This window comes from Pirellulales bacterium, assembly GCA_019694435.1.
GTDB lineage: Bacteria > Planctomycetota > Planctomycetia > Pirellulales > JAEUIK01 > JAIBBZ01.
In genome coordinates this window covers 1-57,671 of sequence record JAIBBZ010000031.1, presented here as the reverse complement: position 1 = coordinate 57,671, position 57,671 = coordinate 1, and the positions used below count along the sequence as shown (strand labels likewise).

General features: G+C 65.2%; 47 protein-coding genes and 1 tRNA gene (1 of these 48 running past the window's edge). 27 read left to right on the top strand and 21 right to left on the bottom strand.

The window, feature by feature from the left end:
• Both K1X74_18840 and K1X74_18835 read left to right on the top strand, forming a co-directional pair.
• On the top strand, positions 1–616 hold the 3' portion of the coding sequence (locus tag K1X74_18840; GenBank protein ID MBX7168400.1) for a hypothetical protein. 434 nt of this gene lie to the left of the window's left edge; 616 of the gene's 1,050 nt are visible here — the last part of the coding sequence; the start codon falls outside the window, past its left edge; it ends in the stop codon at positions 614–616.
• A gap of 92 nt (positions 617–708) precedes the next feature.
• A complete protein-coding gene (locus tag K1X74_18835) occupies positions 709–1,974 on the top strand; it encodes a hypothetical protein (GenBank protein ID MBX7168399.1) in 1,266 nt (421 codons plus the stop codon).
• A 75-nt stretch (positions 1,975–2,049) separates the two neighbouring features.
• Here the strand turns inward: K1X74_18835 and K1X74_18830 are convergent, their stop codons facing one another.
• Positions 2,050–3,447, bottom strand: a complete 1,398-nt coding sequence (locus tag K1X74_18830; GenBank protein MBX7168398.1) for a sigma-54 dependent transcriptional regulator — start codon at positions 3,445–3,447, stop codon at positions 2,050–2,052.
• 382 nt (positions 3,448–3,829) lie between these two features.
• Here K1X74_18830 and K1X74_18825 point away from each other — a divergent pair, with 382 nt between their 5' ends.
• The 5 genes from K1X74_18825 (at position 3,830) to cysK (ending at position 7,589) form a co-directional block, all read left to right on the top strand.
• Positions 3,830–4,276 carry a universal stress protein gene (locus K1X74_18825; protein ID MBX7168397.1) on the top strand — a complete coding sequence of 149 codons (447 nt, stop codon included), beginning with the start codon at positions 3,830–3,832 and terminating at the stop codon, positions 4,274–4,276.
• A 43-nt stretch (positions 4,277–4,319) separates the two neighbouring features.
• Positions 4,320–4,820 carry a CBS domain-containing protein gene (locus K1X74_18820; GenBank protein ID MBX7168396.1) on the top strand — a complete coding sequence of 167 codons (501 nt, stop codon included), beginning with the start codon at positions 4,320–4,322 and terminating at the stop codon, positions 4,818–4,820.
• A gap of 52 nt (positions 4,821–4,872) precedes the next feature.
• A complete protein-coding gene (locus K1X74_18815) occupies positions 4,873–5,292 on the top strand; it encodes a hypothetical protein (GenBank protein ID MBX7168395.1) in 420 nt (139 codons plus the stop codon).
• A gap of 85 nt (positions 5,293–5,377) precedes the next feature.
• Entirely contained in the window at positions 5,378–6,445 is a 1,068-nt protein-coding gene (locus tag K1X74_18810) for a CoA transferase (GenBank protein MBX7168394.1), read from the top strand.
• A gap of 178 nt (positions 6,446–6,623) precedes the next feature.
• The gene (gene cysK / locus K1X74_18805) at positions 6,624–7,589 is read left to right on the top strand and encodes a cysteine synthase A (GenBank protein MBX7168393.1); all 966 of its coding nucleotides are present in this window, start codon (positions 6,624–6,626) and stop codon (positions 7,587–7,589) included.
• A 91-nt stretch (positions 7,590–7,680) separates the two neighbouring features.
• Here cysK and acs read toward each other — a convergent pair whose 3' ends face one another.
• From acs to K1X74_18790, 3 genes are all read right to left on the bottom strand, one after another.
• A complete protein-coding gene (gene acs, locus K1X74_18800) occupies positions 7,681–9,633 on the bottom strand; it encodes an acetate--CoA ligase (protein ID MBX7168392.1) in 1,953 nt (650 codons plus the stop codon).
• Positions 9,634–9,838: 205 nt separating this feature from the next.
• A complete protein-coding gene (locus K1X74_18795) occupies positions 9,839–10,513 on the bottom strand; it encodes a DUF1080 domain-containing protein (GenBank protein ID MBX7168391.1) in 675 nt (224 codons plus the stop codon).
• A 124-nt stretch (positions 10,514–10,637) separates the two neighbouring features.
• Positions 10,638–11,828: a PmoA family protein gene (locus K1X74_18790; GenBank protein MBX7168390.1), complete on the bottom strand. Its 1,191-nt coding sequence runs from the start codon at positions 11,826–11,828 to the stop codon at positions 10,638–10,640.
• 431 nt (positions 11,829–12,259) lie between these two features.
• On the opposite strand from K1X74_18790, the gene K1X74_18785 reads away from it, so the two are divergent.
• From K1X74_18785 to K1X74_18770, 4 genes are read left to right on the top strand one after another with little or no spacing between them, the layout of a single operon-like run.
• Positions 12,260–12,883, top strand: a complete 624-nt coding sequence (locus tag K1X74_18785; protein ID MBX7168389.1) for a (2Fe-2S)-binding protein — start codon at positions 12,260–12,262, stop codon at positions 12,881–12,883.
• Complete coding sequence (locus K1X74_18780; protein MBX7168388.1) at positions 12,876–15,092, top strand: xanthine dehydrogenase family protein molybdopterin-binding subunit; 2,217 nt, start codon at positions 12,876–12,878, stop codon at positions 15,090–15,092. The genes K1X74_18785 and K1X74_18780 overlap by 8 nt, the downstream gene beginning before the upstream one ends.
• Complete coding sequence (locus K1X74_18775) at positions 15,092–16,081, top strand: FAD binding domain-containing protein (GenBank protein MBX7168387.1); 990 nt, start codon at positions 15,092–15,094, stop codon at positions 16,079–16,081. Before K1X74_18780 ends, K1X74_18775 begins: the two co-directional genes overlap by 1 nt.
• A gap of 2 nt (positions 16,082–16,083) precedes the next feature.
• Positions 16,084–16,320 (top strand): hypothetical protein, encoded by a 237-nt coding sequence (locus tag K1X74_18770; GenBank protein MBX7168386.1) that lies wholly within the window; start codon positions 16,084–16,086, stop codon positions 16,318–16,320.
• Positions 16,321–16,419: 99 nt separating this feature from the next.
• Here K1X74_18770 and K1X74_18765 read toward each other — a convergent pair whose 3' ends face one another.
• Positions 16,420–17,616, bottom strand: coding sequence for a rhomboid family intramembrane serine protease (locus K1X74_18765; protein MBX7168385.1), 1,197 nt, complete (start codon positions 17,614–17,616; stop codon positions 16,420–16,422).
• 113 nt (positions 17,617–17,729) lie between these two features.
• Positions 17,730–18,890 carry an ATP-dependent 6-phosphofructokinase gene (locus K1X74_18760; protein ID MBX7168384.1) on the bottom strand — a complete coding sequence of 387 codons (1,161 nt, stop codon included), beginning with the start codon at positions 18,888–18,890 and terminating at the stop codon, positions 17,730–17,732.
• 183 nt (positions 18,891–19,073) lie between these two features.
• Here K1X74_18760 and K1X74_18755 point away from each other — a divergent pair, with 183 nt between their 5' ends.
• Entirely contained in the window at positions 19,074–19,823 is a 750-nt protein-coding gene (locus K1X74_18755; protein MBX7168383.1) for a GDSL family lipase, read from the top strand.
• An 11-nt stretch (positions 19,824–19,834) separates the two neighbouring features.
• Here K1X74_18755 and K1X74_18750 read toward each other — a convergent pair whose 3' ends face one another.
• Positions 19,835–20,983, bottom strand: a complete 1,149-nt coding sequence (locus tag K1X74_18750) for a hypothetical protein (GenBank protein MBX7168382.1) — start codon at positions 20,981–20,983, stop codon at positions 19,835–19,837.
• A gap of 285 nt (positions 20,984–21,268) precedes the next feature.
• Between K1X74_18750 and K1X74_18745 the strand changes: the two genes are divergently transcribed.
• A complete protein-coding gene (locus K1X74_18745; GenBank protein MBX7168381.1) occupies positions 21,269–21,622 on the top strand; it encodes a VOC family protein in 354 nt (117 codons plus the stop codon).
• Between the two features lie 45 nt (positions 21,623–21,667).
• On the opposite strand, the gene K1X74_18740 is transcribed toward K1X74_18745, so the two are convergent.
• Genes K1X74_18740 through lptB form a run of 3 tightly spaced genes read right to left on the bottom strand, consistent with a single transcriptional unit; the run spans position 21,668 to position 25,163 of the window.
• Positions 21,668–23,398, bottom strand: a complete 1,731-nt coding sequence (locus K1X74_18740) for a glycosyltransferase family 39 protein (GenBank protein MBX7168380.1) — start codon at positions 23,396–23,398, stop codon at positions 21,668–21,670.
• A gap of 4 nt (positions 23,399–23,402) precedes the next feature.
• Entirely contained in the window at positions 23,403–24,329 is a 927-nt protein-coding gene (locus tag K1X74_18735; GenBank protein MBX7168379.1) for an endonuclease/exonuclease/phosphatase family protein, read from the bottom strand.
• Positions 24,330–24,359: 30 nt separating this feature from the next.
• Positions 24,360–25,163 carry an LPS export ABC transporter ATP-binding protein gene (gene lptB / locus K1X74_18730; protein ID MBX7168378.1) on the bottom strand — a complete coding sequence of 268 codons (804 nt, stop codon included), beginning with the start codon at positions 25,161–25,163 and terminating at the stop codon, positions 24,360–24,362.
• Positions 25,164–25,439: 276 nt separating this feature from the next.
• On the opposite strand from lptB, the gene K1X74_18725 reads away from it, so the two are divergent.
• Positions 25,440–26,114: a hemolysin III family protein gene (locus K1X74_18725; protein ID MBX7168377.1), complete on the top strand. Its 675-nt coding sequence runs from the start codon at positions 25,440–25,442 to the stop codon at positions 26,112–26,114.
• Between the two features lie 206 nt (positions 26,115–26,320).
• Positions 26,321–28,903: an NF038122 family metalloprotease gene (locus K1X74_18720; protein MBX7168376.1), complete on the top strand. Its 2,583-nt coding sequence runs from the start codon at positions 26,321–26,323 to the stop codon at positions 28,901–28,903.
• On the opposite strand, the gene K1X74_18715 is transcribed toward K1X74_18720, so the two are convergent.
• The 3 genes from K1X74_18715 to fae form a co-directional block, all read right to left on the bottom strand.
• A complete protein-coding gene (locus K1X74_18715) occupies positions 28,904–29,926 on the bottom strand; it encodes a molybdopterin-dependent oxidoreductase (protein MBX7168375.1) in 1,023 nt (340 codons plus the stop codon).
• Between the two features lie 37 nt (positions 29,927–29,963).
• Complete coding sequence (locus K1X74_18710) at positions 29,964–30,845, bottom strand: bifunctional NADP-dependent methylenetetrahydromethanopterin dehydrogenase/methylenetetrahydrofolate dehydrogenase (protein MBX7168374.1); 882 nt, start codon at positions 30,843–30,845, stop codon at positions 29,964–29,966.
• Between the two features lie 116 nt (positions 30,846–30,961).
• Complete coding sequence (fae, locus tag K1X74_18705) at positions 30,962–31,459, bottom strand: formaldehyde-activating enzyme (protein ID MBX7168373.1); 498 nt, start codon at positions 31,457–31,459, stop codon at positions 30,962–30,964.
• A 371-nt stretch (positions 31,460–31,830) separates the two neighbouring features.
• Here fae and K1X74_18700 point away from each other — a divergent pair, with 371 nt between their 5' ends.
• Complete coding sequence (locus tag K1X74_18700) at positions 31,831–32,337, top strand: CAP domain-containing protein (protein ID MBX7168372.1); 507 nt, start codon at positions 31,831–31,833, stop codon at positions 32,335–32,337.
• A 107-nt stretch (positions 32,338–32,444) separates the two neighbouring features.
• Here K1X74_18700 and K1X74_18695 read toward each other — a convergent pair whose 3' ends face one another.
• Positions 32,445–33,947 carry a TadE/TadG family protein gene (locus K1X74_18695; protein ID MBX7168371.1) on the bottom strand — a complete coding sequence of 501 codons (1,503 nt, stop codon included), beginning with the start codon at positions 33,945–33,947 and terminating at the stop codon, positions 32,445–32,447.
• A gap of 301 nt (positions 33,948–34,248) precedes the next feature.
• On the opposite strand from K1X74_18695, the gene K1X74_18690 reads away from it, so the two are divergent.
• Complete coding sequence (locus K1X74_18690; GenBank protein ID MBX7168370.1) at positions 34,249–35,391, top strand: ATP-grasp domain-containing protein; 1,143 nt, start codon at positions 34,249–34,251, stop codon at positions 35,389–35,391.
• A gap of 75 nt (positions 35,392–35,466) precedes the next feature.
• On the opposite strand, the gene K1X74_18685 is transcribed toward K1X74_18690, so the two are convergent.
• Entirely contained in the window at positions 35,467–36,081 is a 615-nt protein-coding gene (locus tag K1X74_18685; protein MBX7168369.1) for a DUF1080 domain-containing protein, read from the bottom strand.
• Positions 36,082–36,175: 94 nt separating this feature from the next.
• Positions 36,176–36,949, bottom strand: coding sequence for a 1-acyl-sn-glycerol-3-phosphate acyltransferase (locus K1X74_18680; protein MBX7168368.1), 774 nt, complete (start codon positions 36,947–36,949; stop codon positions 36,176–36,178).
• A gap of 113 nt (positions 36,950–37,062) precedes the next feature.
• Here K1X74_18680 and K1X74_18675 point away from each other — a divergent pair, with 113 nt between their 5' ends.
• Positions 37,063–37,560: a YfcE family phosphodiesterase gene (locus K1X74_18675; GenBank protein ID MBX7168367.1), complete on the top strand. Its 498-nt coding sequence runs from the start codon at positions 37,063–37,065 to the stop codon at positions 37,558–37,560.
• Positions 37,561–37,590: 30 nt separating this feature from the next.
• Here K1X74_18675 and rimI read toward each other — a convergent pair whose 3' ends face one another.
• The 4 genes from rimI to K1X74_18655 all read right to left on the bottom strand — a co-directional run bounded on the left by rimI (position 37,591) and on the right by K1X74_18655 (position 49,115).
• Positions 37,591–38,061 carry a ribosomal protein S18-alanine N-acetyltransferase gene (gene rimI / locus K1X74_18670; protein ID MBX7168366.1) on the bottom strand — a complete coding sequence of 157 codons (471 nt, stop codon included), beginning with the start codon at positions 38,059–38,061 and terminating at the stop codon, positions 37,591–37,593.
• A gap of 285 nt (positions 38,062–38,346) precedes the next feature.
• Positions 38,347–44,805 carry a hypothetical protein gene (locus K1X74_18665; GenBank protein ID MBX7168365.1) on the bottom strand — a complete coding sequence of 2,153 codons (6,459 nt, stop codon included), beginning with the start codon at positions 44,803–44,805 and terminating at the stop codon, positions 38,347–38,349.
• Positions 44,805–48,158 (bottom strand): hypothetical protein, encoded by a 3,354-nt coding sequence (locus K1X74_18660; protein ID MBX7168364.1) that lies wholly within the window; start codon positions 48,156–48,158, stop codon positions 44,805–44,807. The genes K1X74_18665 and K1X74_18660 overlap by 1 nt, the downstream gene beginning before the upstream one ends.
• 174 nt (positions 48,159–48,332) lie before the next feature.
• Positions 48,333–49,115, bottom strand: coding sequence for an inositol monophosphatase (locus K1X74_18655; GenBank protein ID MBX7168363.1), 783 nt, complete (start codon positions 49,113–49,115; stop codon positions 48,333–48,335).
• Positions 49,116–49,628: 513 nt separating this feature from the next.
• On the opposite strand from K1X74_18655, the gene K1X74_18650 reads away from it, so the two are divergent.
• The 5 genes from K1X74_18650 (at position 49,629) to K1X74_18630 (ending at position 54,709) form a co-directional block, all read left to right on the top strand.
• A complete protein-coding gene (locus tag K1X74_18650) occupies positions 49,629–50,279 on the top strand; it encodes a hypothetical protein (protein ID MBX7168362.1) in 651 nt (216 codons plus the stop codon).
• 127 nt (positions 50,280–50,406) lie between these two features.
• Positions 50,407–51,906, top strand: a complete 1,500-nt coding sequence (locus K1X74_18645) for a bifunctional heptose 7-phosphate kinase/heptose 1-phosphate adenyltransferase (protein MBX7168361.1) — start codon at positions 50,407–50,409, stop codon at positions 51,904–51,906.
• A gap of 46 nt (positions 51,907–51,952) precedes the next feature.
• Positions 51,953–53,197 (top strand): glycosyltransferase family 9 protein, encoded by a 1,245-nt coding sequence (locus K1X74_18640; protein MBX7168360.1) that lies wholly within the window; start codon positions 51,953–51,955, stop codon positions 53,195–53,197.
• A 127-nt stretch (positions 53,198–53,324) separates the two neighbouring features.
• Positions 53,325–54,128, top strand: a complete 804-nt coding sequence (locus tag K1X74_18635) for a ThuA domain-containing protein (GenBank protein ID MBX7168359.1) — start codon at positions 53,325–53,327, stop codon at positions 54,126–54,128.
• Between the two features lie 284 nt (positions 54,129–54,412).
• On the top strand, positions 54,413–54,709 hold the full coding sequence (locus K1X74_18630; GenBank protein ID MBX7168358.1) for a hypothetical protein: 297 nt from the start codon (positions 54,413–54,415) through the stop codon (positions 54,707–54,709).
• Between the two features lie 29 nt (positions 54,710–54,738).
• Here K1X74_18630 and K1X74_18625 read toward each other — a convergent pair whose 3' ends face one another.
• Entirely contained in the window at positions 54,739–55,611 is an 873-nt protein-coding gene (locus K1X74_18625; protein MBX7168357.1) for a hypothetical protein, read from the bottom strand.
• Between the two features lie 340 nt (positions 55,612–55,951).
• On the opposite strand from K1X74_18625, the gene K1X74_18620 reads away from it, so the two are divergent.
• The 4 genes from K1X74_18620 to K1X74_18605 all read left to right on the top strand — a co-directional run bounded on the left by K1X74_18620 (position 55,952) and on the right by K1X74_18605 (position 57,661).
• On the top strand, positions 55,952–56,419 hold the full coding sequence (locus tag K1X74_18620; protein MBX7168356.1) for a hypothetical protein: 468 nt from the start codon (positions 55,952–55,954) through the stop codon (positions 56,417–56,419).
• A gap of 164 nt (positions 56,420–56,583) precedes the next feature.
• Entirely contained in the window at positions 56,584–56,937 is a 354-nt protein-coding gene (locus K1X74_18615; GenBank protein ID MBX7168355.1) for an STAS domain-containing protein, read from the top strand.
• Between the two features lie 94 nt (positions 56,938–57,031).
• Positions 57,032–57,463 carry an ATP-binding protein gene (locus tag K1X74_18610; GenBank protein MBX7168354.1) on the top strand — a complete coding sequence of 144 codons (432 nt, stop codon included), beginning with the start codon at positions 57,032–57,034 and terminating at the stop codon, positions 57,461–57,463.
• Between the two features lie 125 nt (positions 57,464–57,588).
• Positions 57,589–57,661, top strand: a tRNA-Asn gene (locus K1X74_18605).
• Positions 57,662–57,671: the final 10 nt, after the last annotated feature.

The following is a 57,671-nucleotide window of genomic DNA, read 5'->3' as shown; positions in this document are numbered from 1 at the left end:
CCTGGCCGGGCCCGAGGCCGAGAACGGTTTGCAGCGTCAGGGTGTCGAACTTCCTGCGACGCCGCTGAGCTGCCGCGCGACCGCTTTGGCCGGCCGCGAGGTTTGGGTTTGCCGTACGGCCTGGGTGCGATCGCCCGCGTTCAGCTTGATCGCGCCGCGCGAGAATCTTGAAGTCATCGGGCCTCACCTCGTCGGCGCAGGAGCGAAACCGGTGGGACTGGCCGCGATCGAGGCGGAACGGATCGCCGCCGGATCGCCCTGGTACGGCGTCGACATCACCGCGAAGACGCTGCCGCAAGAAGTGGCGCGCGACGATCGTACGATCAGTTTCACCAAGGGGTGCTACATCGGCCAGGAAACCGTTGCCCGGCTCGACGCCCTGGGCCACGTCAACAAGACGCTCTGCGGAGTCGTGTTCGACAGCCGTGAACCGCCAGCACCCGGCACGACGTTGACGCTCGCAGGCCAGGAAGTCGGGCAAGTCACTTCGGCTGCCTATCTGCCGCGACTCGAACGTGCCGTGGGTCTAGGCTTTGTGCGTCGCGAAGCTCATGCGCCCGGGACAGTGCTGGAATGCGGCACGGTCGCCGCGCGTGTGGCGCAGTTACCGCTCTAGGCCAAAGTGGCCCCCGGTAGGCTAGACTGTGTGGCCGAAACCTGCCCCGTGTCGCTGCCTGGGGTGCCCGCGCAATGCGGGCCCACGAGATCATGAAGGATCCCTCGAAGAAACTCGTCCCATCCGGCGGTTCGGACCAGGACGACGCCGCCATCCTGGCCCGGCGTCTCAGTTTCCTGGAGCTCGACGAGACCGATGCGCGGGCAATCCGGCAACTGTGCACGAAGTTCGCCGGCTACATGACCGAGTTTGCCGAGAAGTTCTACAGCCACCTCACGGCCTTCGACGAAACCGCGAAATTTCTGCGAGAACCCGAGCGGCTGGCCCGGCTCAAGCAAATGCAGCAAGAGCATTTCGAGTCGCTGCTCGAAGCCCGCTGGAATGAAGATTATGCCGGCCAGCGCCGCCGCGTCGGCCAGATGCACGCCGACGTCGGCATCGAACCGCATCTGTTCCTGGGCGCTTACAACCAGTACATCCAGATTTGCTTCCGACATTTCGCGCAGCAGCAGGGACTGAACCTCGAACTCGATCTGCCTTGGCTGCTGCCGCTGCTCAAGGCGATCTTTCTCGACATCGGGCTGACCCTCGACGCATATTTCCTGCAGGCAACCCGGAATCAGCGGGTCGCGCTCGACATGCTGCTCCGGGCCAACACCGAGCTGCGACAGTTCGCACAACTGACTTCGCACGACTTGAAAACGCCGCTGGCAACCGTGGCTAACCTGTGCGACGAGGCGATCGACGAATTCGGCGACCAGATGCCCCAGGAGGCTAGTTCGCTGGTGCGCAAGGCCTCGCAGGGTGTCTTTCGCATGAGCACGTTGATCGACGAGCTCTTGTCGACCGTCGGCAAAGTCGACGCGGAACACCACGGCAAAGTGCGCGGCGAGGAATTGATCCATGCCGCGGCCGAGCCGCTACGCGGTGTGCTACAGGAGAAAGGCATCGAACTCCGCGTGCAAGGACCGTTACCTGCCGTGTGGGGCGATCAGGTGCGGTTGCGCGAGGCGTTCTTCAACCTGCTCGCAAATGCCGCCAAGTTCATTGACAAGCGGCCGGGGTTGATCGAAGTTCGCGCGCAGGTCGAGGGCACCCGGTGTCAATTCACCATCAGCGATAACGGCCCCGGCATTCCCACGAGCGAGCTCGAGCGGATTTTCGTGCCGTTCCGCCGGTTGCCCATGCACCGCGGACATCCCGGGTCGGGCCTGGGACTGTACTTCACGAAGAACATCGTGGAAGCGCAGGGAGGCCGCGTCTGGGCCGAGTCGGAACCGGGCCGCGGCAGCCGGTTCATCGTCGAGCTGCATCGATCGCCGGACGAAGCCGAAATCGTTCGCCGCGCCGACACGTAAGGCGTTGCATGAACCGCCCCACAGCGTCACCCGCGCGCGTGGCCCGGGCGAAAGTGTGCGGAGGATTTCCCCCGCTCATTCGACCGTCGATTCGGATTGATCTTGAGCAGCGGAGTGCAGGCCGTACTTGTCGAGCAGCCGGTACAGGCTCCGCCGGTTGATGCCTAGGGCACGCGCCGCGCGCGCCTTGTTGCCACCCTCGCGGCGCAAGATCTCGACGACATGCGCACGTTGAATGTCGGCCAGATGATCCCCCGGCGCGGCGGCACTGGGCAGCGTGCTGCTGGACGCCGACGCCGCCGCCGGGGCGTGCGCGACGACGATTTCCGCCGGCAAATCGATGCTGCGCACCACACAATCGTCGGCCATGATCTTGGCCCGTTCGATCGCGTTGATGAGCTGCCGCACGTTGCCAGGCCAAGGATACGCTTCGAGCGCAGCCAGGGCCTGCGGCTCAATCTGCCATTCAGTACCAAGGAAGTGCCGCACCAAGGCCGGGATATCGCCTTGCCGCTGCCGGAGCGGAGGCAACATTAGCGACATGACATTGATCCGGTAATACAGGTCTTCGCGGAATCGGCCTTGGCGAACCTCTTCGGCCAGGTTCCGGTTGGTCGCCGCCAAGAGTCGAACGTTGACCCGTTGCTCTTTGAGCGAGCCGACGCGGCGCAAGGAGCCGTCTTCCAGCACGCGCAGCAACTTGGCCTGCACGGCGCCGCTCATCTCGCCGATCTCGTCGATCAGGAGGGTCCCGCCGTCGGCCACTTCGAACAGGCCGGGCTTGGTTGAGATCGCGCCAGTGAAAGCCCCTTTTTCGTGGCCAAACAGCTCGCTTTCCAGCAGCGTGTCGGGCAAGGCCGCGCAATTGATGACGACCATCGGCCGCTCGGCGCGGCTGCTGGCACGATGCAGCGCCCGGGCGACGAGTTCTTTGCCCGTGCCGCTTTCGCCTTGAATCAGAATCGCCTTGTCCGTCGGCCCGGCGCGCTCGATCAACCGCAGCACTTCGAGCATGGCCGGCGATTGACCGATCATATCGGCCGACGGCTGCGATCGGGCGAGCACCGCCTTGAGCTGCGAATTCTCCTTCTTCAACTGGCGCCGCTCGTAGGCCTTTTGCAGGACGAGCTCGAGATCCGCCAAGGGAAACGGCTTCGTCAGATAGTCGTAAGCGCCCAGCTTCATCGCCTCGACGGCCGACTCGATCGTGCCCTGCCCGGTCAACATCACGATTTCGCACTCGCCGCTGGCCGCCTTGAGTTTCTCGAGCAGTTGAATCCCCGACATGCCGGGCATGACCATGTCGAGCACGACGACGTCGAACTGTCGGCGCTGCGCCAAGGCGAGCGCTTCTTCCGCGCCCGAGGCCTCGTGCAACCGGTAGCCGCGGCGCAGAAATCTCCGCGCGATCGAGCCACGAAATTCGGCGTCGTCGTCGACCAGCAGTAAATCGATGTGTTCCGGATCGTGCATCGTTCGGTTTCCGCCCTGAATCGGCCCAACGCGTGGCGTGGTCAATTCAGGATGAATTAGCAACGTCTGTGCCACGAAAGGCTTGCGGCGGCCTGGCCGCGCTCGCCGCGCAATTACCGGGGAAAACCCGCGTCTTGCCTTGCCATGCTCTCAAGGGCTGCCGGACTGAGCTTACCAAGTGGGCACACTTGCGTGCCAATCCGCACACCTTATGCTACCGGAAGAGTGCCGCACGAATATCGATCTGCTGGATGGCTCCCGATTTTTCGGTGATCTCGTCAATGCCGTGCGAAGCGTGTCGCTTGGCATTTGAATTGCTCGATTTGTGTTTCGGAGGTGCTTTCCAGCGGGAGCAGCCCCCTCCACACGAAAGGCGCCAATCATGGGAACCAAAAAAATCCTCTTTCCGACCGACCTTTCGCACGCCAGTGACGCGGCGCTTGCGCATGCGACGGCATTGGCCAAGAGCACCGGGGCAACCCTGCTCATCGTGCATGTCGAAGAGCCACCGATGGCCTACGGCGGCGGCGAACTTTACTACGGCATTCCCGAGCCCGACACGGCTGCGCTCAAGAAGATGCTGCAAGCCATCGTGCCGACCGATCCCGGGGTGCCTTACGAGCATCGCCTGATCGTGGGCGAGCCGGCCACCGAGATCGTCGAGCTGGCAGATGCCGAACACGTCGAAATGATCGTGATGGCAACGCATGGTCGCACGGGCCTGGGACGACTGTTGATGGGGAGTGTCGCCGAGGCCATCGTGCGTCGGGCAACCTGTCCGGTGCTGACCTTCAAGCAGCCCAAGCCTGAGCCCGCCAAGACAACCTGAGCATTCGCGGCAGGGTCATCGGGCATTGGGGGGAGAGTACACGATGACGTACTTGATTGAACGCCTGCAAGAGCTGCAGGTCCAGGACGCGATGTCGCGCGCGGTGGTCGAGGTCGAGGCCAGCGCCTGCCTGGCCGAGGCGGCGCGCACGCTCGTGGCTCACGAGATCACCGGCGCCCCGGCCGTCAACGAGCAGCGTCGCTGCGTGGGCATCCTGAGCGCTTTCGACTTTGTCAGGTATCACGCTGATCGCTGCGCAGAGAGCACGACATTGTTGGCCGGCGTGCCGCACGACGTGCAATCGAGTGGCGCCTTGCAGAGCAAGCCGCACGCGGGTGACGTGGTGAGCGAATACATGAGCCCCGCGGTACAGACGATTGCCCCCGAGGCTTCGCTGTTGCAAGCCGCGCGCGAGATGTGCGCAACGCACGTCCATCGGCTGCCGGTGCTCGACGCGGGCGGAAGGCCCCTGGGGATGATCACGTCGCTCGACATTGTCGCCGCGCTGGTAAACGCCACGGACGAAGAAGTGAACGTCGGCTAGGGCACCTGCGGCGTACCTGGCCGGGCAGCCTGAACAAACGGGAGTTGGCACCATGAAACGATTGTTGATCGTGGCGATACCCTGCCTGTGCGTCGTGGTGCTGGGTTTTGCGCTGCCTGCACGTAGCGAGCCCAATCAGCAGGTCAACGAGTTCATGCGCAAAAAGCTGGCCCAATCGCAGCAGGTGCTCGAAGGGCTGGCGGTCGAGGATTTCTCGCTGATTGCCAGCGGGGCCAAGGAAATGGGCGTGATCAGTCAGGCCGCGTCGTGGCAGGTTCTGCAAACTCCGGAGTATGTGCAGCACAGCCTCGAGTTTCGCCGCGTCGCCGAAGAGTTGGCCGATGCTGCCGCCAAGAAAAATCTCGACGGCGCGACCTTGGCCTACGTGCAATTGACGCTCGAGTGCGTGCAGTGCCACAAGTATGTGCGCAGCGTGCGGATGGCGCAAGTTTCGTCGCCGCCGCGCAGGTGATAGGCTGGCGAGCCCGGCCGCGACGTCGAGCAGGCGTAGCCCGATTTCGTGATGGCCGGCCGTCGCCAGACCTCGAGCCTTGCCGATGCCCGCCCTCGACGGAATTCACGTCCTCGATTTGTCGATGCTGCTGCCGGGGCCCCTGTGCACCCAAATCCTGCGTGACCTGGGCGCACGGGTCACGAAAATCGAGCCCCCGGCGCCGGGCGACTATATGGCACTGTGGCCGCCTCAGGCGGGCAGCGTCTCGGCGATGTATCTGGCCGTCAACCGCGGCAAGCAAATCGTCTCGCTCAATCTCAAGCAAGATGCCGACCGCGAGCGGTTCTTCGAGTTGGCCCGCACGGCCGACGTCGTCGTCGAGGGGTTCCGCCCCGGCGTGATTTCCAAGCTGGGCATCGGTTATCCGCGGCTACACGAACTGAACCCCGGCATCATCGTCTGTAGCATCTCGGGCTATGGCCAAACGGGCCCTTTGGCCGACCGCGCGGGCCACGATCTGAACTACCAGGCGCTGGCCGGCGTGTTGTCGATCTCGGGCGGCGACGTTCCGGCGAACCCGGAGATCCAAGTGGCCGACACCTGTGGCGGGTCCTACGCTGCGGCCATGCTCATCGTGGCAGCGTTGTTCGAGCGCACCCGCACAGGCCAGGGGCGGCACCTCGACGTCAGCATGTCCGAGCAGTTGCTGCCGCTGCTCAGTACGAACTATGCCGTCGCGTCGACCACCGAACGCGACCCGCTGCGCGACGGCGAAGTGCTCAGCGGCGGCGCTCCGTGTTACCGACAATACCGCACGGCCGATGACCAGTGGTTCACGGTCGGAGCGCTCGAGCCCAAATTCTGGACCGCGCTGTTGGCGGCCATCGATGCGCCCGACCTGGCCGATGTCCCCCACTTGCCTTCGCGCGAGGCCCCCAGGGTTTCCGCCCGGCTGGCCGAAATCTTCGCCACGAAGACTCGGGCCGATTGGGAACAGGTGTTCGCGGCCGCCGACGCCTGCTGCGAACCGGTGCTGCGTTTTGCCGAGGTCACGGCCCATCCGCACTGGCAGGCGCGGCAAAGCTTCGAGCGGATCGCCGCCGATGACGGCCGCGCGGTCGTCTTGCCCAAGCTTCCCGCCACCCTAGCGGGCATGAATCGCGCCGATTGAGCGCGATTGCGCCCGAAGCGGTGCCGCCAGTGGCCGCCGTCGCATGCCATGCACTTCCGCCCCCGGCCGCCGGCAGAATTGACCCAATTTACCGTGCTACCCTATACTTTTCGCGCGCTTCAGCATTTGACCGGACGCACCCACACCGGGCGGTCCGCACGCATTCAGGAGGAACACGATGGCCACGACTGACTCGGTTGCCGCCGGCATTCACGACGACATCACCCAATGCATCGGCGGGACGCCGCTGGTGCGGCTGCGGCGTTCGGCCGAAGGCTGCGTGGCAACCGTCGCCGCCAAGCTCGAAAACTTCAACCCGCTGTGGAGCGTCAAAGACCGCATTGCCCGGGCCATGATCGACGCCGCCGAACGCGACGGGCTGATCAAGGCCGACACGGTCATCATCGAGCCCACCAGCGGCAACACGGGCATCGGACTGGCCTATGTCTGTGCGGCGCGGGGCTATCGCTTCATGGCCACGATGCCCGAGAGCATGAGCCTCGAGCGGCGGCGGCTGCTCAAGGCGCTGGGCGCCGAGCTGGTGCTCACTCCGGCGGCCGAGGGGATGCCCGGCGCAGTGCGCAAGGCCGAGGAGCTCGTGGCCCAGAACAAGAGCTACTTCATGCCGCAGCAGTTCAAGAACCCGGCCAATCCCGAGGTGCATCGCCGCACCACGGTTGAGGAAATCTGGCGCGACACCGAGGGCAAGATCGACATCTTCGTCGCCGGCGTCGGCACCGGCGGCACGATCACCGGCGTGGGCGAAGTGCTCAAGGCCCGCAAGCCGGGCGTGCAGATCGTCGCGGTCGAGCCGGCCAACAGCCCCGTGATCACCCAGAAGCGTGCCGGCGAAACGCTGAAGCCGGGCCGCCATACGATCCAGGGCATCGGCGCCGGATTCATTCCCGACGTGCTCAACCTGAACGTGATCGACGAGGTTGTACAGGTGGTCGACGACGACGCCCTGGAAACGGCCCGGCAATTGGCCAAGCTCGAGGGCTTCATGTGTGGCATTAGTTGCGGGGCCGCCGCCTGGGCCGCCTTGCAAGTCGCCCGTCGCCCGGAGAACGCCGGCAAGCTGGTGGTCGTGGTTCTGCCCGACCTCGGCGAGCGTTATCTGTCGACGAAGCTGTTCCCGGAATGATGGGCTGTTTCCGGAAGGATGGATGGCGCCAGCGCTGCTGACTGCCAACACATAAGACTTAGGAAAGGCGTTAGGTTGGGCGAAACGGGGATTACTCCTCTTCGCGTAGTTTCGCCAGCACGGTGTAGTCCTCGAGCGTCGTCGTGTCGCCGGTGGTTTCCTTGCCGCTGGCGATGTCGCGCAGCAAGCGCCGCATGATCTTGCCGCTGCGCGTCTTGGGCAGGGCCGTGGTGAACCGCACTTCGTCCGGCACGGCCAAGGCGCCGATCTCTTTGCGGACGTGCGCCTTGAGCTCGTCACGCAGCGCGTCGCCGGCATCGCCGCTGCGCAAGGTGACGAACACGCTCACGGCTTGCCCTTTGATCTCGTCGGGCCGGCCGATGGCCGCGGCCTCGGCCACGAGCGGATGACTCACCAGCGCACTCTCGATCTCGATCGTGCTCAAGCGGTGGCCGGCGACGTTGATCACGTCGTCGATCCGGCCCATGATCCAGTAGTAGCCGTCGTCATCCTGCCGCGCATTGTCGCCGCAGAGATAGTTGCGCGGCACCTTCGACCAGTACTGGTCCTTGTACCGGGCATCGTCGCCCCAGATACCCCGCAGCATGCCCGGCCAGGGGCGCGTGACGACGAGCCAGCCGCCGGCACCTTGCGGCACGGCCTTGCCGCTCTCGTCGACGATCGCCGGCTTGATGCCCGGCAAGGGGCGCGTGCAACTGCCCGGCTTGGTCGGCGTGGCGCCGGGCAGGGGGCTCATCATGATCCCGCCCGTTTCGGTCTGCCACCAGGTGTCGACGATCGGGCAGCGGCCGCCGCCGATCTTGTGGTGATACCACATCCAGGCCTCGGGATTGATCCCTTCGCCCACCGTACCCAGCAGCCGCAGGCTCGACAGGTCGTGCTTTTCGACCCAGCGGTCGCCCCACTTCATGAACGAGCGAATGGCCGTCGGCGCAGTGTAGAAGATGCTCACGCGGTATTTTTCAATCAGCTCCCAAAAGCGCCCCTCGTCGGGCCAGTTGGGGGCGCCTTCGTACATCAGCACCGTCGCACCGGCCGCCAACGGGCCATAGACCACGTAGCTGTGCCCGGTGATCCAGCCGATGTCGGCCGTGCACCAGTAGACGTCGCTCTCGCGATGATCGAACACCCACTCGAACGTCTTCTTGGTGTAGAGGTTGTAGCCGGCCGTGGTGTGCTTGATGCCCTTGGGTTTGCCGGTCGAGCCGCTGGTGTAGAGGATGAACAGCGGGTTTTCGCTGTCGACCGGCTCCGCGGGGCATTCCGGCGAGGCGTCGCGCATCAGGTCTTCCCACCAGTGATCGCGCCCGGCGCGCATTGGCACGTCGATTCCCAACCGGCCGAAGACGATGCACTTCTGCACGGTCGGCGATTTTTCCAGCGCCGCGTCGACCGTTTCCTTGAGCGCCAATTGCTTGCCGCGGCGCCACCCGGCGTCGGCCGTGATCTGCAGCTTGGCCGACGCGTCGTTGTTGCGCTCGGCAATCGCCTCGCTGGAGAAACCGCCGAAGATCACCGAATGCACCGCGCCGATCCGCGCGCAGGCCAGCATGGCGATCGCCAGCTCGGGCACCAGCGGCATGTAGATCGACACCACGTCGCCCCGGCGAATGCCCATGCCCTTGAGCACGTTGGCGAACTTGCAGACCTCGCGGTGCAGCATCTGATACGTCAGCACGCGCTGCTCGCCCGGCTCGCCCTCCCAGATAAAGGCCGCCTGGTTGCGGCGCGGCGAATTCAGATGGGCGTCGAGACAGTTGTAGGAGATGTTCGTCAAGCCGCCGACAAACCAATGGGCGAAAGGTTCCTTCCACTCGAGCGTTTTTGTGAACGGCTTGAACCAGTGCAGTTCCTTCGCGGCCTCGGCCCAGAAGCGCTCGGGATCGGCATCGGCCTCGCGCCACAGGGCTTCGTAATCTGCCATGCTGCCGATGCGGGCCGCGGCCGAGAACGCCGCCGGCGGGGGAAACACGCGGTCTTCCCGCATGACGTTTTCGAGTTGAGCGGCGGACGGCTGAGCCATGGCGAGAATCCTTCGCGCAAGAGACGTGACGATGCGTAGTTGCGCGGGATTCTAGAGGCGCTGGAAACCGAGTGTCAACGAACCGGCCGCAGACGGCAAATCCGGTCCGATCGCATCGCGTCGGTCGAGGATGGCATCATCCGTGGCCGGCCGTCGCGCGTTTGCAGCAGCGCCGTGGCCGTTGCGCAACGGCCGTCGCGACACGTCACTCTGCCGGCAGCTCGCGGAGATAGATGTTCTTGAACCACAGCTCGCTACCGTGGCTCTGCAGCTCGATCTGGCCGGTGGGATAAATCGGCTTGTCGCGCTCCCAGTAGTTCTCCATCACCACGTTGTCGACGACCAACTGGTCGTTCAACTTCACGGTGACACGCTCGCCGACCATCTTGACGTAGAACGTGTTCCACTGCCCGACGGGCTTGTCGGCGACGACCAGCGGCTTGCTGGGCCCCTTCTGATTGTTGTAGAAGCCGCCCGAGCCGACCGGATCGTCCCAGATCTGCACCTGGGGTGAACCGCGCAGGTAGATGCCGCTGTCGCCCTTGGCATTGATCTTCCAATCGACGTACAGCTCGAAGTTGCCGTAGTCCTTCACGGTGCACAGGTGATTCTCGCCGGGCCCGACGCCGTCGTAATGGATCGCCCCGTCGATGACCGTCCAATGGGCACGGGCCTTGGCGTCGGCCGCTTCCTGGGCCTGGGCAAGTTGCTCGGGCGTCAGCTCAGCCCGTTTCTTCGGGTTCATCACCAGACCTTTCCAGCCCGCCAGGTCCTGGCCGTTGAACAGCGCGACGAAACCTTCCGGCGGCGTGTTATCGGCGGCCTGGCTCGAACTCCCGAACAAGAGCAACAACAGCAGGCAGGTCAAGCGGAGCGGCATGGCAAGATGTATCCAGGGCGGAATCACGAGGGCGGGAACCGACACAACGCGAGACTTGGATCGTAAGCCGAGCGCAGCGACGACGCAACGCGGCGGGCAGGCTGGCCGTGCCGCTGGCTGCTTGCTAGGGCAAAGCCACGGCCTCGACCGCCGGCGGGCCGAGGAAGGCCATGCTCAGGGCCCCCGCCTGCTCGACAGTCAGCTCACCGGGCTGGATCCAGACCCGGTAGCGGATGGCCAGCGGCTGCTCTCCTGTCAGGTCGTGCTCGAAATAGGAGCCAAAGCGGCCATAGTCGCGCTCGCTGAACCGTGCCTCGGCCCCAGCGTGGTTCTCGGGTCGGACGAGGTACAGGGCCGTATAACGTTGCCCGCCGACCACAAAACTCATGGCGTCCCAAGGCAAATTGACGTGGTCGCGCTGGTCGGGCCAGTTGCGCGTCGCCCCCGGCTCGCCGCGACCGTCGGGCCGGAGATAGTAGGTCTGCTTGAACGTCTCGGCCGCGACCTCTTGCGCCGCGCGGAAATGAAAACCGGCATGTTGCGGATCGCCGTCGAGCCGGACCGGGCCGGCGGCCGTTTCGACGAGCGCGGCAAAATCGATCAAACAGCCGCCCTGAGCTGCATAGACGGTCAACTCGCGACGTTCTCGGGCAAACACGTCGCGTTGAGCGCCATGCCAATCGATCGCCAGTTGGTGCCTGCCAAAGACCGGCCCTGCCTCGCTTGCGAGAAACGCCTCGTGCGATTGGTGTGCGCCCGCCTTGCAGTGCCAGACGTCGGCCTGCTTGCCGTCGTAGCTCACGCGGTTGTAACCGAAGAACAATCCGCGATGGTGCGTGTACCGGCCACCGGGACCCTTGGTAAGCAGCGTCGTACCATCGGGGGCGAACACGTGATGGTAAATCTTGTAGGTCTCTTCGCGGCGTGCAGGGCTCGATTCGTCGATCGCCTCGTACATGTAGCGTAAGACCGGCCGGGCACCCGCTGCCGTGTGCCAGACCAGATCGGTGTGCTTGCCGGGCGTGTCGTGCCAGGCGAAGGCGTCCGCAGGGCCGGCTGCGCGGTCGCGGCGCAGTTCCAACTCCAGCTCGCAGCTCTTGCCGGCGTGCAGCTCGGGGGCGACGAAGTGCACCTCAACCACGCGATGTTCTGCCGGTACCTCGAGCGGCAACTTGGGCGTCGCCACGAGCGGATCGTTGCCAAGCTGGGCGGGCCAACTCTCACCGGTCGATTCTTTGAGGTGCAACGTCGCTCGACCGTCGACGGGCCAGTCGCTCGGAACCACCAGGCGGGCGCGGAGCGGCACCTGCTGCATGGCGCTCGGCGGTGGTGACACCGTTACCCGGAAGCGAAGCAGGTCTTGTCCCGCTGCTCCATCGAGCGCGGTCCCACATGCCAGTGCCAGAACCAACAAACGAAGGCCGTACATCGTCACCCCAAGGAATCAGTTGCTGGTGGATCGGCTCGACCTGACTATGCGAACGTCGGTCGAGACCCGATCATCGTGACTGATCGCGCGCTCCGTCTCAATCGCAGATGCCCGTCCGGCGCAATGGATTGGCGAGATTTGGTTGAATCCGCAGCACCAAGGGCTACAATCCTCAGCACGCTGGCCGCCGCAAGGTTCGGTGCAGGTCGTCCTGTGGCTCGTGACGAGCCTAGGGCACTCGCATTGAACGCAGGGGGGCGTGCCTCGGCGCCTGCATTCCAATTCATTACGCCGTCGCCCGTGGAGGCACTCTGACGATGAGCACAGGTGGACACGACCAATCGTCGTCGTCCGGTTTCCATCGCCGCGCGTTTCTCAAGGGCTCAGGCGCAGCTGCGGCTGCGACGGCCCTCGTTGCGCAGCCGGTCATGGGCGCCGAGTCAGACCAGGAGACCCCGATCGTCGGTCCCGGCATGCACAAGCTGGTGCTGTCGGTCAACGGTCAGGACTGCCCCGTCGAGATCGAACCGCGGACGACCCTGATGGAAGTCTTGCGGTACCAGTTGAACTTGTCCGGCTGCAAGCCGGTCAGCAACCAGGGAGTCACCGGCGGCAGTACCGTATGGGTCGACGGCAAGACGGTTTCCGCTTCGACCACGCTGGCGATCACCTGCGCGGGCAAGAAGATTCGCACGGTCGAAAGCCTCGGCGGCGACCAGCCCGACGCGGTCGTGCAGGCCTTTGTGCACCACGACGGCATGCAGTGCGGGTTCTGCACCCCGGGTTTCGTCGTGGCTGTCCGGGCGTTTCTCGACAAGCATCCAAATGCGACCGAAGCCGACATTCGCGCAGGCCTCAACGGCAATCTCTGCCGCTGCGGCACCTATGCCAACGTGATTCAGGCCGCCCTCGAGGTGGTGAAGGGAGGCGGCAATGGCTGAATATAATTGGCCCAAGTACGGCACCGCCTCGGTGCTGGGCAAAGAACACGACCGTCTCGACGGCGTGGCCAAGGCCAGCGGCGCCGCGAAGTATGCCTACGACATTATGCGCGACAAGATGCTGTTTGCCCGTGCATTGGGCTGCCCGCACGCGTCGTGCAAAGTCGTGTCGATCGACACGTCACCGGCGCTGAAAGTGCCGGGCGTGCGGCACGTCGAGGCGCTCAAAGAACCGGGCAACGAAATCCGCTGGGAAGGCGATCTGGTCGCCGTCGTCGCGGCCGATTCCGACGGCGCCGCAGCCGAGGGCCTGGCTGCGATTGAAGTCAAGTACGCCGTCGAGCCGCATTTCGTCCTCGACGAACATCTCGCCGCGGCCGAGGCCGCCGGAGTGGCCAAGAGCGCCGGCCGCAACGTGCAGCTCGAAAAAGAGCCCGCCGAAGGCGCCGACGAAGACAAGTTCGAAGACGAAGAGATCGACCGGCTGCTGAAGGAGTCGGCCGTCGTGGTCGATGGCTACTACGGCATCGCCGCGATCACGCACATGTGTCTCGAAACGCACGGTTCGACGTGCGAATGGAAAGACGGCAAGCTGCTGGCCCACCTGTCGACGCAAAACGTCTCGGGCACCGCGGGCCAGTTCGCCTCGCCGCTGGGCATCACGGCCGACGACGTCACGGTCCACTGCGACTTCATCGGCGGCGGTTTCGGCAGCAAGTTCGCCGCCGATTCCTGGGGCGTCGTCTGTGCCAAGATCGCGAAGGAGACCGGCCGGCCCGTCAAGCTGATGCTCGACCGCGACCTGGAGCTCAAGTCGGCCGGCTCGCGGCCCTCGGGCTATCTCAAGGCCCGCGTCGGCGCCGACGCCAACGGCGTGGTCAAGGTGTGGGACTCGCACCACTGGGGTACCGGTGGGCCCGGGGGCGGCGGAGTCTCGCAAGGCGAGATCCCCTATGTTTTCGATCCGCCCAACCGACGTCGCGTGGCCACAGCCATCAAGACCAACACGGGCCCCAGCCGGGCCTGGCGCGCGCCCAACCATCCGCAGGCCTGCGCGATGACGCAAACGGCCTACGACGACGTCGCCATGAAGCTCGGCAAGGACAGTTACGACGTGTTCCTGGCCAATCTGGCTTCGGTCCGCAACGGCAAGGAAGACGTCTATCGGGCCGAAATGGAAATCGCTGCCAAGCTGATGGACTGGAAGGCCAAATGGCATCCGCACGGCAAGGGGCCGCAAGACGGCTCGATCGTCACGGGCCTGGGCCTGGCGCTGCACACCTGGGGCGGGGCGGGCCACGCTTCGACCTGCGTGGTACGCATCCATCCCGACGGCGGCGTGGAAACCTCGCTCGGTAGCCAGGACCTGGGCACCGGCACCCGCACGGCCATCGCCGTCGTGGTGGCCGAGACGTTTGGCCTGCCGGTCAACGCCATCAAGGTCAACATCGGCAGCTCGGCCTATCCGCAAAGCGGTCCGTCGGGCGGCAGCACCACGATCGGCGGCGTCTCCGAGTCGAATCGCCGGGCCTCGCAAGACGCCCTGCGCAAACTCTGCGAGCTGGTCGCCACGAAGCTCGGCGTGCAGTCGGCAGAGCTCGAGGCCAAAGAAGGCCGCATCCAAGTCGTAGGCGACCCGGGCAAGAGCCTGAGCTGGAAAGAGGCGTGCAGCCTGTTGGGCATGAACCCATTGGAAGTGAAAGGCGAGTTCAAACAGGGGGCCAAGAGCCCGTTGTCGAGCACGCTGGTCGGTGGCGTGCAGATGGCCGAAGTGGCCGTCGACAAGGCCACCGGCATCGTCCAGATGAAGAAATTCGTGGCCGTGCAGGACATGGGCCTGATCGTCAATCGGCAGACGGCCGAGAGCCAGATTTACGGCGCCGTCATCATGGGCATCGCGTATGCCCTGTTCGAAGAACGGATCATGGACGGCCGCACCGGCGCGTTCGTCAACGCTGAGCTGAGCGATTATCGCTTGCCGCGGTTGGGCGACATCGGCGAGATCGTCATCGAGATGTACGAGCCGGAAAGCGAGTACAACCGCGGCGTGATCGGACTGGGCGAGCCTCCGGTGATCTCTCCTGGCGCAGCCATCTCGAACGCCGTATGCAACGCGCTGGGCGTGCGGGTGCCGGTGCTGCCGCTGACGCCGCAGCGTGTCCTCGCGTCGCTGGAACACAAGGCCCTGGTCGAAGGGAGCGCTTCCTGATGAAAGCCTTTGAATACGCGGCTCCGCGCCGCGAAAGCGAGATCGCCGGATTGCTTTCATCCCGCTGGGGTGAAAGCGAAATCCTCGCCGGCGGCACCGACCTGGTCGGTCTGATGTACAAGATGGTGGTCACGCCCAGCCGGGTCGTGAACATCATGGACGTGCCGAGCCTGCGCGGCGTCGAGGCCGACTCGCAATCGGTGCGGATCGGGGCTACGACCTCGCTCAGCGATCTGCTCGACAGCCCGGACCTCGACGATTTCCCCTCGATCAAACAGGCCATCCGCGGGATCAGCAGCCTCCAGTTGCAAGCCCAAGGGACGCTCGGCGGCGAGCTTTGCCAGCGTCCGCGGTGCTGGTACTTCCGCAATGGTCACGGCTATCTCGCCCAGAACGGCCGGCTCGTGGCCGAAGGCGATCACCGGTATCACGCGATTTTTGGCAACGCTGGACCCGCGAAGTTCTGTGCAGGCTCGCGCTTGGCCCCAGCCTTGATGGCCCTGGGCGCCAAGGTACGCGTCGTCGGGCCAGGGCCCGAAGATGAAGCGCAGTTCCCACTCGACGCGCTGTATCGCACGCCGCGCGACGAGCAGCAGCGTGAAACGGTGCTGCTGCCCAATCAAGTCCTGACCCACATCACGATCCCGCGCGATGTCGTGCCGGCGAACGCGACCTACGAGGTGCGTCAGGGCGCCGGGCCCGACTATCCGCTGGCCTCGGCCGCGGCCGCCGTCCAACTCAAAGCCGGGCGGATCATCGCGGCCCGCGTGGTGCTCGGACAGGTCGCGCCGGTGCCGTGGGTTTCGAGCCTGGCGGCGAATGTTCTGCTGGGCCAGTTGGCGTCGCGCGAAGCGGCCGCCGCTGCCGGCGAGGCTGCCGTGCGCGAGGCGACGCCGCTGCCGGGGAATCGTTACAAGGTGCAACTCGCGCGCGTGGCCGTCGAACGTGCCGCGCTTCTGGCCTTCGGCCTGCAAACGGGAGGATTCTGACCATGGTCTACCGCAAACAGGTCGATGCCGATGGGGCCGAGGTTCGTGGACCCGCCTGCCTGCATCTCCGCTCCAAGGGGATGTACGTCACCGGGCTGGTCGACCCGACTCAGGAAGGCTCGATGGGCGACGGCTATTGCTGGTGCAATCGCACGCAAAACGTCCTGGGCCCCGATGATCAGTTGGTTGATCGGCCGAATTGCCAGGCCGGCCGGGGCTGCTTTCAACAGGTCATCTGACGCCGCCTGCCAATCGCAAAACAAACTGCGGCCAGGAACGCGCGACAGCGACTCCTGGCCGCGGTTTTTGTCTTCGGCAGCGACTCACGGGCAGCGCCGCTACCAGTCGTGCGGCGCGAGCTCCAGGTGCTCGCCGGTTGCCCGCTGGTGATTGGCTGTCTTGATCAATCCACGACGGATTTTCTCGAAGTCCGGCGGCAGGCCCTCGGCCGGCAGCTTCTGCAGCACGACCAGGGCCTGCCCGGGGCGCTGCAGGCGATAAATCAACACCTGGGCCAGCTTGAGCCGCATCCGCACCTGTTTGTCGGGATAGAGCCGTAGATAGTCGACCGCCAAGGCGACGAACTCGTCGTAGGCCTGCTGTTGCTCGAGTCCGGCCGCAAGTGCGCGATGGCTCGGTTCGGGCAGTTGCCAGTCGGGCAAGGTCTTCTCGGCCTTGCGATGCACGGCCAGCGCCAGGCGCGGCTGCGATTGGGCCATCAAGCTGTCGATCTTGTTCTGCGTCTCTTGCCGGGCCTCGGCCAACTTGCGCTCGTCGACCGGCTTGGCCTCAGGCCGCGGCTGATCGGCGAACACGCCGGTCTTGCCCTGCCAGACGGTGAACACGTCCCAGCCCTCGCAATCGACGAGTTTCAGTCGCAACATGATGATGGCCACCGGGAGCCCCAGCCCAAAGCCCATCAAGTGCAACACCGGCGTCTCCATGCCGAACCCGGCCAGCGCGGCAAACGCGAATTCATACCCCGCCATGCCCAGGGCAAATACCCAGACCTGCACTTCGACCGTCTGGATGATCGGGCGGAAGAACAGGAACACGAACAAGAAGCAGTACAGGTCGTTCTTGGGCGCCCAGACCAACGCCATGGCAACGAGTCCGAAAATGATGGCCGAGGCGCCGAACGAGTTTCCGCCCGGTGCCGCCAGCATGATCGACTGCTCGATGCCGCTTTGCGCGACGCCCAACAGCAGGTAGACGAGCAGGAACCTCCACCAGCCCAGCTTGCCTTCGACGATCAGCCCGAATGGCCAGAGGAACACCATGTTGCCGATCAGGTGAGCCCAACCCCCGTGCACGAAGTTGGACGTCAGCCACTGCACGGGGTGCAAACCGTCGCCCCATTGCAAGGTCCACGGCAGCAGAGTTTCGGCAAACAACGCGGCCTCGGCGTCGGCCTGATGATAGGCCAGACCGAAGCACAGCAGATGAATGGCCGTGTTGAGGACGATCAGGCCGACCGTCGCGTACGGAAACGAATAGACCGGCGCGTCGGTGTTGTACGGAAAGAACAGGAACATGCCGCCCGCGCGCCCTGCTGCCGCTCGGTTCGGGCCGAAACCGCGCGGCCCGTTATCGTCAGCCTATGCTGGGCGCCGGGCGCGTGGCAAACCCCGGCAAGACTCGCCGAAGATCAGTGGGTCGCCTCGGCGAACTCGTTCACGCTCGCGGTACGCGTCGGAATGATGAACGGATTGCAAGCCGAGGCCTGGTCGCCAAAGCTGATGCCCAGGGCCCGCGCCGCCTGCACTGCCGAACTCGATGGATCGACCTGCGAGAGTTTGCTGACGGCATCGGCAATGGCGACGCTCTCGATATTCGGCGGCTGAAAGCAGACCATTTCGCCGAATCGCTGCTGGTCGATCAGGCGTACCGCATGTGCGCCGAACTGGGTGGCCAGCACGCGGTCGAACGTAGTCGGCGGCCCACCGCGCTGCAGATGGCCCAGCACCACGCAGCGCGTCTCGCGTTGCAGCCGCCGTTCGATTTCGGCCGCCACGTGATTGCCCACGCCGCCGAGGCGCACCTGTCCGGTGCCGGCGCTGCGGGCAATCAAACCACCGTCGGGCAACAGCGCGCCCTCGGCGACCACGATCAGCGTGAACCGCTTGCCTTGTGTTTCGCGCTCCAGAATCTTCTGGCAGACGTTTTCGTAGTTCCAACCGATCTCAGGAATTAGGATCACGTCGGCGCCGCCCGCGATGCCCGCGTGCAGGGCAATCCAGCCCGCGTGGCGCCCCATCACCTCCATGACCATAATCCGTTCGTGCGAGGCAGCTGTCGTGTGCAGGCGGTCGAGGGCGTCGGTCGCGCATGCGATCGCGCTGTCGAATCCGAAGGTGAACGCCGTGCATTGCAGATCGTTGTCGATCGTCTTGGGCACACCGACGACCGGCATTCCATATTCGTGGAACTGCAAGGCGATCGCGAGCGAACCATCGCCGCCCACGCAGATCAGGCCGGAGAGCCCCAGTTGCTCGACCGTGGTCTTGGCGGCCCGCAGCATATCGCCTTCGATTTCCAGGCGATCGGCCACGCCGGCCCGGGCCACGAAGCGTCCCTTGTTGGTCGAACCGAGGATCGTGCCACCTTGGTTGAGAATGCCCGTCGTATTCTTCTGGTTCAACGGGATGTACGTGACCGGCTCGACGAGCCCTTCGTACCCCTTGATGAAGCCGATGCAGTCGTAGCCCAGGTAGTTGGCCGTCTTCACGGCGCCGCGAATCACGGCGTTCAGTCCCGGACAATCGCCGCCGCTGGTGAGAATGCCGATCCGCTTGTTGATCGCCGTCATGGGCTCGTGAGCTCCCAGCCAAACTGGTGTTCGCGCGGGCGAGTGGCCGCGTCGCGGCCCGGTTCTCGGCCTCGACCCGCAATCATCTATAGGTCAGGCGCGGCGGCCGCGCCCGCCGATTTGCAGCCGCGCGGCCGCCACTCTAAGCTGTGGCCCATTCACGCATTTCCCGGAGTTGCCCCCATGCTTGATCTAGCGAAATTGTGTCGGCGAACGTTTCTGCGGTTCTTAGCGACGGCGACGGTCGTGGCGATCGTGCCCCTGGCGGTTTGCACGCCTGCGCCGGCCCTCGCACACGACGCCGACACGCCTGCGCCCCGGACCGACGAGGGCTGGAAGCAGCGATTCGCCGAGCTCAACGAACGGGCCAAGGCCGGCAACTACGACCTGGTGTTCCTCGGCGACTCGATCACCCAGGGCTGGAACGACAACGCGATCTGGAAGAAACACTTCGAGGCCTATCACCCGCTGAACCTGGGCATCGGCGGCGATCGCACGCAGCACGTGCTCTACCGGCTGCAACACGGCAACATCGACGGCCTGAAGCCGAAGCTCGTCGTGCTGATGATTGGCACCAACAACTCCAACGGCAACGACAACACGGGCGTCGAGATCGCCGACGGCATCAAGGCCATTGTTGCCGAGCTGCGCAAGCGGCTGCCGGAGACGAAGGTGCTGCTGCTGGCCATCTTTCCGCGCGGACCGATGCCAAACCCGCAGCGCGAAAAGAACGCCGAGGCCAGCCGCCTGGCCTCGGAAGTGGCCGACGGCGAGATGGTGCACTATCTCAACATCGGCGACAAATTCCTCGCGGCCGATGGCTCGCTGCCCAAGGACATCATGCCCGACTACCTGCACCTCAGCCCCGAAGGCTATCGCATTTGGGCCGAGGCGATCGAACCCAAGGTCAAAGAGCTGATGGGCGTCAAGTAAGCCGCCCGCGCTCAGCGAAACCAGGCCGGGCAATTGGCGCGGATGGTCGCCGCCACCCAACGGGCCTCGGCCTCGGTGAGCGGCCCCAGACGAATCTGGCCAGTTTCACCGGCATCGTGCAGCAACACGTCGTAGTCCTTGCCCTCGGCATCGGACCCGACCTTGCCGCCGTGCCAGTACTTGTCGTTGCGCCGATCGAACAACGAAATCCGTTCGACACCGACGATGTCGTAATGGCGGCGCGGCCCGATGCCGAGCACGCCGGCATAGCAATCCAGGGCATGTCGCGAACAGGTCCAGCGCCGCCGCCACAGCGGCATGGTGATCAGCGCCGGAATGCCGGCCAGCAGCAGCAGGCCGATCAGCTCGAAGGGAATCAAGAACAGGTGCAGGCCGATCTCGCCTTGCTTGATGGCCTGCATCAGAAAGATGCCAACGATCGAGTTCCAGAAGCCGTTCAGAAACAGCACGGCGACCAGCGCGCCCAACTGAAATCGCCCGCGCCAGCGAAAACTGACGCCGTCGACGTCCTGGTCGCAGCGCCAGGGCGTGTCGGGCGGCGGCTCGACCCGGCTGGACAGATCGGTGAGTTCGAGTTCGGCGGAGCTTCGAGGGCCGCGATGGACGGCCTGGCGCTGAACGAAGCCGGCAGCGCGCGGAGCCAGGAGCTCGGCGGCCTCTGCGCCTGACGCCGTCTCGGCGGCTGTGCTTGATCCGTGCGGTTCGTCGCGGCGCAAGCTGCTCGGGCAGTGGGCCTCGACATATCGCACGATCTCGCGAATCACCGCGTCGCAATCGCTCACGCTCAACGAGCCGCCAAAGGTCAGCGGTTTGCCTAGCGTTTCGATGCGCACCCGACGGTTCACCCCGCCCGAGGAGTGCTCGGTGCCGGTCACGTCGATATCGACCGATCGAATCTCCGCCAGCGGCACGCGTTGCACCTGACGTCCGGTGTAGGTGCGCCATACCAGCGCAACCGCATCGGGCGACAGACGCAATTCCTGGCGGTCGAAAATCGTGGTCAGCAAGACCAGCGCGCCGAACAGCCACCCGATGAAGAACGGCGTGGCGAACATGCCGTTTTCAAGGGTCGGCTCATGGAAGAGCTTGTTGGCGATGGCCACGCAGCCGGCAGTCCATCCGGCGAGCCAAAAGGCCATAAAGCTGGCGATTCCCAGGCGCGGACCGAGGCTGCTGGACTTCAGCCGGATGACACGATCGGCCCCATCGGTCGATACATGAACTCCCGAACTACCGCTCAACTTGGAACTTAAGCGAACTTTAGACTTCATGAATGGCGGGGAACGGAATGGCGGACTAGGATTAAGAGCTACGGAGCAAAACGGGCATTCTAATTCTGCTCCGAGTCTTGACGGTTGGGTTCAATCGGACGGGCCGCTTTGCGTGCCGGGACCGATTGTGCCGTCCTTTAGGCTGGTCGGGCCATGAACGCGTGCGTGATCGGTTTCGAGATCGTTTCGCGCGATCCTCAGGCAGCGGCCGATTTTTACGGTCGACTGTTCGATTGGAAGATTGGCCAGGAGGTCACCGGCGGCATCCGGCGGCTCGACGCCAAGACGGCCGAGAACCTGCACGGTTCGATCCTGCCAGCCGTGCGTGAATTGCGCCCCAGCGTACAACTGGTCGTCTCGGTCGACAACGTGATCGACACCTGCGCCCATGCGATGGAATTGGGGGCGGCCGTCGTCGTGCCGCCGCGCAAGATGCCGAACGGTCAGTGCATCGCCGTGCTCGTGGACCCCCAAAAGCTGCCGCTGGTCGTCGTTCAAGACGGCTGAACGCCGCAGGCCGCGGGCCTGGCTTGCGGGCAACGAACGCGGTATTCATTCACGGTGCGGAGCCGCAGCGCCCTGGACCAACCGCTCCGGATCGACGCGGAACAGCGTATAGCGATCTTCCGGCGACGTCTCGCGCCGGGTCTGGCGACTTTGCGACAACTGCTCGACACGCCCCAAGTGCTCTAGCTGCTGGGCGTCCCGGCCCCGGGCCACGACATACAGGGCGCCGCTGCGCGGATCGGCCTTGAGCTGGACGAGCTCCCAATGCCCCTCGACGTGCCGATCGATGTAGAAGATGTGTCGGGCAATCTCTCCGCCGCCACACGCAACCAACCGCGCGTCGGCCGGGACCTCGCTCGCGACCGCTTGCAGGAACTGACGGTCGGCCGCCGACGGATCGCGGCGCGGCATGACCCAACCATGCACATAGACTTCCAACCACAGCACGCCGCCGATCGTGGCGGCCATCGACGCGGCAGGCCAGGCCCTTCGCGTTAGCCATCCGACCGCCGTGAACAGCGCCAGGCTCGTCAGGCCCATCACGACACAGTCACCGCGAAACGTGTTCGAGCGCCAACCTACGATCGCGGCGGCAATCGCCGCGGCGGGTGCAAAGATGCGGATACACAGGTTGCCCCAGTGCAACGCCAGCCGCCCGCGCGTGCGAATCGAGCCGGCCAGCAGCAGACCGCCTTGGGCCATGATCGGAGCCAGCGCCGGCAAGGCGTAGATCAAGTAGTGATGATGCTTGCCGCGCGAGAGCGACAACAGCACCAGCGGCGCCAGTGCCCAACACCACAAGAACCGTTCAGGCGAATTTTTTTGCTCCCACGCGGTGCGCGCGCTGGGCAGCGCCGCGATGAACAGCAATGGCGTCCACGGCAACAACTGCCACGGCCAGCAAGTCAGGTAGTACCAGAAGGGCTTCGAATTGAAATCGACGGTCCCAGCTGCGCGGCCCAGCAGGTGATCGCGCCAGAGTTCCCATGCGGCCGGTTCGCGATAGGCCACGGACAGCGGCCAGGCAACGGCGAGACCGACCGCCAGGCACAGTCCCAACGGCGAGAACATGGCCACAACGCCCCGCCAATCGCGCCGCGTGATCTGCCAACAGCCGATCACTCCCAACACGAGTCCCGCACCAAACAGGGGCCCCTTGACCAGGTTCGTCAAACCGATCAGGCACCAGAACAGCACCCAGCCGCCGCGGCCCAATTGCCGCTGCTGCGGCATCCACCCTGCCTGCAATCGTGCAAACACGGTCAAGGCGCCGGTCGTCAGCGCGCAGAGCAGCATGTCGGCTTCGGCCAGCCGAGCATAGGTAATCATGTAGACGCATGACGCTTGAAACAGGCCCGCCAGCAGCCCGGCGGTCGGGCCAAACCATTGCGCCGTCAGACCGGCAATCAGCAGCACAACCGCCGTGCCAGAAAGTACCGAGGGCCAACGCGCCGTCGCCTCATCCCAGGAGCCGTCCAGACGGTTGCAGGCGATCACTAGCCAATGTGGAAGCGGCGGCTTCTCCAGCCAGAGCTGATCGCCGACGCGCGGCAGCAGCAGATCGCCGGAGTCGTCCATCTGTTTGGCGACTCCGGCGACGTAAATCTCATGTTCGGTCAAGGCCCGCGCGCCACTCAGGTTGAACCCGTATAGCAATAACGCGGCCGTCAACAGCAATAGCCAACTGCCCACGGGCATTGGCCCGCAAGGCCGGGCAAGCCGGCCGCGCACAATAACCACCCAGCGCACCATCATGCCGGGCCTTTCCAGACTCATGTGTTCATTCCCCAGGCTGGGTCGTGGCCGGTCCCATCAGCTCGACATCGGCCCAATACAACGGGTGATCCGAGACTTCTTCGCGGACCTCGCCGCCAGCGGTCCCGCGCAAGCCGCGCAGGAGAATCCAATCGATCCGACGTTCCGACGAGCCGGCGCCGGCGTCGTCCAGCGCGTCGCGGGCGCCGCGACCAAAGCAGGTGGCTAGGCGCGGATCGTCGCGCGTCGTATTCAGATCGCCCAACAGCATCGCTGGCTCGGCGAGCGACTCGAACAAGTTGCAAACGATCTCGAGTTGGGCCTCGCGATCTTGGCGGCGGTCGATATGGGCGACCAGTACCTTCAGCGGCTTGCCTGATTCCGTCGGTAGCGTGGCAAACAGCAGATTGCGAAACCCGCGGCGCTGCGTGCACGGCAATGGAATACTCTGCCAGGGCGCAACGTTGAACCGGGTCAACAGCGCGTTACCCATGTGGTCCTGCCACCAGCGTCGCTCGGTGGGTGCAAACGCCGCGGCCAAGGAGAGATGGTCGGCCAGGTCGTCCGCCTGGTTGTCGCGATAGGCAATCCAGGGCCCGTCGACTTCTTGCAGCGCGGCAACGTCGATGCCGTGCAGCGCGCGGGCTACGGCCGCGAGATCGACGCCGCCGTCACGCCGGTGCCCTGTGGCAATGTTGAACGTGGCCACGCGAAACCGGCCAGGGACATGCGATGAGGGCTGTTGCCCCACGCTCGCAAGAGTGCCACTGCGGGCGTCGGCCGCATGGCGCCCATTGCCCCACGCGGTCGCGAACACAACCAAGACCAAGACGAAGGCAGCCGTCCGACGATACCGCCGCCGCGCCGGGCGCAAGGCCACCGTTGAGAAGGCAGCGGCATCGAAGCGCTTGCTCGCGCCGGGTGCGGTCGCCTGAGCCGTAGTCGCGGCCATGGTCGGTTCCCACTCTTCGAAACGGCGCCGCTACCGGCGAAAGCGAAAACGCGGCTCGCTCCGAGCCGGGCGATCAGACTCGCTGTGTGGGGGTGGGATGCCGGGCACGCCCAGATCGATCCCTTCGCCGAAGTAGAACTTGCGCGCCTCGGGATTGCGCACGACTTCGTGAGGCGCCCCGTGGCACAGCACGCGCCCCTCGCGAATCACATAGCTGCGATCGGTGATTTGCAACGTCTCGCGAACCTGGTGATCGGTGATGAGGATCGCAATCCCCTGCTCGCGCAGGCTGCACACCATCTCTTGGATGCCTGCGATCGTCACCGGGTCGATGCCCGTGAAGGGCTCGTCGAACAGCAGAATCTTCGGATCGGAGACCAGGCAGCGGGCAATCTCCAGCCGTCGGCGCTCGCCACCCGACAGGCTCATCGCCAATTGCTTGCGGCGCGCGGTGATCTTGAACTGTTCGAGCAGTTCATCGCAGCGGCGGCGCCGTTCGGCCCGGCCCACGCCCAGCATCTCCATCACGCCCAGCAGGTTGTCTTCGACGGTCAGCTTGCGAAAGACGCTCGATTCCTGAGCCAGGTAGCCCATACCGCCTTCGCGGGCGCGGCGATACATCGGCCAGTCGGTCACATCGATATCGTTAAGAATGACTCGGCCCTTGTTGGCCGGAATCATCCCACAGGTCATCCGAAAGCTCGTCGTCTTACCGGCACCGTTGGGCCCGAGAAGCCCGACGATTTCGCCCGGGTCGACGTGAAAATCGACGCCGTCGACGACCTTGCGGCGGCCATAGTATTTGATGAGTCCGTGGGCTTCCAACAATGCCATCGAAGTTGTCGTCCTTGACCGACGTGTCGCGTTCTGGCCGGGGCAAATGCGCAGCTGCCAGCGCGGCGAAAACTTTAGTGCGAGCGACGACTGAACGTCAAGGCTGGCTTACGGTTCGGATCGACCGTGCGGACTCTGTCGAGTGCTGCGACAACTTTGCCCAGCCGCGGCCGTAGCGACCGATATCATGAAGGAAGGTAGCCGCCCCTCGGAAAGCGGTGCGGAAGACCAGGAAACCACGAGTTCGAACGCGAGCCTTCGGCTCGACTGAGAGCAATGCCAGCACTGCAAATGGACAGCCAACCCGGTTTGTCGCCGTTGTCGAATCGCCAGGAAATCGTCAACGGGATTACGCATGGCATGGGCTTTGTAATGGCCCTGCTAGCCGCGCCGTCCGTGGTCTTGTTGGCCATGAAGGAATCCGCCTGGCACATGTTCGGCGCGAGCGTCTATGCGTTCACGCTCGTGTCGCTGTATGCAGCCTCGACTTTGTCGCACGTGTTCCATTTCCATGCGACCTGGCGCCGCATCTTCCGGATGCTCGATCAGGGGTGCATCTACTTGCTGATCGCGGGCACGTATACGCCCTTCGCGGTGGTGTACTTCCACGACGGCTGGTACAGGCTGCTCAACGCGGCGATGTGGACGACGGCTGCGCTGGGGTTCGCCTCGAAGGTGTTCTTCGCACATCGCGTCGACAGCGTGGCTACGTGGGCTTACGTGGTGCTCGGCTGGCTGCCGATCGTCACGGTGCCGCGCGCCATCGAAGTCGTTCCACACGAGTGCCTGCTGCTGATGATCGGCGGTGGCGCGTGCTACACGATCGGGACCTTCTTTCTGATGCTCGACCGCAGGGTTCCGTTCTTCCACGCGGTCTGGCATCTGCTCGTCATCGCCGGCAGCACCTTGCACTACATCGCCATCATCGCTTACGTGCTGCCGCAGCGGTAAGCGACGATCGCCGGCCAGGTAGCCCAATCCGGGCCCGACTTCCAGCACTGCCAGCGGCGGCATTCCTTGCCCGGCTTGTGCAGACGCACAAGAAGTTGACCCCGCGAAATCCCCAGCTAACAATGCCGGAGCCCTGGGCACCGGGCAAGCAGGTTGGTCTCGGCCGCGGCAAGTGAGCGCGGGCGCGACCCTTAGCGGTCCGGGGCATGGCCGTCGTCGTGATTTACGTCGACGCACCGGAGACGACCATGCCGCGCCTATTTGTCCTCCGGCGTCAGCGCGCCTGCCGTCGGGCGAACCAAGAGAGACTCGAACGGCGATTGCTGTTCTCGGCATCGCCGATGGGCTGTAGCTGCCCGCTTTGCTGCGGTCTGAACAACGATGTGGTGAGCGAGGTGGCCAATCTACGGCCTGCCGCCACCACGACGATCGAAGACACGGTCGTCCACCAGCCCCTGCCCTTCGATCTCGGCGACCGTCCGCTGACGCGTGTGGGCGAAGACGCTGTGCTGGAAGAGATCGACGATCAACTCAGCTCTTCAACGGAGAGTGGCGGCGATCCGGCGTCCGACAACGCGTTCGACGGCTTCACGCTGGTCGACGAGCAGACCAGCAGCTTGGGCGGCTTCAATATCGTGCTCAATGCGGGCCCCACGCTCGTGGCCAATGCGGATGCGCTCGCGGCCTTTGAACGGGCAGCCGCGCACTGGGAAGCCATGATCTCCGATCCGATCCTGGTGACCCTGAACGCCGACCTGGCCAATCTCGGCGCGCCGAACGTCATCGGCCAAACGAGCACGGTACTGCTGCAAACCAGCTACAACGCCATTCGCAACGCGATCGTGGCCGACGCCGATGCCGACGATGCGATACTCGCCTCATTGCCGACGGCGGTCCAGTTCACGGCGGTGCTGCCTGCTGGTTTTGGTCTGACGGGTGATCTCATCGCCTCGAAGGCCAATTTGAAAGCCATCGATTATGTCGGCCTCGATACGGCGTTCGGCGCCGCGGACGGCACGATCACGTTCAACACGCAATTCACTTTCGACTACGACAATTCCGATGGCGTCGGCTCGGGCTTGACCGATTTCGAGACCGTGGCCACGCACGAGATCGGCCACGCCCTGGGGTTTATCTCCACCGTCGACACGGTCGATGGACTGGTCGGTGCCGGCTTGACGGGTGACGTTTCGCCGCGCCCGCTCGATCTATTCCGGTTTGCCGATAACGTCGCCGGAAAAGACCCTGCCACGAGCGCAAATTTCACCAACTATTCGCGTACGCTCACCGCGGGCGGAACCGTCATCACCGACGACACGACCCATGAATGGCGCATGTCGACCGGCGTCTCGACGGGCGATGGGCGCCAAGCCAGCCACTGGAAAGACAACAACCTCAGCGGCACGCTGATCGGCGTCATGGACCCCACGCTGGCGCCACAACAAGTGGTACCGGTCAGCTATGCCGACATTCGCGCGCTCGACCTGATCGGCTGGGATATCGTTGCCAATCAGCCGCCCGTGCTCGATCCGATCGGCAATCAGACCATCGCGGAAGGCGCACTCTTGACCTTCACGGCGTCGGCCACCGAACCGGACGGCCAGTCGTTGTCGTTCAGCCTAGGACCGGGAGCCCCGGTGGGTGCGGTCATCGACCCCGTGACAGGCGTGTTTACGTGGACGCCGACGGACGATGTGCCGAGTCCCGTGTCGATCCAAGTCATCGTCAGCGACAACGGCGTGCCGGTGCTCAGCGACTCGGAGACGATTTCCGTCACGGTGCAAAACGTGGCGCCTGCGGCATCGATCAGTCCCGGCGCAAGCGCCCAGTTCCGCGGCGAAAGCGTGAGCTACACCTTGGCCGCGGTCGACCCGGCTGCCGCCGACCAGGCCGGCACCTTCACCTGGGAGATCGACTGGGACAACGACACCCTGTTCGACGAAACGGTCGTGGGCCCCGCGGGCACTACGGTCAGCCACGCGTATGTGACCAACGGAACGCCGACTATCGCAGTTCGCGCCACCGACGACGACGGCGGGACAGGCACCGTGAGCACGACGGCGATCAATGTCACTACCTATGTCGCGCGTTTCAACGGCAGCACGACCGACTTGCTCTGGGGCGGCACACCGGGTTTCGACGGCGTGTTCTTTCTCGGCATCGGCCAGTCCATCTCGATCTTCACACAATTCGAAAACTCGATCCTCGCAATTTCGAACCACATCGTGCCCGGGATTAACGGCCGCATTAAGGCCTATGGGCACGAAGGGCTCGATGTCATCACGGCCGAACTCGTGTCGTCGCGCGTGGTCGAGCTCTACGGCGAGGGAGGCGACGACGCGCTGTACGGCGGTTCTCGCGGTGACTCGCTGTACGGTGGACAGGGCAACGACCTGCTGGTCGGCGGCACTCAGAACACCGACCTGGGCGATCGGCTCTTCGGCGGTGAGGGGCAAGACGTGCTCGTCGGCTATCTCGGCGCCGACACGCTCGACGGCGGCGCGGGCGAAGACTTGTTGTTCTCCGAGCGGTTCGACTTCACGGCCTTCGACGATCTCTATGGAACCCTGGGTGGCACGCAAGGCGTCTGGGCTGGGCCCGAGCCCTATTTGTTGCGCGTCGGCATGCTGTTGCTCGATACGATTCTTCCGGGCACCACGACGCTCGACGATTCGTCAATCGACAAGCTGATCGGCGGCAGCGAACTCGACTGGTTGATCTTCAGCTTCGGCGAAGACATTGCCGATGTGCCCGAGTTCGGCGAACAGCAAACCGACGCCAGTCCCTGATCAGGCGATCGCGGCCGACGCCTGTCGCAACAGCGTGGATTGCTCGGGCATGAGCTGCTCGAGGGCCGCAGCGTCGAAGCGCGTGCGCGCGTCGACGCGGGTATCGCCGGGCGAGTTCGGCGCGAACAAGGTCGCCGCCGTGAGCAGGGCCTGCGAAAAGTCGGCCCCCCGCAGGTCGGCCCCGATGAACGACGCCCCCTCGAGATCGGCGCCGTGAAAAACCGCGTCGCACAGATCGGCGCCATCGAAATGCGCGTTCGACAGGTTGGCGCCGGAAAAATCCGCGAACTTCAGCACCGCATTGCCAAAACGTGCGTCACGCAACAAGGCATCGCGCGCGACGAGCGCGGTTAAGTCGTGGCCTGCCGCGTCCATGCCGCACAGCTCGGCCGCCGAAAAGTCGCGCGCGGCCAGCCGGCGGCGCACTTCGGCCCGATCGAGCTGCGGCGCCAGGTAGCGCTGCTCGCGCCACGGATCGGCCTGATTGTGATAGCCGGCCGTGCGTTCCCAGTAGCCCAGCACGTCGTCGGCAACCAATTCGATCCGCGCGAGCCACTTGAGGCTCTTGTAAAAATACCGGCCCGGAACGATCAGCCTGAGCGGCCCGCCATGCGCCGCATCCAGCGCATGCCCGTCGGCAGCCACGGCCACCAGCGGATCGAGCGCACCCAGATCGGCCAGGGGTAGCGACGTGCTGTGCCGGCGACTGCTGCGGGCGACAAAACTGACGTAACGTGCTTCGGGCTGCGGCTGCGCGCGTGCCAGGACATCGAGCAGCGGCCAACCTTGGAACAGCACACCGAACATCGACCACCGCGTCACACAGTGAATGTCGATTTCCCGCTCGACGCGCGCCGAGCGCTGCACTTCGGCCAGCGGAATGCGCAGCGGTTGCGCGACCAGGCCCGTCACCTCGAGTTGCCACGGGTCGGCAGCCTGCTCCGGCGCACGTTCGCCAATCACGGGCCAACGGCCCGGCGCGGCAAGTTGCTGACCCGGCGGCAAGCGATGCTCGGCGGCCATCGATCGTTGGTCCAGGCGATGCCCGGCCTCTCGGGGCTCAGACGCCCAACTCTCGGCCCAGCTCGAAGATCTCTTCGGCGTCGAGCACGGCATTGTTGCGTTCGAACAATCGTCGCAGGGCCGCCTTATGGATTTTCATCTTCAAGCCTCCCACGCCGAGCGCGCCGTAACACGTCACGCCGTCCTGTTCGCGCGCCTTGTCGGTCGGCTCGATGCCCGCGAGCCCCGTCGGGGGAACGGCGTTCAGGTCGACCGCCACGCGCAAAGGCACCAGCGCCCGACGCTGATCGACGCTGAGCAGCTCGGCGCCGGCCGCGCCCGCGGCAATCACGACCTGGGCCTCGGCCAAGGCCGACGGGACCTCGCCCTGCGACGGCCAGACAAACGCTTTCAGGCGCGCCCCGGTCACGCGCTGGGCCAACGACTCGCAGACGGCCGCCGCGCGATCGAGCTGCCGCGAGCCCGCCGCGACCTGAGCCCCGGCGCGCGCGAGCAATCGCACGGCGCGTTGGCCGACGGGACCCGTCGCGCCAAGCACCGCGACCCGTGCGTCGTGCAGTTCGAGATGCTTCGATACCGCGAGGACGGCCGCCGCGGCGGTCGTGTTCGCACCGTTGGCGTCGAACATCACCGACAGCCGAAAGGGACCGAAAAAGCTCGCCTGGACGGCTTGCAGAATTTCCTCGCCACGGGCCACGTTCGAACCGCCGACGAACACCGCTGTGCGGTGCAGTTCGTCAATGCCGCGCGTGAACAAGCCGCCGTAAACCAGGTCGCGCACGGCCCGGGGCTCGATGCCGCCGTGCCGAAATAGCTGATCGACGCCGGAATCGACCGCCACCACGGCATCGAACACGCTCGGCTGGGGATCGCCATCGAGCTGAATCAGAATCTTCGGCTTGTCGCTCGTCGCGGCCATCACCGAACCCCTGTCGCCAAACGGGTGCCCCTAACGAACGTGTGCCACTGCACGGGCAGTGGCACACGAGCATAATCAGCGGGGGAAGCGCCCGGCGGCACCTCCCGATCAAGCGATCAGAACCCGCGGAACGGATGCTGGGCTTTGTCCTTGCCGGCGATCATCTCGGCGGCCGAGGGCTTGTTCCCCATGGCGTTGGCGATCGCCATCTTGGTCGCGTCGTAGTTGTACTGATAGATCTTGCGATCGTCTTCCGCGGCCGGGTGGATGAACACGCCGCAGACAATGACCAGGTCCTCCGCCTGCGATTGCGGAATGACGCCGGCGCCGACCGAATCGGCCACGGCCTTGGCCACAGCGGCTTGCGCGGGGCCGAACATCTGCACGGCTTGCTTCATACCCTTGATCGTGACCTTGGTGATCATCACGGTCGCCGGCTTCACGGCCAGGTTGGGCTCGAGCACAGCCAGCAGGTTCGAGTGACCTTCGCTCTGCCGCGCCAGGGCGCTGGCGAACGCGTGACCGACCGGCCCGTCCTTGCTGCCGATCAACAGATCGATATGCGCGATTTCGTTGCCTTCGCCCGAGAGGGCTTCGCCGATCATCATCGACATCTTCGTACTCTCCGTTTGCGTAATGGTGTGTGGTGTGGCGCGCCAATCGCCGCCCAGAGTTCCGTCGATTGTTCAGAGTTCGGTCAACTGCTCAGGCCAATTCGCTGCGCAGCGCTCGTTCGCGGCAGAGTCGGCTGCGAATCGTTCTCGGAATCGCGGAAATTTTCCAGGATGCACGAACTTAGCAAAGCGACCTGCAAATGCAACCCTGCGAAGCGGTTAGCTCAAGAGGCAGGGTTTTCGGCGGCAATTTTACCCGTTGCCAGGGGGTTGAGCCGCCGCGCGCCGCGCGTCTAGCCTGCTGACCACGAGTCGCGCAGGTTTAAGCGACTCGCCGTATCACCACGACGGAAAGAAGGAGGAGTTTGCGGATGGGGACCGAAGCATTTTTCACGGTGGTCAGCTCGCTGGTCTTGTCGGCGGCGCTTGCAGAAGATCCTTCGAACGCGGCGACGACGATCGATCCGGCTGCGACGAATACCGCCACGGCCGCGCCCATGCCGAGCCCGGCGCCGGTTGCGAAGCCTGCTGTCGTTGATCCGGCCAGCACCCTGCTGCCGGTCGAGCAGAACATCATCGCGCAGGTCAACTCCGAGCGCGCGCGCTACGGCCGGCCGCCGTTGGCCATCTCGTTCGGCCTGATGGATTCGGCGCGTCGCCACTGTTCCTGGATGGCCAGCCGGCGATCCTTGCAACACACCTCCGCGGGGGTCGCGGAGAACATCGCCATGGGCCAGACCGATAGCCAGCAAGCGGTCCAAGCGTGGATGAACTCGTCCGGCCATCGGGCGAACATCCTGGGCGGCTATTCGCAGGTCGGCGCAGCGGCCTACCATGCGGCGGACGGCACGTTGTTCTGGTGCTTGCAGCTCCGCTGATCGCCGCCAGGATCGAGCCATACCCCGAAAAGCAACCTGCCCCGGCCGCTCCATGCGAGCGACCGGGGCAGGCGTGTTTACCGGGGAAAGTTCCGTCGCTGCGAGGCTTACTTCACCACCTTCAGCGGACGGCTCTTGGCAATCGACTCGAACGTGTCGAGCAACTGCTCTTCGTACTGGAGCACGCCCTGACCGCCCGGCACGTTGAAGTGCTTGCCGCCAGTCATATCGGCGATCTGCTGCATCAGATTCACGTCGGCACCCGCTCCCAAGCTGATGGCGAAGATCGGGACATGCATGTCCGCCACGGCCTGGGCCTGTTGCAAGGCGTAGGTCCGGCCTTGAGTCTCGTTGCTCGGCCGATTCGCCAGGCCGTCGGTCATCAACACGATCATCTTGTACGCACCCAGCCGGGCATGGGCAGCCAGTTCCTGGCGGCCATAGTAGACACCCGCGCCGATGTTCGTGTAGTGATCGTAGTGACCGGCCTGACGGCCCTGCACCGTGTTGGCAACGCTCTGGAAGTCCGCCGTCAGGCTTTTTTCCAGTTGGCCTGTGCCGTTAGTCGAGTTGTAGATCGCAAACCCGAGACGGTCGTCCGAATCGAGCTCTTCGAGGTAGTCGGCGAACAAGTGCACGGCCGCCTTGAGCTGAGCAATCGGCTGGGCGCTGACGTTGACCAGCGCCGGCGTCTCGCTGTACTTGGGCCGTTGCTCGAGCAGGTAGTTGATCCAGGTCATGTAGCCGTACTTTTTCTTGTACCCGACCGAGTTCAGTACGCTGCTGGTCATCACGTAGTTGACATAGTCGTCCCAACTCCCGCCGGGGAAGGGATATGCCAGGTTCTTGATACCGAGCTGCGTCTTGACCGTCGTCACGTTGGTCGAAGAGATCGAAACCGGCGTCCACTGCATGCTGCCGTAATGCGGCGAGCCCATTTCGGTGTAGATCTGGAACAGGTTCGCAATGATGTTAGCCTTGCCAAACTGCCCGGCCGAACTGAACTCGCTGTCGTCGTTCATCGACGCCGAGAAGTCGAGCACCAGCATGATGTCGCGCGGCTGGTACGTGGCGATCGATTCGGCCGAAACGGAGAATTGATCGCGCCCGAAGATCCGGCCGAAGAACAACGGTTGGCCGGACCGGGTGACCGAGACCTTCACCGCCGACGGCAACGTGGCGACTTCGGTGAACTGTCCGGTTTGCGGATCCCAGTCGCCGGTGGTGATCTCGATATCGTCGTCGAGCGTGGTCACATTGGGGCCACTTCCCGCGCCGTTGCCGCCTTGGTTCTGGTTGTTGTTGTTGTTGTTGCCCGCGAAGTTGAAGCCCGCGCCGCCCACGATGTTCGAGTTGACGAATTCGAGCACCTCGGCATTGGCCGCTTCGGCCCCGTTGACCAGCACACCGGCTCCGGCCAAGGCACCCGCGTCGACCGAACGCTGCAGCTCGGTTTTGACGACGGCCATGTAGCCGACGTCGACGGCGAATGCGACCATGCCCAGCAGGATGACGGACAACAGTGCCGTCAGGATCAACACGTTGCCCCGACGCTCATCGGGACGACGACGCGAGACTCCCGCGCCTGGCAACAGAGGGTGCATGGTCATAGTGAAGCCTCCTGATGTAATAGCTCGAGGTGCGGAACCGCACCAAGACGAGATGGGAAACAACGAGCTATTCAATGCGTACGTCAGGAATTCACCCCTGGCAAAGTGTTCCACGCGAATTCTCGGATTCCCCTTCGCAATCCGTCGCGTCGGTTGCGTCTTGACCTCAGTGGCATTGACCGGAAGCCACGGCGTTGCGATTTGGCAGCGCCGGGACCGGCCTCACGGTAGATCGCCAACCACTGCGACAACGCGTACAACGGTTGCTTGTCACTGATCCGCCGCAGCAGCTCCGCGCGCCATGATGGACCGTTCCGCCAATTTGCTGATTCTCGGCGCCAGTGCCCGCGCCGCTGCTCAAGCCGCGCACCGCTCGGGTTGGCAGGTCGAAGCGATCGACCTGTTTGCCGATGCCGATCTGCAAGCCATTGCACGCTGTACGCGGGTCGGCCGTTTTTCGGCCAGCACACTGGCCGCCGCGCAGAAGAGTAGCTGTTGGGGCTGGCTCTACACGGGCGGATTGGAGAATTACCCGCGACTTGTCGATCGGCTCGCCAGAGCCCACCGGCTCCTCGGCAACCACGGCGCCGTGCTCCGCGCGGTGCGCGATCCCTTTCGCCTCGCACAGGAGTTCGCGGCGGCTGGCTTGGCCGTGCCGGAAGTGCAACGCGCCCCCAGCGGGTTGCCTCGCGACGGCTCCTGGCTGTTGAAGCTCGTTCGAGGTAGCGGAGGATCGCACGTCGTGCCTTGGACCGCCGCGGCCGAAGCCTCATTCGATGCCCGGCGGCATTACCTGCAGCGCCGGATTACAGGGAAGCCGTGTTCGGCCGCGTTCGTGGCCGCGGGCGGACGCGCCTGCCTGGTCGGCATGACCGAGCAACTCCTGGCGCCATCGCCCGGGGAGGGCACACCGTTTCGATATGGAGGATCTATCGGGCCCCTCCGACCGCCCGAAACGCTACGGACCTCGGTAGAGCGTCTTGGCCACCTGTTGGCCGAGCGTTTCTCGCTGCAGGGGCTATTCGGCGTCGACGGTGTGGTGCAAGGCGACACGTATTGGCCGATCGAGATCAACCCGCGCTATGTCGCATCACTCGAGGTGCTGGAAATGGCTGGCTCAGTGCGCCAACTCGGCTCGACCAGCACCATCGCGCTCCACGTCGATGCCTGTGCCGATGGGAAACTTCCCGATGCCGTTCCAAGCACTGTCGAACTGCCCTGGGCCGGCAAGCGAATTGTCTACGCGGCCAGCGCGCTGCGTGTGTCGTCCCCCGTGGCGCAGGCCTGGCTGGAATCGGCACAGGTAGCCGATGTGCCCGTCGCCGGGTCCGAGATCGCGGCCGAGACACCGATCGCGACAGTGCTGGCCACGGGCAGTTCGCGGCAACAAGTGCTCGAACGATTGGATCAGGCGCAGGCCTGGCTGTATGCGCAATTCCGCTAGCGCACCGCCGTCTGGGGGCCAGAGGCCCCCGGCGGCTGCGGACGAGACCATCGCGGTCGAGGCGAGTGCCGGTCTTTACGGCAACTCGCGGATCTGAATGTCCTTGAACCACACCCGCATCGGCGGGCCGACGTGCAACTGCAGCGCGATGATCCCTTCCTTGGCGCCGCTGGAGTCGGTATCGGTGAAATCGACGGTCTTGAAGCCGTTGATTTCCTGGGTGATGTGATTGCCGTCGACCGTCAGCACGTACTCGTTCCAATCGCCCTTGTTGACGTGTTTGCCCACTTCTTGCGGGTCGACGTTGACCAGGATGCCGCGCTTGCCGCCCTCGTCGTACAAGATGCCCATGAATTGATTGTCGGCGATATCGGCCTGATAGCCACGAACGACGTGTTCATCGAAGGCCTTACTGCGGAATTGAATGCCCGAGTTGCCGTTGCGCAGCTTGAACTTCACCTTCAGGACGAAGTTTTTATAGGTCTGTTTGGTGGCCAGAAAAGTGTTCTTCTTGATCGGATGGCCTTCCGTCGTGCCGGCGATGGTGCCGTCCTCGACCGACCACAGGGCGGAGTCGCCGTCCCAACCTTCAAGCGACTTGCCATCGAACAACGGAACGAACGCTTCGTCGGCCAAGACCGGTGCCAGACCCATCAGCAACACCGCCGCCGCGGTGAACGATCGCAACATGAGAACCTCCACGGGCACAAGAAAGGCAAAAGCCGTAACGGCGGACATTCTAGGACGCGCCGTGAGCGTTCGCCAGCCGCCCTGCGTGCGGCAGTCAGCCTTCTTCCTCGTCTTCCATGCCCGGTTTCCAGCGACGCCCGGCCAATTGCGGCTCGAAGTCGTTCGCTCCGGCGAGCCGGGCCATGGCGCGCATCACTTCGCAGGTGACCTCGGCCAGCACGGCCTTGTCCTGATCGCGCCCGTAATACGCCGAGAAATCCATCGGTTCGCCCACGGTCAGCCGCACGCGGGCAAACATGAAGAAACAGCCCCACGAAGTGCCGTCGTACGGCGCACCCTTTACATAGCAGGGCACCACCGGCACCTTGGCTCGCAAGGCGATCAGCGCCACGCCCGGGCGCCCGGGCAGCAGCACGGCTGGCGTGTCGTTTATGCGCCCCTCGGGGAACATTCCCACCAGTCCGCCTTGTTCCGCGTACCGAATCGCCATTTTTGTCGCGGCGGTGTCGATCCCGTTCCGATTACAGGGAATCACGCCCAGGGCACGCATCATGCCGGCCAGGCCCGGCCGCAGACTGTATTCGCGGGCCACCATCCAATGAACCGTGCGATGCACGCCCATCTGAATAAACGCCGGATCGATCGGGCAACTGTGATTGCAAACGATCACGGCGCCTTGACCGTCGGGAATGGGTACGGGCCCGCTGATCTTCGCGCGCCAAACTAACCGCGTAAAAAACAAGTAGATTAGCCAGAACGGGAATTGCACCCAGTTGTAGTGCGTGCGCAAGCGATACCAGATGGTCGCAGCGACGAGCGGCAGAAACAGCAGCGAGAGGAAGAGCATGGCGATGTGCGTCGTCGTCATGAGTCCCGGGTGTGCGCCGCGCGTTGGAGGAATGGCAACGCGGACACTATACTCGCGCGAGGTGTGATTCGGGAACCGTCCGCTCCTCGTCCAGCCCGGCTGCCGCTCCAGCGATGTATCTTGCCGTCGTCAGCGATACCCACGGCCACCTCGCGAATGCCCGCGCGGCAGCGCTGCTGCTCGAGCCCTTTGCCCCGGCGTCCGTCCTGCATTGTGGCGACATCGGCACCCCGGCAATCATCGACCGGTTCGCGCAGTGGGAGGCACACTACGTCTTCGGCAATACCGACGGGGACTTGTCCGGCCTGCGCGCCGCGATGGCCGCCGCAGGAAGCCGGTGCCATGATCGCTTTGGCGAACTCGAGCTGGCTGGCCGCCGCATCGCCTTTCTGCACGGCGACGACGAGCGCCTGCTGGCCGCGACGATCGCCGGCGGCGGGTACGACCTGGTCTGCCACGGCCATACGCATCAGGTGCGTCGGGAGCAGCACGGCCGGACGCTGGTGCTCAACCCGGGTGCGCTCTACCGCGCCCGGCCCCATACGATCGCACTCGTGCAATTGCCCGAGTTGACCGTCGAGGTCTTGCGATTGGAGAGCGACGTTCTCTAGCCGGCGGTGATCTCGTTTACCGGCGAAGGTCTAGCCCGCTCGACGCAGGCGATCGATCGGGATCACCGTGGCCGATTCGCCGCGATAGCGATACTGCATCACGTAGGCGTCTTCCGGCGTGTCCTCGTAATACGACCGCAGCACCGACACCGCGCGAAAGCCGACCGATTTGAAGAACAGCTGCGCGGCCAGGTTGGTCTCGCGTACCTCGAGCACGATGCGCGACCGGCGCTGCTGCGAGAGCTTGCCGACCAACTTGGCCGACATCTGCGCGCCGACGCCGCGCCGGCGGGCCGATTCGCGGACGGCAAAGTTGAGGATGTGCAGCCGCGTGCGGTGCAACTCGTAAATCATGAAGCCGACGATGCGGTCGTCGTGCTCGGCCACCATGCCGATGCAGTTGCGCTGACGCAGGCAACGCACGAAATCGTCGTCCTGCCAGGCAAATTCGAAGGACTCGTTTTCGATCTCGAGCACCTCGGGCATGTCGCGGCGAATCATCCAGCGAATGTGGACGCGCAATTCCTGCTTCGGCAGCTCCCGCTTAGGCACCGAACTCATCGAGGGCTCCTTCCGTGCTGACCCCAAACACCGCGGTCGCCCTGAGGCGCTGCGGCGCAGATTAGGCATCCGTTCACGCCGCCGCGGCGGCATCGGGGTTCGCGTCCCTGGCCACGACTGCGGGGGTACCGTAACAGATGCTTTTCAGCGTGTGAAGACGAGACCGCGGGCCGCCTGCTAGCAGGCGAATTTGCCGCGAAAACTTTCGCCGAATGCCGCGCGCGATCACGAACCGCTGGCCACTGAACGCATCCGTACACTGCCGCGCACGGGACGTTCCAACGGCACGCCACGCCAGGCTCGCCAGAGACCCAAGATGACGAGCACCGGGCCGATCCAAGCGGGCTGCAAAGCGGCCCACCACAGCGCGCCGACTGCAACACAAACGAGCGCCGACCAGCGCCGCGCCTGTTCAGTGAGCCATGCGAGCCCATCGCCGAACACGCACCACGCCGCAACCAGCAGCGCCAAGGCTGCGCAGAGAAATCGCGGGACAGGTGAATACGTGCCCGCTCGCGACGGCTTCATCTGCAGCGCCGGCAGCTCGCCCGCCGCTTCCCAGGACAGCGCACGTTCGTCGCTGGCCAACAGTGATGCGGCCAGTTGCTGGAAGTCGTCTTGATCCGTCGTGTTGTTGCCGGCAGGGGTCGAGAGATCGACCAGCAGGCTGGTGCGCAGCTTGGCCTGTTCCTCGTCGATGAGCCGCAGTTCGGTGGTCATGGCGGCGGTCAAGTTCGACGGCGGCGCTAGGGCCAACTGCGCCGCCACATCGGCTCGACACGCTTGCCAGCGCCGCTGCCAGGGCAGATACCACCGGGTGCGCAGCTCGGCAGGCGAATCGGCCAGCTGCGCTGCTCCCAGCTTCAACAGTTCCGTCGCGGCTTGGATGCGTAGCATCGCCGCGGGCAGGGGCCCGACCGAACGACCCGTCTTGGCCGCCGATCGGAACGCCGCCGGCGCCGTCCAAACGGTGCGTTCGACCGGCAGGTCGACGATCTGTGGCGCCAAGACCGTCGCATCCGCGGGCAATTCGCTCCGCGAGATGCGGAATTGCAATTCCAGCCGTTGCGGCAAGCGCGGAGACGCCAGCCGCAGCCGCCAACGCCGCGCGGCGACACGCTCGGGGTCGGCCGGGACTTCGGCCATTCGCCACTGCAATGCCGTACATGCCGGAGGCAATTCCACTTCGACCTGGCTCATACCGCCCGGCTCGAGATCGTAGCTCGCGATGCCGCCGATCTGGTCCAGGTCGACCTGCACCACGCGGATATCGGCAAGCCGGACGCGGGCCATGCCGTCGGCCGCCAGGGCCAGCCGCAGCGCGGCGGAAGCGTCGTCGCTGATCGCACGGTAGACGGTCGTCGCGTCGCTACCTACGGGCCCTTCCTCGAAGCCTGCCGGCAGCTCGTCGGCAGCCAGGTCGCGCAGCTCCCAACCCAGCAAGGCGGCATTGGCCTGCGTGGGTAAGCGATAGTAGCGATCGGCCTGGGCGTCGAGGCATACGATGCGCGGCGTCGTCTGCGGGCGACCGGGCGATGCCACGAGCGGTCCACGAATGCGGAACTGCCACACCTGGGCCACAGGCGCTGCCGGTTCGATCTCGAGTATCCTGCCGCCAGCGGCCGTCGTACCTGCCAGGCGCACCGTGCCTTCGGACTCGACCGCGTAGGGCCCCGTCCATTCGGCGGGCACTTCGAACTGCAGCCGGTCTACGACGCCCGCGCTGACGAGCAGTCGACCGGCGAGCGAGGCCGACCAGCGATCGTCGGCCTCGTGGTCGAGCGCGACGACCGTCGTCAATTGGGCGCTCGGCTCGTTGGCCTGTACCTTGGCTTCGAGCGTCGCCAGGTTCGGACCTGACCAGCCGCCGATCGGCTGTCCCCAGGCGGTCGGCGCACCCTCTGGCAAGGCGTCGGCTACGAATTGCCATGGCGGCAGCATCGCGACGTTGGCCAGCACGTCGTGCTGGCGAAACACGAACACGCGTCTCGGCCCGTCGGTGGCCGTGGCCAGGGCGAGCGGTTCGATGTCGCAAGTCCCCGGCGTGCCGAGCGGCAACCGGCCTCCAACGCGCAGCACCGCTGGTGTATCGATCGGCTCGCTCAGGAATACATTCAATTGTCCCGCGGCGGGCAACGACCAGCGTGCGACGTGTTCGACGTCCGGCGTACTGACGCTAACTTCGTCGATCTCGAGTTCGGCCGGCACCAAGGCTCGATATTGAAAGGGTGTTGCTTCCGCCGGAAGCAGCGTAACTTGCCAGCGAAACTCGGCCGCCGTCCGCCCCAGACGGACGCACAGGTCGTTGACTGCCGTTGCGCGCACGCGTGTCGCCCCGAGCGGCAACGACCACGTGGCGTTTGCTTCCGTCGCCCGATAAGCCAGGCTCGGCGGCAGCGCACGCTGGCCCCAGGCCGTCGCAAACTCGGCGACGGATTGTTCGATGAATCCTGCTGCCGCAGGCGCCTTCGCCTGCCACAAGTCGCCGAGCGTCACGGCGATCTGCCGCGAAACCACCGTGGCTTCGAGCGGCTGGAGTTCGGGCCAGACGAGCGTTTGTGCCTCGCCGCCTCCGCGCAGCAGAAACGTGAGGTCGACCGTCACGCGATCCGTGCACGGCTGGGCCAAATCGAGCGTCAATTCTCCGCTCGACAATCTGGCCCGCGCCACGCTCGAACTGGCCCCGGTGAAAGGGGGCAGGCTCAACGCAGGATCGACCTTCAATCGCAGCGTTCGTACGCTGCCCTGCAGTACACGGTAGCGACACCGGACGTTGGCCACGGTCGACGATGCCTGAGGCCGCAGCCAGATCATCTGCTCGACTTCTACCCGGGCGGATTCGGTCTCGGGCGGCGATTCGGGCGCGGCAGCATTCGCTTCCAGTCGCAATCGATCGGCAGGCCCCATGACCACCAACGACGCTCCCGAGGCGTTCTCTTGCACGGGGCCAATGGCCGATGTCACGCGCCAATTCGCAGCGCGATTTGCATAGGGAACAAGCCGGACCTTGGCCAGGGCAAACGGGACGGTACGTAGCTCGCCCGCTCCGGTGCCGCTGTTCGGAATCTCGAAGGGCAACTCGAAGACACTTGCACCGGCTTGAGGGATCTCAAACTCGATTTGCCTGCGCTGCACGTCCCATTGCACCTCGACAGGCCTACCGGCCAGGCGCGCGCCGTCCAATGCGGCCGGAGCCGACTCGCCGCCCCAGGGCAGCGTCACGCGTTGGCGCGGGACGAATGATTGAATCCGTACGAGCAGCCGACCCGTTGCGAAACTCGTGCTGGTTGCGTTGTCTTCCCGTGGAGCCAGTTCATAGATCACTTCCTCGATCAACCACGGATCGGCCAGACCGCTGGCACGAGCGGCCACCCGGTGCAACGCGTCGTACAGGCGGGCAGGCACCTGGTAACGATCGCCCGTCGGCTCGCGGTCGGCACCGACGGGGATCAGCACCTCGGCCCAGCGCTGCGGCGCGGCCAATTGGGCGCTGCACAATCGCGCCAGGCTCACGAACAGCAACAGCGCCGTCGAGGCGACGGCAACGGTCCCCGCGCGGCGCACGCTCGATCGTTCGACCACGCTCTGCGGAACGGATGGCCTGCTCGAAAGCATGCTGAGCAACGAGAGCAGAGTGCCCAATGCGGCGTAGCCTGCCAGATGCGCGGTCTCGCCCGGCGCGCACAGCGCCGTCAGCACTACGGTGCCGCACCACACGGCCCAAGCGCGCGGCCAGCGGAGCAACAGCGCCGCCAGGCCCAGCGCCGTGATCAGACCGGCCCAGCCCCAGGCGCGTCGCACCGAGCGATCGGTCAATTCGAATGCCAGCCGCGCCGGATCGCTGCCGCGATCTTCGTAGACGGCCCAGCCCGGGCTCGCCTCGTCGCTGCTCGCGGGCAATTGTTCCCCAAGCCGCGATTGCGCTACCCGTTCGTCCAAGGCACTCGGCGCGAGCGGTCCCCACAACCGCGCTACGATTCCCGGGCCGCGGGAAGCCGCCTGATCGACGCGGTGGCAGGCGTACCGTTCGGGCACGACGAGCGTGGTCACGTATTCGTTGCAGGATGCCTGCGACTTGGGCCAGGGAAAACTAAACCGTCCGCGATAGTCGGGGCACCGATCGGTCGACTCGGCCTCGATGACGATCGTCGCCAGCCGCTTCGCACGGGGCAATGCGACACGGAGCCGAGCAGCCGAAAAGTTGCGTGGGACGACCTCGCCATCGACGGAAACCCGCCGCACGGTCAGTTGCGCAGGAATCTCCAGGTCGAGGTCCGGCGCCCCGGCAGGGTTTTCCAGCCGGTAGGTCAAAGTGTGCCGCGCAAGGCCCGTTGGCTGCAGCCGCGAAACACACCTGCTTTGCCAGAGTTGCATCGTGTGCTGCGCAGACTGTTCCGCCTGGTTGACCACCAACAACGGCCGGCCTGTCGCCGCCAAAGCGGTTGCCGGCTCGTAGGCAAAACCGTGCGTCCAGCCGGCAGGCGATGCGTCCGCGGGCGGGTCAACGGGCGCGGCCTCGAGGTGGCATTCGCTGAGCCGCAGTCGCGCATGGGCGCCGGCGCCCAGGGCGAGCAGTCCCGATTGCTCGGTCGCTTCCGGAACACTGACCAAGGTCGGCACCAAAGGCTCGTTTCCCGCTACCTCGCGCTTGGCTCGAAACACGACCGGCACCGTTTGCGGGCGCAGCATCCGCAGTTCCCAGGCCTGCAAACCGGGACCCAAGTCGTCCAGCGGAGTGACCACCAACCCATCGGGGCCGGCCGCTTCGCACGTCCATTGCCAGTCGTAACCGTCGGTCGCTTGGACGACGATCCGGTCGAGCGGCCCCTCTTCCGGTACGCAACGAATCGACAATGATTCGAGCCAAGTCTGTCGTTCGGCCCAAATCTCATTCCGGCATGCGGCGCGGTACCGCGACCGCTGGCGGGCCATGTCGATCTTGCGGCTGCGGCCCGACTCAAGCAGATCGAACAGCAACCCATCCGTATCGGTCGACAGGAGTTGTTGCGCTGTCTCTCCCAAATCAGCGCGCGTGACGTTGGACCGGTCGCCGCCCGCTTCGATGCGCATAGGTGGTTGGGCTCGGACGTGCAGCCAGTGCTCGCGGATCTGAACGTCGCGATACCGCAGCCATTTCGCTTCTGCCAGCCGCAGCGACGTGCGGCCCGACAAATCCACGCTGCTGGTGCCCTCGACGGTGAGCTGTACCGATCTCGCGTTGGCGAGCGCGCTGTTCAGTCGCACGACCAGGCGTGCACCGGTCGCGTCGTCGGTCTCCATCTGCCAACCGGCCAAAGCCTCGGTCGGCGACGCCTCGACCGCGGAAACCGTCCAGCCCGGCTGGACGTCGGCTTCGAGACGCGTGCGTTCGCCCTCGCTACCGTGGAAGCGACCGACGATACGGGCCCGCAATGTCGGCCCGATTTCCCAATGCGTGACGAGTTCTGCCGCAGCGCGCGCTAGTGCGCGCTGAATCACGAGATGGATGCTCGCCTCGGGGTCGGTCCGCTCGAATTCGAAGGTCTCCCCTGGACTGTCTCCGGCAACGCGGCTGAATTTCGATTGCCGATAGCCCGGCGCCGAAAGCTCGCTCACCACCAGCGGCGCCGGCACGACCAAGGCCACGCGGTGCGACCCGTGAGTGACGTCGGCCAATTCGAACCGCGGCAACGAAAACTCAGTGCCTTCTGGCCAAGGCGCCACCGCGATCACCTGCAACGATACCGTGTCGAAAGTCGTCTCTGGCAATTGCACCACGAAGCGCTGGAGGGACGAGTTTCCTTCGCCGTCGGGCGCCCAAGGCAAGGGCTGGCCGCGCAACGATACCGAAATCACCTGCAGCGGCCGGGCCAGTGCAACGCGCACGCGATCGGTGCCGGCCGAACTAGGCCCGATCGTGAGCGACGCACTGGCCTCGAGTCCTTGCGGCAAGATTCGATAGGCGATCGATTGACGTAGTTCGGCTGACGCATCGACCGGCAACGAACTGCCGCGCCGCATCGTGCGCACCTCGAAGGTGGTCGTGCCGCCCAGGTCGGCCTGCCACAGGCCGCTGTCGGCCGCCGGCGATTCCCAGACGCCCTGGTTGCACGCCGCCTGGATGTCGGCAGGAAGACGCAGTTGCAAACGGCTGCGCGCCGCGGCCGGCAGCTCGCAGCGCCACAAGGCGACGGACGCTCCCCCATGCACCTGCCGCCGCACGAGATCGAGCTCGAGCTGCCCCGACTTTTCGACGAAGACGATCAATTGACCCGCGGCATTCATCGCCAGGCGAACGGGCTGCGCGGGAGTGCCCTGCCACCGTCCGCCGACGACGGCAAAATTGCAGGGATGCAAACCGAGCCAGCCGGGCTCGGTCCCGTGCATCTCGACGGCGAACCGCCCTTGACCAACGAGCGATTGATCGTCGGCCGTCAGTTCGTATTCGGCCGATTGGAGCCGCGCGACTTCGATCGGGAGTCCTGCGCCGGCGCGCTCTGCAAGATCGACCAGGCGTTCGAACTCTGCGGGCGCGACGGGAAAATAGGCTTCGGCCGCCAAGGGCCAATCGTCGACCCGGTCGGCAGGCACATACGCCCGGCGAAATTCGAGCGCCGCCTGCTGCGGTTCGGCGGCCTCGGCCGACAAGCAGATCAAGGCAGCCGTGCACGCAGCCAGCGTGACCATCCTGTGCGCGGTACGCATCACGGCTGCTCGCTGGTTTGCATGGCAATCGGCAGCGGCGCCGGCTCCGTCGTCGAAGGCACACCGCTCCGGGACGCACGCTGACGTGCCGTCGAGCCCAACTCGACGATCGAGCTGCCGCCGCGGCTGCGCGGCAGAGTCGGGGGCCGTTGCCGCCGCAAAGTCCATTGCCGCAAGAGCGCGGCCACCAAGGCCAGCGCGATACCCGCCAGCGCAGACTGCGCGAACAGCACGGCAGGCTCCGGCGCCAGGCCCGCAACACAGGCCAGCGCGATTCCCAACACCAGAAACATGGCCGGTTGGCGCAAGGCCGACCAATAGATCATCCACAAGCCCAGGGCCAAGGCCGGCCCGGCGGCCAAGAGCAGCAAGGTTCGGCGTTCGACGGTTGCCAGCGATGCCTCGTCAGGCATTCCCGCGGCGCTGAGCAGATAGCGCTGTGCACCCGGCGGCAGTGCCGCCCGCTGCTCGACACCGATCCAGTCCTCGAGTTGACGCGTCGAGAGCGTTGGCTGCCTGCCCCATCCGGCACCTTGCCAGGCCCATCGAAACTCGCCGTAGAGACCCGTTGGCGTTTGCAGCAAATGGGTACCCGGCGCGAGCACGACTTCCCAAAACATGCGCCGCACCCACGCTCCCCCGGCGATCCGTGGCGCGACGAGCACGGGCTGTTTCGGACCGTTGGGCAGGCGATAGTCGAATTCGAGGCGATGACGCCCATCGGCAGCGGCCGGCAGCGCAAACTGCAAGCGCCCGTCGGCCATCACGGTCGGCGCCACGCGGCGCCCGTCGACGGCAAACTCGCAGCTCGCCAAGGGCACACCCGTGGGCAATTCCAGGATGAATTCAGGCTCTGCGCTGGCGAGCAAGTAGGCTGCGCGATATTGCGCATCGCGCGGGCCATGCCACGACTGAATCCAAGCCCGCTCGACCAGCGTGCCGCCAAACGGGGCGCGGTCCTCGAGGCTGAGGGCCATGCGCAGCTCGTGCACCGGCTTGGCAGCGGCCAGCAACAATTCATCGCGCCGCAACACAGCACCCGGTGGGTTGGTCCACTCGTCGTACCGCGGCAGCGCGCGCAGCCCGGGGCGCGTCACGACGCGCAGCTCGCAGCGCGAAAACACGTCGTCGGCCGGCATGACCAAGGGCCAACCGCGCGCCACGGTCGTACCCGACGGCAGCGGATCTTCACTCGAGCTGAACCGCGTTCGCAGGTTGAGGCTGCCGATTGTCGGCTTGCCCAGCGGCACTCGCAGGCGCGCGATGCCGGCGTCCTGCAGCTCGTCTCCGGGTAGTACGGTCGGCTTCGTCGGCTTGTCATCCAGCAGAAACTCAAGCGCCGGCGAGTCGACCATGGCGCGTGGCACGAGCACGATGACGCTTTCGACGGGCTCGTACGCGATTTGATAGGCGAGAGTCTGTTCGATCAGGGCGCCGTCGTCCCGCAGTTCGACTTGCCCGGTCACCTGGGCCCGGACTCGCCCCGGTTCGACGCGATAGTCGGCCGCGAACACCAAATCGCCCGGTTCGCCGCGATAGGTCAGCGGCTCCTGCGATCGTCGCGGCAAATCGGCCGGCAACGTGACTGCCTGGCGATTGAGCCCGACGCACGAGGCGGTGCGTTCAACCAGGGTCACATTGTCGGCGGGCAATACATACACGGTCGCGGCGCCCTGCGCGTTGGCCCGCGGTCGCGGCAACGAAATCTGGAGCTGCTGCGTATCGGGCGAAAGCGAACGATGCGCACGCACGGCCAGTTGCAATTCGCCAACGGCCGGCTGCAACAATGGCAGCGACAGCGGCATCCGCTGCTCAGGCACCAGGCCATTGAGGTCGACCAGCGACGCCGGCCCCACTTCGTCGATCTCCCAATCGGGCATTTCGACGTCGAGCGCAAAGGCCTTGGCGCCGCGCACTGTGTAGCGAAGCCTCGCTTCGAGCCGCACCCGGTCGGCGTCGACGAGCACGATGTACTCCGGTTCGACGGCCAGGCGCGTTTCGCGCGGCACGACGCGAGCCAGCAGCGAGGCAGGTTGGCTGAGGTACTCGAATCCGGCCAACAGTTCGGGTTTACGCAGCTCGGCGGGCAGCGTTTCGACCTGGCGCACGCCGCGCCGGGCGCCCCAGACGATTTGCCAGTCGCCGACGACCTGAATCGTCATGAAGCCGGTCTGCCGGGCCGCGCCCACAACTTCGAAGCCAGCCAGTTCGAGCCAGTTTTCTCCGGTCACAGGGGTATAAGCTCGCTGCGTGATCAGCCGCACTTCGACCGGACCGGGCGTGGGCTGCGGCAGCTTGATTTGGACCGTGTCGGCCAACGGCACGTCGCCCGGCCCCAGGCCCGCCTCGATCACGGTGTAATCCTGTCGCGGACCCGTGATCAGGTCAGCGCCCGGCGGCAACTGGATCTCGATCGTTTGCAGCGGGACGTTGCCCAGGCTGCTGACGGCCAACAAGGCCTCACTCGTGACGGTGCGCCCGTCGATGCTCAACTGGACGGTGCCGCTCGCCTGGAGCACCGCAGGCACGGCGGCGGCCTGAGTCTCGGGAGCGCGCCAGGCCAACTCAAACTCCGGCGTCAGCCCCGCGATGTCGAGAAGCGTACCCGTTTCGTTCGTCGTTTGATCGACGAGCACCGCGCCGGTGCTCAGTGTGGTTTGGGCAGCGGCAACGGCCGCTTGAAATCGCAGCCTGGCCGGCTCGGCTTGAGGCAGTTGCAGCTTGAGCCGGGATTCTTCGCCGATTCGCGCAATGGCCACGCGCATGGAAAATGCGATCCGGTGGATTTGTGCGGCGTCGCCGCGCAGCCAGACGACGTAGCCCTCGTCCTGTTCCTGGGGCGCCGCCGCCCGCTGGTAGTCCAGGAAGAATTCGCCTTCGCCTTCGTATTGCGGCGCGTCGATCAGCGCCGCGCCGGGCATCCCCAACGCCACGCGCGTCCAGCCTTCGCTGGCCGCTTTGACGATGGCTACAATTTCGAGGGCCGCATGGCCGGGCTGCTCGCTGCCCTCGATCGAAAGTTCGAGCGAGTATTTCGGCCGAGCGGCGCTGCCTGCCTCGGCTTCGCGGAGAGCCAACAACTCCTGGAAATCGGCCAACGGAAAATTCAACACGGGCTGGAGCTTGCCCGTTTCGTCCGGCAGGTAAAAGACCGATGGCTGACGCTCGGCAACGGGCGCGGGCTGGACCGCCTGCGACTCGCCAGGCGGCGAAGCAACCGTCGTTGGGCTGACAGGGGGCAGCGGTGGCGCGGACTCGGGCGGTTGCTGAGCAAGGCCAACCGGGTTGGCCAGCAGCAGAAGCAACAGCGCCGCCAGGAGCCCGCGCTCGGCCCCCTTGCGTCGTGATGTCATGGGAAAAGACGACCGCCAATATCGCGCAAGCAGGCGGCGCAAGACGGGATTGATACGCCGAATGTTCCGACCAGATTTAGTCTAACTAGCCTTGACGGGGGCACCAAGTTTCAGAGCTCCCCCTGCTCGGGGCAGCACGACCCGAGATGCGACGCGATGCACGCTGCAAGTGCTTTATGCTGTTCGCGTTGCGGCCAGAATCGCCTGCAGTTCGGCTCGTAGCGGCTCGCTCGAAGCGGCAATGAATCGGGGACGAGCCAGATCGACCGGGCCGCCGTCGAGCTCCGTGATCACGGCTCCGGCCTGTCGGGCGATGAGAAAACCTGCGGCGATGTCCCAGGGCTGGTTGCTAATGGCCCAGTAGGCGTCCAGGTTGCCGCTCGCCACGTGGCACAGGTTCAAGGCCGCCGAGCCCAGGCGGCGAATCGTCTGGCAATGGCACGTTACCGCGACAAAATCCCGCATTTCCTGATGGTCAGGGCTGAGCCGCGCGGCAAGGCTCGCGGCCACCATGGCATCGTCCATGCGAGTGCAACGGCTGACCTGGAGCGTTTCGCCGTTGCGGTGCGCGGGTTGACCGGCGGCCGCAGAGAACATGTGGTCGATCACCGGGTCGTAAACCGCGCCCGCGAGAAGCTCGCCCTGGCACTCAAGAGCCACCGATACGCTGTAGTAAGCCAGGCCGTGGACGTAATTCGATGTTCCGTCCAAGGGATCGACGATCCACCGAAAGCCCTCGGGACCGGCCGGGATGCCGCCGCCCTCTTCGCCGAGAAACCCGTGGCTGGGAAACGCCTTGAGCACGATTTCGCGAATCGTTTCCTGCGACGCCAGGTCGGCTTCGGTAACCAGATCGGCAGGGCCTTTTTCGCGGACGGCGAAGCGGCCGGCCCAATCTCGGAGCACCTGGCCACCGGCCCGGGCAGCGGTTTCACAAACCTCGAGATAGTCGGCCATGGCTCGCTCCTTCCTTCCCAAAGGCACACGCGGGCAACTCAAAGACCGCCGATTATAGGCCGCGCCCGCCGCACCGAAACGGCTCTTGCCGGCAGCAGAACCGGGGTTCAGAAACGAGCCCGCGAGACACCGATTCTCGACGTAGACCCCGCCGGTTCAGTTTTTTGACAAATCTTCTGGACACCGCTGGTGGGGCTGGTAAGATGCGATTCGTTAGCTAAGGGACGCTGAGCAAGCAATAAGTTCCTGTCGCGAACGAAAGCTTCTCAGGCACCCGTCATCATCCTGTCCCGGCTAGCGGATCATTTTTTCGGCCTCTTCTCTGTTCCGGCCCCGCCGTTTCGCCTGACCGCGGACGGCGGGGTTTTTTGTTTTTCGACGGGGCAATCCGCGATGACGTCGGCTGCCGCAAACCCACCGATCGCCGCTAGTTGGCAAAGGGAATCTGGCGTCGCACTGCTTCGCGCAGGGCAAGTCGCCGCGGAAATCACCCTCGCACAACCAGGGCTTGGCTTGCAGCGGTGGCGCGTCGCCGGGATCTCGTGCGACGATCTGAAATTGCTCGGCGTCCTAATCGACGCGAAAGCGGATGCCTTGGTCCCCCAGAGCGACTGCTTCACGCGCGACGGCGATCTGGTGACGACGTTCGATCCGACCGAGGCGCGTCCGGCCCGAGTGCAGATCTACTGGCGCTGGGGACAAGCGCCGTGTGTGCCCGAGGCGGCGCTGGCAGTCATCGATCTCCAGGTCTCGACGCAAACCGATTTGCTGGATAGCTGGCCCGCGCTGGCCACACGCAGCGTGATCGCGTCGAACACTGTTGAGCAGCTCACTGCGACCGGCCAGTGGCAGCGCTGGACGACGGGAATCCCGCTCACCGCGATGCCCGTGGCCTTCGAAATCGAAGCGGGCCAGACCAAGCTGCGCTACGTCGAGATGCTGCATCCGGACGATGCGCGAGAGTTCGCCGATCCGACGTCGTGCTGCACACTTGGCACCGGCGGCTGGGTGCTACAGCACCGCTTGTTTGGCGAGCGGCTGGAAAAAGGGGTCATCCGCCGTGCGCGGGTCCGAGGACTGTTTCTGCCGGCCAATCTAGATGCCCGAGTCGTCTTGTCCGCCTATCAGGCTTGGGCCGATTTTGCACCGCCGCTGACCGCCTAACGGCGCGGTTTGTAGCAGCGGGTGGCCGCTTTCGGGCGCTATCTCCAGTGTTGGGCGGCTATACTGAAGTCCGGTCCTTCGTGCTTACGTGTCCGCACCCGTCTCGGTCCGAATCGCCGCTGTCGTCATGTCGCAAGATCTGATCTCGGTGCTCGAACGCGCGCAGCGACCCCGGATCCTCGTCGTCGGCGACGTCATCCTCGATCGATATGTCTGGGGCAACGTCGACCGCATCAGCCCCGAGGCACCCATTCCGCTGCTGCGCGTCGATCGCCACGAACAGCGACTGGGCGGGGCAGGTAGCGTCGTCTCGATGCTGGCGGCCCTCGATTGCGACGTACGCCTGGCGGCGATTGTGGGCACCGACGAGCACGCCACGCGCATTGGCGAGCTGCTCGCGGCGGCGCAAGTCGACGCAACGGCCATCTTGCCCGACCCCGGGCGCCCGACGACGGTCAAAGAGCGCTTTCTGGGGCGGGCACAAAGCCGCCATCCGCAACAGATTATCCGTATCGACTACGAAGCCGATCACCCATTGTCCCACGACCTGCGCGAAGCCCTGTTCGCGCGCATCGTTGCACAGCTCGACCAGGTCGAGCTGGTGCTGGTGAGCGATTACAACAAGGGGGTCTGCTCGGGCGACATGGTCCCGCGCATCGTCGCCGAAGCACGGCGGCGGGGCCTGGCGGTCGTGGCCGACCCGATTCGTGGTGGCGACTATCGGCGCTATGCCGGTTGCGCCTGCATCACACCCAATCGGCTCGAGGCCAGCCTGGCCACTGGGCGGACGATCGGCACGCCCGAGGAAGGACTCGCGGCCGCCGCGGCGTTGCTCGATTTCGGCGTGGAGTCGGCCATCGTCACGCTCGACCGCGACGGCATGGCCTGGGCCACGCGGACCGGCGAGCGCGGCCTGGCCCCATGTCGCCCTCGCGAGGTGTACGACATCACCGGCGCCGGCGACATGGTCCTGTCGGTGATCGGCTTCTGCCTGTCCTTCGGCTTACCGCACGCCCAGGTCGTCGAACTGGCGAATCTGGCCGGCGGCCTGGAGGTCGAACGTCTGGGCGTGGTCCCGCTTTCGCGCGAAGACCTCATGCGCGAGCTGCGCGGCGGCGACTATCCCGGACGGCGCAAAATCGTCAGTCTCGAGGAGCTGCTGCCCCAGTTGTCGCGCCGCAAGCAAGCCGGGCATCGCATCGTGATGACCAACGGGTGTTTCGACCTGATTCACCCCGGCCATGTGGGCCTGCTGCGCGAGGCGCGCAAGCTCGGCGACTGCCTGGTCGTCGGCCTGAACAGCGACGTCAGCGTTCGCCAGCTCAAGGGCTCGCACCGCCCGATCATCGACGAGCGTGGCCGGGCCGAGATGCTGGCGGCGCTGGAAACCGTCGATTTCGTCGTGTTGTTCGACGAAGTCAGCGTCGAGCCCCTGATCGGGCGAATCCTGCCCGACGTGCTCGTCAAGGCGGCACAATACGAGCTGGCGGAAGTCGTGGGCCACGAGCTGGTCCAGGCTCATGGCGGCCAGGTGATCCGCGTGCCGATGCAAGGCGACTACTCGACGAGCGGGCTGATCGAGCGGATCCTGGAAAAGCCCGGCACGACCGCGGGCCGTGCGTCTTGACGCGGCCGGTCGCACGAACCATGGTCGGGCGCGCGAGGGCCCCGCATTGAACGAAAAGACCAGCCGCACGCTCGATATCTGGATCGGCATCCCCCTGTGCTGGATGCTGACGCTGCTGCTGCGCCTGAGCCGGCTGTTGCGCGGCCGTCGTACGACGGCTGCCCCGCGCAAGATCGTATTCATCAAGCTGGCGGAAATGGGGGCGATCGTGCTGACGATGCCCGCCTTCGAGGCCGCTGCCCGGCGCGTGGGCCGCGAAAACCTGTTCTGCTTGATGCTCGCGGGCAATCGCGAGATCCACGACCTGCTCGGGTTCTTTCGCGGGGAGAACCTGATCACTATTCGGGACCGAAATCTCTGGACGTTCGCCGTCGATGTGCTGGCCTTTCTCAAACGGTGCCGTCGAGAGGACATCGATTGCGTCATCGATCTCGAGGGGTTTTCGCGCATCTCCGCAATTCTCGCGGGACTCTCGGGCGCGAAGGTGCGCGTGGGACTCGACCGCTATACGACCGAGGGGCTGTACCGCGGCGATCTGTTGACCCATCGCGTGGCGTGCAACTACTACAACCACGCCAGCGCACAGTTTCTGACGCTAGTCGAGGCCCTGGACGCGCCGGCCGGGCAGGTCCCGCTGCTGAAGCGTGCCATCCGTCTGGACAAATATCGCTTGCCGCTGTTCCAGCCTTCAGCGGCCGAAGTGGCCGACATGCGGCAGTTGCTGGCGAGCCGCTGCGGAGCTGGGGCCGCCGGGCCGCTGGTGATCTTGAATTGCAACCTGATCGACCTCTTGCCGCTGCGGCGCTGGCCCCGCGAGCGATTTCTCGAACTCGGACGTCGCGTGCTGGACCTGTCGCCGCAGGCCACGATCCTGCTGACCGGCTTGAAAACCGAGCGGACGGCTTCCGAAGCGCTGGCCCGCGAGATTTCGCCGACGCAATGCTTCTCGCTCGCCGGCGACACGACGCTCCGTAGCCTGGTCACGTTGTTCACGCTGGCCGACGTGCTCGTCACCAGCGATTGTGGGCCCGGTCACATGGCTGCCTTGACCGACATCCCGATCGTTTCGATCTTCGGGCCCGAAACTCCGCAGCTGTACTCGCCGTTGACACCGCACAACCACTCGCTGTGGTCCGGGCTGGCGTGCAGCCCCTGCCTGCACGCGTTCAATCACCGCAGTTCGCCCTGCCGCGACAACGTCTGCATGCGCGAGGTGACGGTCGACGAGGTGTTGCGTCTGACCTTGCAGGTTTGCCCGGCCTTGAGTCGCCCGGCAATCGAGAGCCCTTGAAGCGCCGCTGGACGCTCCCACAGGCATGCCACCGGCCGTTCGCCGAGCAAGGTTTGGCGTCGGCCGCGAAGGGCGACATACTGGGGGGTACTTTCGGCCCTAGGATTGTTGCAGAGACCCTGGCTCGATGTCTGAACAGGTGGCTGCCCGCGAAGTACATTCCGCACCTGGCCCTCGGCGCCGGAGCGAGTTGGCCGCCGCACGATTGCCCGTCGATCCCAACGCGACCGCCGAACCGCTGACCCTGTGCCTGGTCGCCAGCAAGAAGGACCACGGTCCGGGCGAACACGAGTATCCGACCTGGCAGGCACAGTGGCGTGAACTACTCGGCCAAGCTCCCCGGGTCGCGATTCGCACTCCTTTCGACTGGCCGTCGTCGGACGACTGGCGGCAGTCGCAGGTGATGATCTGGTACTTCTGGCATCATCATTGGAGCGACCAGGACTACGCCGAACTCGACGCTCACCTCGGGCGAGGCGGAGGTGTCGTGGCGATTCACGCAGGTCTCGTCGAAGACCGTGCACCGCAGCGGCTGGCCGAACGATTTGGCCTCGCCGGACAGCGTCCGCGTCTGCAATTCCGCCATGGCCCAGCCGAACTCAAGGCGACCGCGGCCGCACAGGGCTCCTTTTTCCACGGCCTGCCCCGACTTGAGTTGGTCGACGAAACTTACTGGGACTTCGACGGCGATCCGGGCCGGGTGAACGTCCTGGCGACGGCCGATGAACTCGGCCAAGCCCGACCGCAAATCTGGACCCACGAGGCCGGCCCTGGCCGGGTCTTCTGTACGACGCCGGGGCATTTCCTGCGGACCTTCGGCGATCCGCTTTACCGGCTGGTCTTGCTGCGCGGAATCGCCTGGGCGGGGCGACAGCCGCTGGCGCGTTTCGAGCCCTTGGCCGAGATCGGCGCCGGGCTCATCGACGACTGAGGGGCGTAGCGACGGTTAATCGAGCTACAAGGTCCCGCGCCGCGCGGTTGCACTTCTCCGCAGATTCGACTTTCCGGCCACGATCTGCACGACCGTCGTACGGGGCCCGCTCGGGCGAATTGCAAGCTCGTCCCGCGCGTGTTCGCTGAAGAGTGCGAAGCGCGCCGCTCGATACTACCAAGCGACATCACGGGTCCGCACGGCGGCGGCCACCCAGTCGACCACAGCCTGTGTCGAGCGAGGTTGCATTACACACGGGCCCTGCGGTTGCTGGAGCAATTGCGGTGGAGATCAATCGGAATCAGTATTTCCTCGTCGGCATCGTCCTGCTGCTGCTGGGCATCCAGTTCCGCATGGTCGATACCTACGTACTCAACGAGCAGGCGAGCAGGGTCTTGGCCAAGGCCAAAGGGTCCAGCAGCTCGAGTATCTCCGAGCGGACCGTCTCGTTCTTGCCCAGCCTGGGTCCGGTCGCGCCGCGCAAGTCGATTACGCCGCCCGAGTGGCTCGGCTGGTGCATCGGATCGATCGGGGCGGTGCTGATCTTGCACAGCCTGGCAATGCCGAAACCCGCCGGATAGCCGGCGGGGGAGTGGTCTTAGGCCCCCGTTCAACGGGCATGTGACGACCGCTTGCGCGTCGTTCCGCCGGCAGACTCGCTCGGCAAGAACCGCGAACCGGTCCACTGCTGGAGACGATCGCGGAAGGCGCTATACGGGCGCAACCGTACGTCGGTGGCCGTGGCCTCGAACACCCCCGACCCCGGCGAGCTGAACCGCACGCGAATCAGGCCGCGCGGCGCCACGGCCACGTCGAACTCGGGCTGTACGCCTTGATAGGGAAGTTCGACGAACAGTCCCTCGGGACCAAACTGTTCGGCGGCGACGCCAACCGACCAATGGGCAAAGCGGTCCAGGCTCGCGGCGTAGCGCCGGGTCAGATCGCGAAAGCCATACAAATCGATTTCGAGCGTCCCGCTCGCGGCCGTCGGGCGACCCCAGCGATCGGCCGCCGTAAATTGCACGACAAGGCCGTCGACCGCCACGTCGGCGTCCCAATTGGCGGCAAACGCGTCGACGTAAACACTGCGTACCGGTAGCTGCACGTCGAACCATGCAGCCGCGGGTTCAACCTGCGTCGACGGTTCGGAATTTGACGCAGGTTCCGTGCTCCGCCACAACAGCCGCCGGGTGGGGGCCGTCGCCTGGGCAACGATTTGTTCTCGGGCCAGCACCTGTCCCGCTTGGCGTACTTCGACGACCGACAGCCAGGGGATCGATTGCGTCCACTGATGGCGTGCGCCTTCGGTGCGCAGCCAAAGCCGTTCTGTGTCCGTGCGGCTATCGACCTCGCCCTGAGCCGTGCGGCCGTCGCGCAGCACGACCTGCACTTCCGCCGCGACCGAACGGCTCGCTCCTCCGAGCAGCGGCACGACCGCGAGCAGCGCCAGGCAACTGGCGATCGATACACAGGTTCGAGACATGGGACACCCTGATGAACGGAATGCGTCCAACGGGCAAAGTCCGTTCCGCGCTCGGCGCCGCGCGTAGTGATCTGCGCGTAAACGGTGGCCGAATTTCATCTTCCGCACGAAGAACAGTCGCCGCAAGCGGCGCGCTCGCCGGATCCTCACGAGGCGAGAACTCGACGGCATGTTGCCCAAAGACGACGTGCCGCCTGGGTCTTGTCTGGTGGCGGTTGTGCCGGACGTACGGCGCCGGCCGTAAGAGCGTGAGTTTGGCGCGCGGACTGGCCGAATTAGCCACTGACCAACCCCGCCGCCGCAATCGCCGCGCGCGCTCGCCCTCGCCCAGGCGCAATCCATGTTCGACTCGACCTACCGCGGGTCCGGCCGCCGTCGTCTCACGGCCGGGCTGGCCGTCGTGATGCTTTCCTGGTTGGCCCAAGCCAGCGCCGAATACCCTGCGGGGCGCGGCGACCGGATGGGTACCGATCGCCTCGACGCCCGCCAGCGCGATAGCCAAAGGGCCCTCGAACGATCCGAAGCGCCTCTCACCCGCGAAGGCTCTCAGGTCGACGACATCCGGGGCAATTTTCGCCACGTTGGCGAGCGGCTGGTCTTTCAGCCACAGGATGAAATCCGGCCGCTGGTCATCCTGGAAAACCTCAACGCCGAACGGGTCACCAAGACCCTGCAGGAAGCGGGCAAATCGAGCCTTCCCTGGAGCGTCTCGGGGACCGTGACGGAGTTTCGTGGCGACAACTACCTGCTGCTTTCGCGTGCCGTGCTCAAATCCGGCCCCGCGGGTTCGGCGCGGGCCGCGCGGTAGTTCGCCCCAAGGCAAGAGTGTGCCCGGCGCTTGACACCCCCGGCTTGGCGGAATAACACTCTCCCCAAGGGCTTGCGGCGACGACTGGTCGGGGCAACGGGTTGCATCCCGGCGAAGCGGCCCCTGCGGCCACACCCTCGGCATAGCGTGCAGGAGAGCGGTACATGAGTGTGCATCGGCGCTTGGATGTATCCGAAGTGGGCGACGTGGCCGTCGTGCACTTCGTCGATCGCAAGATTCTCGACGAACAAAACATTCAAGACCTGGGTCTCGAATTGTTTCAGCTCGTCGAGACCGAGAACCGCAAGAAGATCCTGTTGAATTTCAACACGGTCGATTTCCTGTCGAGCGCCGCGCTCGGCAAGCTCATCACCCTCGACAAGAAGGTCAAGGCCCACGGCGGGACCTTGAAGCTTTGCAATATCCGCCCGGAAATCTACGAGGTCTTCGCGATCACCAAGTTGAACAAGATGTTCGACATCCGCGAGGACGAGGCCGAAGCCCTGGAGGCGTTCTGACGGCACACTTCCTGCGGGCGGCGCGGCTGCTCACGTCTCCGCCCGTGCGATCTCCGGCGACTTTTCGAGGCTGCCCAGCGTGGCGAACCCGTCGATGCCCAACCAAGGTTGGCTTTATCACGACCAGCGGGTCATTCCCAGTGATCCGCAGGCCGGCAAGCAGGTGCTCGACGCCCTCCTGGCGGCGCTATCGCGCCACGAGTGGGTCGAGCGCGATATCTTCAGCGTCCACCTCGCCATGGAAGAGGCCCTGGTCAACGCCATCCGCCACGGCAACGGCGGCGATCCGAGCAAGCAGGTCCAGGTCGAGTGCCGCGTCGCCGTCGACCACTGCTGGATTCGCATCTGCGACGAAGGCCCGGGATTCGACCCCGATCAGGTGCCCGACCCAACCTCTGACGAGCGGATCGACGTGCCCTCGGGCCGGGGAATCATGCTGATGCGCAACTTCATGACCCGCGTCGAGTACGACGGGCGTGGCAACTGCGTGGTGATGGAAAAACGCCGCGAATCGGCGTCCGAGTGACGCGCCGCGGACCTCGCCCTCGGCCCCGCGCCGCCGTGCGGTCGCCTTGCTGGCCCGCACAGGCTGCGATACCATACGAGGCTTGGAAGTGCCCGCCGGGGGATCACCCTGGCGGCCTGCCGGATTCCCCGATAGCTCAGTTGGTAGAGCAAGCGGCTGTTAACCGCTAGGTCCAAGGTTCGAGTCCTTGTCGGGGAGCTTTCTGGAC

Bases quoted from the DNA above. Each gene is read 5' to 3' on its own strand.
- K1X74_18835 (MBX7168399.1), top strand. From the start codon at position 709: ATGAAGGATCCCTCGAAGAAACTCGTCCCATCCGGCGGTTCGGACCAG.
- K1X74_18830 (MBX7168398.1), bottom strand. From the start codon at position 3,447: ATGCACGATCCGGAACACATCGATTTACTGCTGGTCGACGACGACGCC.
- K1X74_18825 (MBX7168397.1), top strand. From the start codon at position 3,830: ATGGGAACCAAAAAAATCCTCTTTCCGACCGACCTTTCGCACGCCAGT.
- K1X74_18820 (MBX7168396.1), top strand. From the start codon at position 4,320: ATGACGTACTTGATTGAACGCCTGCAAGAGCTGCAGGTCCAGGACGCG.
- K1X74_18815 (MBX7168395.1), top strand. From the start codon at position 4,873: ATGAAACGATTGTTGATCGTGGCGATACCCTGCCTGTGCGTCGTGGTG.
- K1X74_18810 (MBX7168394.1), top strand. From the start codon at position 5,378: ATGCCCGCCCTCGACGGAATTCACGTCCTCGATTTGTCGATGCTGCTG.
- cysK (MBX7168393.1), top strand. From the start codon at position 6,624: ATGGCCACGACTGACTCGGTTGCCGCCGGCATTCACGACGACATCACC.
- acs (MBX7168392.1), bottom strand. From the start codon at position 9,633: ATGGCTCAGCCGTCCGCCGCTCAACTCGAAAACGTCATGCGGGAAGAC.
- K1X74_18795 (MBX7168391.1), bottom strand. From the start codon at position 10,513: ATGCCGCTCCGCTTGACCTGCCTGCTGTTGTTGCTCTTGTTCGGGAGT.
- K1X74_18790 (MBX7168390.1), bottom strand. From the start codon at position 11,828: ATGCAGCAGGTGCCGCTCCGCGCCCGCCTGGTGGTTCCGAGCGACTGG.
- K1X74_18785 (MBX7168389.1), top strand. From the start codon at position 12,260: ATGAGCACAGGTGGACACGACCAATCGTCGTCGTCCGGTTTCCATCGC.
- K1X74_18780 (MBX7168388.1), top strand. From the start codon at position 12,876: ATGGCTGAATATAATTGGCCCAAGTACGGCACCGCCTCGGTGCTGGGC.
- K1X74_18775 (MBX7168387.1), top strand. From the start codon at position 15,092: ATGAAAGCCTTTGAATACGCGGCTCCGCGCCGCGAAAGCGAGATCGCC.
- K1X74_18770 (MBX7168386.1), top strand. From the start codon at position 16,084: ATGGTCTACCGCAAACAGGTCGATGCCGATGGGGCCGAGGTTCGTGGA.
- K1X74_18765 (MBX7168385.1), bottom strand. From the start codon at position 17,616: ATGTTCCTGTTCTTTCCGTACAACACCGACGCGCCGGTCTATTCGTTT.
- K1X74_18760 (MBX7168384.1), bottom strand. From the start codon at position 18,890: ATGACGGCGATCAACAAGCGGATCGGCATTCTCACCAGCGGCGGCGAT.
- K1X74_18755 (MBX7168383.1), top strand. From the start codon at position 19,074: ATGCTTGATCTAGCGAAATTGTGTCGGCGAACGTTTCTGCGGTTCTTA.
- K1X74_18750 (MBX7168382.1), bottom strand. From the start codon at position 20,983: ATGGCCTTTTGGCTCGCCGGATGGACTGCCGGCTGCGTGGCCATCGCC.
- K1X74_18745 (MBX7168381.1), top strand. From the start codon at position 21,269: ATGAACGCGTGCGTGATCGGTTTCGAGATCGTTTCGCGCGATCCTCAG.
- K1X74_18740 (MBX7168380.1), bottom strand. From the start codon at position 23,398: ATGAGTCTGGAAAGGCCCGGCATGATGGTGCGCTGGGTGGTTATTGTG.
- K1X74_18735 (MBX7168379.1), bottom strand. From the start codon at position 24,329: ATGGCCGCGACTACGGCTCAGGCGACCGCACCCGGCGCGAGCAAGCGC.
- lptB (MBX7168378.1), bottom strand. From the start codon at position 25,163: ATGGCATTGTTGGAAGCCCACGGACTCATCAAATACTATGGCCGCCGC.
- K1X74_18725 (MBX7168377.1), top strand. From the start codon at position 25,440: ATGCCAGCACTGCAAATGGACAGCCAACCCGGTTTGTCGCCGTTGTCG.
- K1X74_18720 (MBX7168376.1), top strand. From the start codon at position 26,321: ATGGCCGTCGTCGTGATTTACGTCGACGCACCGGAGACGACCATGCCG.
- K1X74_18715 (MBX7168375.1), bottom strand. From the start codon at position 29,926: ATGGCCGCCGAGCATCGCTTGCCGCCGGGTCAGCAACTTGCCGCGCCG.
- K1X74_18710 (MBX7168374.1), bottom strand. From the start codon at position 30,845: ATGGCCGCGACGAGCGACAAGCCGAAGATTCTGATTCAGCTCGATGGC.
- fae (MBX7168373.1), bottom strand. From the start codon at position 31,459: ATGTCGATGATGATCGGCGAAGCCCTCTCGGGCGAAGGCAACGAAATC.
- K1X74_18700 (MBX7168372.1), top strand. From the start codon at position 31,831: ATGGGGACCGAAGCATTTTTCACGGTGGTCAGCTCGCTGGTCTTGTCG.
- K1X74_18695 (MBX7168371.1), bottom strand. From the start codon at position 33,947: ATGACCATGCACCCTCTGTTGCCAGGCGCGGGAGTCTCGCGTCGTCGT.
- K1X74_18690 (MBX7168370.1), top strand. From the start codon at position 34,249: ATGATGGACCGTTCCGCCAATTTGCTGATTCTCGGCGCCAGTGCCCGC.
- K1X74_18685 (MBX7168369.1), bottom strand. From the start codon at position 36,081: ATGTTGCGATCGTTCACCGCGGCGGCGGTGTTGCTGATGGGTCTGGCA.
- K1X74_18680 (MBX7168368.1), bottom strand. From the start codon at position 36,949: ATGACGACGACGCACATCGCCATGCTCTTCCTCTCGCTGCTGTTTCTG.
- K1X74_18675 (MBX7168367.1), top strand. From the start codon at position 37,063: ATGTATCTTGCCGTCGTCAGCGATACCCACGGCCACCTCGCGAATGCC.
- rimI (MBX7168366.1), bottom strand. From the start codon at position 38,061: ATGATTCGCCGCGACATGCCCGAGGTGCTCGAGATCGAAAACGAGTCC.
- K1X74_18665 (MBX7168365.1), bottom strand. From the start codon at position 44,805: ATGCGTACCGCGCACAGGATGGTCACGCTGGCTGCGTGCACGGCTGCC.
- K1X74_18660 (MBX7168364.1), bottom strand. From the start codon at position 48,158: ATGACATCACGACGCAAGGGGGCCGAGCGCGGGCTCCTGGCGGCGCTG.
- K1X74_18655 (MBX7168363.1), bottom strand. From the start codon at position 49,115: ATGGCCGACTATCTCGAGGTTTGTGAAACCGCTGCCCGGGCCGGTGGC.
- K1X74_18645 (MBX7168361.1), top strand. From the start codon at position 50,407: ATGTCGCAAGATCTGATCTCGGTGCTCGAACGCGCGCAGCGACCCCGG.
- K1X74_18635 (MBX7168359.1), top strand. From the start codon at position 53,325: ATGTCTGAACAGGTGGCTGCCCGCGAAGTACATTCCGCACCTGGCCCT.
- K1X74_18625 (MBX7168357.1), bottom strand. From the start codon at position 55,611: ATGTCTCGAACCTGTGTATCGATCGCCAGTTGCCTGGCGCTGCTCGCG.
- K1X74_18620 (MBX7168356.1), top strand. From the start codon at position 55,952: ATGTTCGACTCGACCTACCGCGGGTCCGGCCGCCGTCGTCTCACGGCC.
- K1X74_18615 (MBX7168355.1), top strand. From the start codon at position 56,584: ATGAGTGTGCATCGGCGCTTGGATGTATCCGAAGTGGGCGACGTGGCC.
- K1X74_18610 (MBX7168354.1), top strand. From the start codon at position 57,032: ATGCCCAACCAAGGTTGGCTTTATCACGACCAGCGGGTCATTCCCAGT.